At 45.7% G+C, this 57,671-nt stretch carries 42 protein-coding genes and 1 pseudogene (1 of these 43 running past the window's edge); 13 read left to right on the forward strand and 30 right to left on the reverse strand.

Features of this window, described 5'->3' with window-relative positions; translation table 11 throughout:
• The 5 genes from ACK8P8_RS10550 to ACK8P8_RS10570 all read right to left on the reverse strand — a co-directional run.
• Positions 1 to 201, reverse strand: partial view of a hypothetical protein gene (locus tag ACK8P8_RS10550; RefSeq protein WP_410025865.1) — the 5' end (the start) only. The gene continues 744 nt to the left of window position 1, outside the view; the window shows 201 of its 945 coding nt (coding positions 1-201); it begins with the start codon at positions 199 to 201; its stop codon lies off the left edge, out of view.
• Between the two features lie 19 nt (positions 202 to 220).
• Positions 221 to 1,825 carry a RagB/SusD family nutrient uptake outer membrane protein gene (locus ACK8P8_RS10555; protein WP_227216067.1) on the reverse strand — a complete coding sequence of 535 codons (1,605 nt, stop codon included), beginning with the start codon at positions 1,823 to 1,825 and terminating at the stop codon, positions 221 to 223.
• A gap of 10 nt (positions 1,826 to 1,835) precedes the next feature.
• The gene (locus ACK8P8_RS10560) at positions 1,836 to 5,465 is read right to left on the reverse strand and encodes a SusC/RagA family TonB-linked outer membrane protein (protein ID WP_410025866.1); all 3,630 of its coding nucleotides are present in this window, start codon (positions 5,463 to 5,465) and stop codon (positions 1,836 to 1,838) included.
• Between the two features lie 170 nt (positions 5,466 to 5,635).
• Positions 5,636 to 6,817, reverse strand: a complete 1,182-nt coding sequence (locus tag ACK8P8_RS10565) for a FecR family protein (RefSeq protein ID WP_227216070.1) — start codon at positions 6,815 to 6,817, stop codon at positions 5,636 to 5,638.
• 120 nt (positions 6,818 to 6,937) lie between these two features.
• Positions 6,938 to 7,471 (reverse strand): RNA polymerase sigma-70 factor, encoded by a 534-nt coding sequence (locus ACK8P8_RS10570; protein ID WP_410025867.1) that lies wholly within the window; start codon positions 7,469 to 7,471, stop codon positions 6,938 to 6,940.
• Between the two features lie 257 nt (positions 7,472 to 7,728).
• Between ACK8P8_RS10570 and ACK8P8_RS10575 the strand changes: the two genes are divergently transcribed.
• A complete protein-coding gene (locus tag ACK8P8_RS10575) occupies positions 7,729 to 8,520 on the forward strand; it encodes a hypothetical protein (protein ID WP_099293822.1) in 792 nt (263 codons plus the stop codon).
• Here ACK8P8_RS10575 and ACK8P8_RS10580 read toward each other — a convergent pair.
• From ACK8P8_RS10580 to ACK8P8_RS10595, 4 genes and pseudogenes are all read right to left on the reverse strand, one after another.
• Positions 8,498 to 9,556 carry a GNAT family N-acetyltransferase gene (locus ACK8P8_RS10580; RefSeq protein WP_410025868.1) on the reverse strand — a complete coding sequence of 353 codons (1,059 nt, stop codon included), beginning with the start codon at positions 9,554 to 9,556 and terminating at the stop codon, positions 8,498 to 8,500. The two genes, ACK8P8_RS10575 and ACK8P8_RS10580, sit on opposite strands and share 23 nt — an antisense overlap.
• A gap of 7 nt (positions 9,557 to 9,563) precedes the next feature.
• A complete protein-coding gene (locus ACK8P8_RS10585; RefSeq protein ID WP_410025870.1) occupies positions 9,564 to 10,460 on the reverse strand; it encodes a DUF2156 domain-containing protein in 897 nt (298 codons plus the stop codon).
• A gap of 43 nt (positions 10,461 to 10,503) precedes the next feature.
• Positions 10,504 to 12,243: a thiamine pyrophosphate-dependent enzyme gene (locus ACK8P8_RS10590; protein ID WP_410025871.1), complete on the reverse strand. Its 1,740-nt coding sequence runs from the start codon at positions 12,241 to 12,243 to the stop codon at positions 10,504 to 10,506.
• A 207-nt stretch (positions 12,244 to 12,450) separates the two neighbouring features.
• Positions 12,451 to 13,884 (reverse strand): annotated as a pseudogene (locus tag ACK8P8_RS10595) (alpha-L-fucosidase); the annotation flags it as partial.
• A gap of 111 nt (positions 13,885 to 13,995) precedes the next feature.
• On the opposite strand from ACK8P8_RS10595, the gene ACK8P8_RS10600 reads away from it, so the two are divergent.
• From ACK8P8_RS10600 to ACK8P8_RS10610, 3 genes are all read left to right on the forward strand, one after another.
• A complete protein-coding gene (locus ACK8P8_RS10600) occupies positions 13,996 to 15,054 on the forward strand; it encodes a class I fructose-bisphosphate aldolase (protein WP_227216637.1) in 1,059 nt (352 codons plus the stop codon).
• 86 nt (positions 15,055 to 15,140) lie between these two features.
• A complete protein-coding gene (locus ACK8P8_RS10605) occupies positions 15,141 to 16,406 on the forward strand; it encodes a putative DNA modification/repair radical SAM protein (protein WP_186978413.1) in 1,266 nt (421 codons plus the stop codon).
• Between the two features lie 122 nt (positions 16,407 to 16,528).
• Positions 16,529 to 17,296 carry a TIGR03915 family putative DNA repair protein gene (locus ACK8P8_RS10610; RefSeq protein WP_227216638.1) on the forward strand — a complete coding sequence of 256 codons (768 nt, stop codon included), beginning with the start codon at positions 16,529 to 16,531 and terminating at the stop codon, positions 17,294 to 17,296.
• 157 nt (positions 17,297 to 17,453) lie between these two features.
• Here ACK8P8_RS10610 and ACK8P8_RS10615 read toward each other — a convergent pair whose 3' ends face one another.
• From ACK8P8_RS10615 to ACK8P8_RS10685, 15 genes are all read right to left on the reverse strand, one after another.
• Positions 17,454 to 18,647 (reverse strand): DUF4272 domain-containing protein, encoded by a 1,194-nt coding sequence (locus tag ACK8P8_RS10615; protein WP_369858902.1) that lies wholly within the window; start codon positions 18,645 to 18,647, stop codon positions 17,454 to 17,456.
• 249 nt (positions 18,648 to 18,896) lie between these two features.
• On the reverse strand, positions 18,897 to 21,176 hold the full coding sequence (locus ACK8P8_RS10620) for a GH92 family glycosyl hydrolase (RefSeq protein ID WP_410025872.1): 2,280 nt from the start codon (positions 21,174 to 21,176) through the stop codon (positions 18,897 to 18,899).
• Positions 21,177 to 21,221: 45 nt separating this feature from the next.
• Positions 21,222 to 21,962, reverse strand: coding sequence for a basic secretory protein-like protein (locus ACK8P8_RS10625; RefSeq protein WP_369859078.1), 741 nt, complete (start codon positions 21,960 to 21,962; stop codon positions 21,222 to 21,224).
• Positions 21,963 to 21,997: 35 nt separating this feature from the next.
• Positions 21,998 to 24,325, reverse strand: coding sequence for a GH92 family glycosyl hydrolase (locus tag ACK8P8_RS10630; RefSeq protein WP_369858904.1), 2,328 nt, complete (start codon positions 24,323 to 24,325; stop codon positions 21,998 to 22,000).
• 127 nt (positions 24,326 to 24,452) lie between these two features.
• A complete protein-coding gene (locus ACK8P8_RS10635) occupies positions 24,453 to 27,038 on the reverse strand; it encodes a zinc-dependent metalloprotease (RefSeq protein ID WP_369858905.1) in 2,586 nt (861 codons plus the stop codon).
• 32 nt (positions 27,039 to 27,070) lie between these two features.
• Entirely contained in the window at positions 27,071 to 29,680 is a 2,610-nt protein-coding gene (locus ACK8P8_RS10640) for a zinc-dependent metalloprotease (protein ID WP_369858906.1), read from the reverse strand.
• Positions 29,681 to 29,883: 203 nt separating this feature from the next.
• On the reverse strand, positions 29,884 to 31,413 hold the full coding sequence (locus tag ACK8P8_RS10645; RefSeq protein ID WP_369858907.1) for a PKD-like family lipoprotein: 1,530 nt from the start codon (positions 31,411 to 31,413) through the stop codon (positions 29,884 to 29,886).
• Between the two features lie 20 nt (positions 31,414 to 31,433).
• The gene (locus ACK8P8_RS10650) at positions 31,434 to 32,117 is read right to left on the reverse strand and encodes a DUF4843 domain-containing protein (RefSeq protein ID WP_369858908.1); all 684 of its coding nucleotides are present in this window, start codon (positions 32,115 to 32,117) and stop codon (positions 31,434 to 31,436) included.
• A 17-nt stretch (positions 32,118 to 32,134) separates the two neighbouring features.
• Complete coding sequence (locus ACK8P8_RS10655) at positions 32,135 to 33,601, reverse strand: RagB/SusD family nutrient uptake outer membrane protein (protein WP_369858909.1); 1,467 nt, start codon at positions 33,599 to 33,601, stop codon at positions 32,135 to 32,137.
• A gap of 11 nt (positions 33,602 to 33,612) precedes the next feature.
• Complete coding sequence (locus ACK8P8_RS10660) at positions 33,613 to 37,011, reverse strand: SusC/RagA family TonB-linked outer membrane protein (protein ID WP_369858910.1); 3,399 nt, start codon at positions 37,009 to 37,011, stop codon at positions 33,613 to 33,615.
• A 99-nt stretch (positions 37,012 to 37,110) separates the two neighbouring features.
• Complete coding sequence (locus tag ACK8P8_RS10665) at positions 37,111 to 38,271, reverse strand: FecR domain-containing protein (protein WP_369858911.1); 1,161 nt, start codon at positions 38,269 to 38,271, stop codon at positions 37,111 to 37,113.
• 92 nt (positions 38,272 to 38,363) lie between these two features.
• A complete protein-coding gene (locus ACK8P8_RS10670; protein ID WP_186978425.1) occupies positions 38,364 to 38,942 on the reverse strand; it encodes an RNA polymerase sigma-70 factor in 579 nt (192 codons plus the stop codon).
• A gap of 259 nt (positions 38,943 to 39,201) precedes the next feature.
• Positions 39,202 to 39,576, reverse strand: a complete 375-nt coding sequence (locus ACK8P8_RS10675) for a VOC family protein (protein ID WP_099293854.1) — start codon at positions 39,574 to 39,576, stop codon at positions 39,202 to 39,204.
• Positions 39,577 to 39,642: 66 nt separating this feature from the next.
• Positions 39,643 to 40,365: an MBL fold metallo-hydrolase gene (locus tag ACK8P8_RS10680; protein WP_186978432.1), complete on the reverse strand. Its 723-nt coding sequence runs from the start codon at positions 40,363 to 40,365 to the stop codon at positions 39,643 to 39,645.
• Between the two features lie 28 nt (positions 40,366 to 40,393).
• On the reverse strand, positions 40,394 to 41,668 hold the full coding sequence (locus ACK8P8_RS10685; protein ID WP_099293858.1) for a uracil-xanthine permease family protein: 1,275 nt from the start codon (positions 41,666 to 41,668) through the stop codon (positions 40,394 to 40,396).
• A 160-nt stretch (positions 41,669 to 41,828) separates the two neighbouring features.
• Between ACK8P8_RS10685 and ACK8P8_RS10690 the strand changes: the two genes are divergently transcribed.
• The 9 genes from ACK8P8_RS10690 (at position 41,829) to rsgA (ending at position 48,467) form a co-directional block, all read left to right on the forward strand.
• Complete coding sequence (locus tag ACK8P8_RS10690) at positions 41,829 to 41,975, forward strand: hypothetical protein (RefSeq protein WP_176555142.1); 147 nt, start codon at positions 41,829 to 41,831, stop codon at positions 41,973 to 41,975.
• Between the two features lie 10 nt (positions 41,976 to 41,985).
• Positions 41,986 to 42,369, forward strand: a complete 384-nt coding sequence (locus ACK8P8_RS10695) for a hypothetical protein (RefSeq protein WP_227216654.1) — start codon at positions 41,986 to 41,988, stop codon at positions 42,367 to 42,369.
• Positions 42,370 to 42,392: 23 nt separating this feature from the next.
• Positions 42,393 to 42,935 (forward strand): RNA polymerase sigma factor, encoded by a 543-nt coding sequence (locus ACK8P8_RS10700; RefSeq protein ID WP_369858912.1) that lies wholly within the window; start codon positions 42,393 to 42,395, stop codon positions 42,933 to 42,935.
• 74 nt (positions 42,936 to 43,009) lie between these two features.
• Positions 43,010 to 43,903, forward strand: a complete 894-nt coding sequence (locus tag ACK8P8_RS10705) for a DUF4261 domain-containing protein (protein ID WP_303179667.1) — start codon at positions 43,010 to 43,012, stop codon at positions 43,901 to 43,903.
• A 58-nt stretch (positions 43,904 to 43,961) separates the two neighbouring features.
• Positions 43,962 to 44,597: a flavodoxin family protein gene (locus ACK8P8_RS10710; protein WP_227216657.1), complete on the forward strand. Its 636-nt coding sequence runs from the start codon at positions 43,962 to 43,964 to the stop codon at positions 44,595 to 44,597.
• A 2-nt stretch (positions 44,598 to 44,599) separates the two neighbouring features.
• Entirely contained in the window at positions 44,600 to 45,334 is a 735-nt protein-coding gene (locus tag ACK8P8_RS10715) for a class I SAM-dependent methyltransferase (RefSeq protein WP_369858915.1), read from the forward strand.
• Positions 45,335 to 45,407: 73 nt separating this feature from the next.
• Positions 45,408 to 46,334 (forward strand): DUF1848 domain-containing protein, encoded by a 927-nt coding sequence (locus ACK8P8_RS10720; protein ID WP_369858916.1) that lies wholly within the window; start codon positions 45,408 to 45,410, stop codon positions 46,332 to 46,334.
• A 346-nt stretch (positions 46,335 to 46,680) separates the two neighbouring features.
• Positions 46,681 to 47,460: a class I SAM-dependent methyltransferase gene (locus ACK8P8_RS10725; protein ID WP_186978439.1), complete on the forward strand. Its 780-nt coding sequence runs from the start codon at positions 46,681 to 46,683 to the stop codon at positions 47,458 to 47,460.
• The gene (rsgA, locus tag ACK8P8_RS10730) at positions 47,457 to 48,467 is read left to right on the forward strand and encodes a ribosome small subunit-dependent GTPase A (protein WP_369858917.1); all 1,011 of its coding nucleotides are present in this window, start codon (positions 47,457 to 47,459) and stop codon (positions 48,465 to 48,467) included. Before ACK8P8_RS10725 ends, rsgA begins: the two co-directional genes overlap by 4 nt.
• 142 nt (positions 48,468 to 48,609) lie before the next feature.
• Here rsgA and ACK8P8_RS10735 read toward each other — a convergent pair whose 3' ends face one another.
• From ACK8P8_RS10735 to ACK8P8_RS10760, 6 genes are all read right to left on the reverse strand, one after another.
• Entirely contained in the window at positions 48,610 to 49,452 is an 843-nt protein-coding gene (locus ACK8P8_RS10735; RefSeq protein WP_292265979.1) for an aldo/keto reductase, read from the reverse strand.
• Between the two features lie 1,069 nt (positions 49,453 to 50,521).
• Entirely contained in the window at positions 50,522 to 50,932 is a 411-nt protein-coding gene (locus ACK8P8_RS10740) for a hypothetical protein (protein WP_292265975.1), read from the reverse strand.
• 10 nt (positions 50,933 to 50,942) lie between these two features.
• The gene (locus tag ACK8P8_RS10745) at positions 50,943 to 51,557 is read right to left on the reverse strand and encodes a fasciclin domain-containing protein (RefSeq protein WP_292265973.1); all 615 of its coding nucleotides are present in this window, start codon (positions 51,555 to 51,557) and stop codon (positions 50,943 to 50,945) included.
• Positions 51,558 to 51,564: 7 nt separating this feature from the next.
• Entirely contained in the window at positions 51,565 to 53,088 is a 1,524-nt protein-coding gene (locus tag ACK8P8_RS10750; protein ID WP_369858918.1) for a RagB/SusD family nutrient uptake outer membrane protein, read from the reverse strand.
• 2 nt (positions 53,089 to 53,090) lie between these two features.
• Positions 53,091 to 56,411 carry a SusC/RagA family TonB-linked outer membrane protein gene (locus tag ACK8P8_RS10755; protein WP_369858919.1) on the reverse strand — a complete coding sequence of 1,107 codons (3,321 nt, stop codon included), beginning with the start codon at positions 56,409 to 56,411 and terminating at the stop codon, positions 53,091 to 53,093.
• An 85-nt stretch (positions 56,412 to 56,496) separates the two neighbouring features.
• Positions 56,497 to 56,964, reverse strand: coding sequence for a hypothetical protein (locus tag ACK8P8_RS10760; protein ID WP_186978446.1), 468 nt, complete (start codon positions 56,962 to 56,964; stop codon positions 56,497 to 56,499).
• Positions 56,965 to 57,671 lie beyond the last annotated feature (707 nt).

The raw sequence follows: 57,671 nt of genomic DNA on the forward strand, positions 1-57,671 counted from the left end.
GCTCCCGATCGTATCGTTATAATACGTGGGCACCCCGTAATCCCGGAAGATCTCGTAACGCAATTTATCTAACGGATCGTCCGAATCTTTAATAATCATCCACTCTTTCTCGTGCCCGGAAGGGGTCAAATCATCTTCTTGATCACATGCCCAAGCCGCAAGAAACATAAAAAACATTCCTATATAATACCATTTTTTCATTATACCAACGTTTTATTGATTAATACCGTATCATTTCCCTTTTCGGACGGGCTGCATTCTGCACCAGTTCGCCTTTGTTAAAAATAATCTCATCCTGTGGCAACGGGAAAGCAAACACCACCTTATCCTTTTGTGTGTCGATTTCGTAATAACCTACCGTCGTGTAATATCCTGCGGCAGAAGCGGCTCCTTGCCATTCCCGCACCTCGTGACGGATGGTCTTCGTGAATGGGTATTTCGTGTTCACCGCATAACGGCGCAAATCGAACCACCTATGTCCCTCATAGCAAAGCTCCCGGCGACGTTCGCTCCGGACGAAATTCACCAGATTCTCCCCACTAGCAACCATTTCGCTCTCGATTGACGGCATTTCTCCTATCACGAAGCGTTTCTCCCGCAACACGTTTAAGGTCTGCTTAGCACCCGCCTCGTCGCCCAAAATTGCCTGAGCCTCTGCTTTGTTCAAGTAAGCCTCTGGAATACGGAACAACATGTAATCACCGATCCTTCCCGTCATTTCCCGATTTTTCCAACAATGGTATGCCGTTTTCATCCAATGTGCACTCTTGAAGAAAATACTCCGCCGTAAATCATTTGTGCCATAACACCGCAACAATTCATCCGATGATTTATAAGCAGAAACAATCGAGTTTTTAGGTCCCCAGCTACTCAAGCTATCGGGTTGATGAATCTGATTCATGATATACCCGCCCATGGTAAAGACCGTTTCCGGCGATCTTTCGTACGTGAAGCTATCACCCGGTTTCAAACCGTTAACATCTAAAATCGAGTGTTTGCCACGGGTAATAGCCGAATCGGCATAAGCGATAGCATCCTCATACTCCTCCATGTAAAGACTCACCCGGCTCATCAAGATACAAGCGGCTGTGTAATTCGCCTTGTTCGGGCGAATGGATTCTTGAGTATTTTTAAAGGCAGCGATACTGCGACGCAAATCCGCACGTATCTGCTCGTAGACTTCCTTCACCGAATTCCGGGAAAAATACTTATCTTCCACCACTTCCGAGATCTTTAAAGGCACTCCCGGTTCCGTTCCGGCAGTTTCAACGGAATAGGGTTGCGCATAAATATTCACTAACCAATAGTAATAGTAAGCCCGCAAAAATGCTGCTTCTCCCTCCACCCGGTTTGCTAAAGTATCTTGTTCACCCTTCCGGAAATCACCAATCGTGTAAAGCACCGAATTCAACACGGCTATACGTTTATACGACTTATCCCAATCGTCAGCGGCATACACCACCCCATTCTTATTGGTGAAAGGATTTGATTGCCAACCGTAAGCCGAAGCTGCATTCGCACGTATCCAATTATCTCTCGTTCCATAATATCCCTCTGCAAATTCCGTCACATCATCATCCAACACGTGAACCCATGGAAAATAGCGGTTTGTCTGACTCATAACTCTATTAGTGCTACCCGCATAATACATACTTTGGGAAAAACCCTCTTCATTTATATACGCTTCTCCTTTCAGCAATTCATCCAGATCCTCTACATGCGCCACATAAGCTTGATTTTGGGACTCTTCCTCGAAAAAATCAGAGCAAGCACCCAGCGTGCCCCCGAAAACAATTGCAAAAACTAATATTCTCAATGTATTCATAATTCCCGAATTAGAAAGTTACGTTTAAAGACAAAGAATAGGTTGGACGCACGGACAAATTAATTGTCGATGAACTTCCCGATTGCGACGATACGTCCATACCTTTTGCTTTTTTACTCTGCCAAGTAAAGAGGTTCGTTCCCGACAAACTAACGTAAGCAGACTTCATACCTAATTTCTTGCAAATTTTACCCTCCACGTTGTAACGCAACGACAACGATTGTAATTTCAAGTAATCCCCTTTCACGACACGGATATCCGAATAATCGTACATGGAATAGAACGTATCACCGCTACCCGCAAACTCGAACTCTGTATCCCATCTATCACCCCACCACGGAGTATTAATTCTATCACTTGCCACCAATCCCGGAATATTCGTTTTCTGTTCGTCACCCGGACGACGCCAACGGTTCACGAATTCCCGACGCATATTCTTCTGCGGATAAGGGCGCACATTAAAGTCCTCGCTCAATTTCAACATCCGGATTTTATTACCCAAACTATACGTGAAATTAAATGACAAACTGAATTGACGGTATCCCAAATAGTTAGAGAATCCTCCCTGCAATACCGGCACCCGGGTACCGCTCGGTTCCATCACCGCCAAAATAACATCTTCATTATTCATTCCATTATATTTGAGAGTCAATTCATCAGCATTCTCAGCTTCCATGCCATAATACATGGGACTACCATCCACGGGACTCAACCCTTTGAAACGATACGAGAAGAAGGTTTCCAACGGTTCGCCTGCCACTTCCACGTTACCGTTAAGGAAATCATTGTAAGTCACGTCATCTCGCAAAATATTATTCTGGTTATTAATCGCCTTATTCACCAGATTATTCACCACTTGCCCGATTTGCGGGTCAAAACGCCACACGAAACCGCGTTTCCCGTCAGCAGTCAACGCTTGATTAATCGGCGTGAAACTCAACGTCACCTCCACACCTTGATTTTCCAAACTTCCCTCGTTCACCGTGTAACTCTCGCGACCATTGATACCGGAAATTGTCTTCGTCAAGAAAGCATCCGTCGTTTTCTTGTAAAAATAGCCCACGGAACCCGAAATTTTGTTTTTCAATAACGAGAATACCAATTCCGCATTATACGACGCCGTGGTTTCCCATTTCAAATCCGGATTCGGGAAAGCATTCACCGTGGAAACAAATCCTCCCAAATACGAATCAGTCGATCCCTTATTGATAATCATCTTAGAAGTTTGCCCGTCAATCATGTTTCCCTGATGACCGTAAGACAATTTCAACGCCAACTCGTTCACGTTCCCGTTTTCCGGCCAAAACTGGCGGGCAATATTCCAACGTCCGGATACAGACCATATAGGCAACAATTTCTCCCGACTACGGCTACCGAACTGATTCGAAATATCCATACGGGTATTGAAGTTAATCGTGTACAAATCATTATACGTGTAACTGGCAGAAAAGTACAATGAACCCAAATTTGTTTCCATCCGCGACAACGAGGGAACATTCTTCGCCAACCATTTTCGGTAAGCGGTATATGATTTATAATAATCATTATTTACCAAATCTTCGTCTTCCAATGTTCCGAAACTCAATCCCCGGTCAGGATAATATCCCCGCTGAGTCATCTTGGTCGTGTTATACTTCTTGGATGAAAGCTCCCCTCCCAAAGAACCTGTCAAGAAATGCAAGTTCCCAAATTGCTGGGAGTAATTTAACTGCAAACGAGCCAACCACGAATTTTGACGCGTGATCGTATTATTCCACTCGCCTCCCACGGGACACTCGTTCTGAGCTGCCTCTCCACCATTTCTCAATTTAGCGACATAATACGATCCCTCCTCGTATATCTCATCTTGGTTCGTCACGCTAGAAGAACAAGAAGCCGTCCCCTCCACTGTCAACACGTTCCAGAACGTGTATTTCACCATTCCCGTCAAATTAACCGCATTACTCTCAATATCCTGATAAGTCTTGTCCATCTCGTTCTCCATATTGAATAACACGTCGTTATATTGTTTCACCTCGCTAAACTGGTAGAAAGCACGTGAGCCGTCGGGATTATAAGCCGGCAAAGCCCGATTCGTCTGGTAAGCATATTGTGTCACGCTAACCCCATCTACACTCGGCGTGTAATGCTTTTTCGAATTATTGAAATTCATGTTAAACTGGAACTGCAATTTATCGTACGTCCCGTTCAATTTCATATTCACCGTGAATTGATCATTCTTCTCCTTCCTGATCACACCCTGTTGGTCATTATACCCCACGGACGCGTAATAACGGATATTCTCGCTTCCCCCGCTCAAACTCAGCGTGTGCTTGTGCGAGAACGAATTTTGTAACAACACGTCAAACCAATCCGTGTTCAACGTCTCGTAATAATCCGTCAAGCGATTAAACTCGGTAAAATCGATTAAACCGGCTTGATAATCCAAATAAGCTTTTTCGTAGCCTACAAAGTTTGTCACGTTATCATAACCGATCTGACGCTCGAACAACTCCCGGGAAGCCTCCACGCGCTCCTTCGAGTTCATCAAATTCACCGTTTTGTCCGAGTAATAAGGACGACGGGAAAAAGTCCCCGTGAAAGCGTAAGAAACTGTCGGCTTACCGATTTTTCCTTTTTTCGTCGTGATCACAATCACCCCGTTGGCTGCCCGAGTCCCGTAAATAGCCGTGGCTGCCGCATCTTTCAACACGTCTATCCGTTCAATATCTTCCGGGTTCAATCCGGCAATGGCATTCCCCAGCAAGTTCACGAAATCCAAGTCATTCAACTGTGCCGGATTCACGTTCACCGGATCGCTCTGCACGATACCATCCACTACCCACAAGGGTTCCTGATTACCGATCACTGTCGAGTTTCCCCGGATACGTACCCGCGGTGCCGCTCCCACCTGTCCGGAATTTTGCATAAAAATCATACCCGGTATACGCCCTTCCAACATCTGATCCACGGAACTAAAGCCGGGTACCATAATATCATCCATATTCAAAGAAGTTACCGCACTGGTTAACCGGCGGCGGTCTACATCGCCATACCCGGTGCTTACCACGGTTACCTCATCCATGGCGACCAGATCCTCTTCCATCTTGATTGTCCACACGCCTTTTTTCGGACGATCCTGATACTTCACCGTCACCGGAACCATTCCCACGAAAGTAAAAAGTAACTCAGCGTTCGTGGTATCCGGTATCAGAATAGAAAATTCACCCTCCACATTCGTAACAACCCCCGTCTTTGTCCCCTTTAATATCACCGTAACACCGGGAAGAGGCGATTTATCTCCATCCACGACTATCCCCTTGGCTACAACCGGTTTTTTACTCTCCTTTTTATCCTCCACGAATAACTTAGGAGAAATCAACACCAATTTATCCTCAATACGGAAACCCAACTTCGTACCAGCCAAACATATCCGGATAACCTCCTCTAAATCCTTATCCTTCACGCTCACGCTTATTTTCCCGACAGACTCAAATTCATTATTACTATAAATGAATTTGTAATCCGTCAAACGTACAATCTCGTTAAATACCTCTTCCAAGGCAACATCCTTCATTTCCAAGCTCAAGCGAACCTGTCCCAATGAATTGGCCGCAACCGAAGATAACGACAAACATAACAAAAGACCAAAAAGTTTCATAACCCTAATCATTTTTTTTATGACATAAGATACCCTCCCGATGTCATAATCTCGTTTTTTTTCCATAGATTTGCACTAAATATTATAATTAATGAATAATGTCATACTAGTAATATGACGTTACTTGATACCGCAGGGGAATGCTAGTAACATTTCCCTGCTGTTTTATATCATTCTTTCTTCACTCTCAAAACATTTTCATTTAACTCGAATTTCACGCTTGTTGTCATCTCCAACAAATCCAATATCTTTTTAATATGCTCGTACCTTGGCAAATCGGCAGTAAAACGCATCTCTTTCAACGATGCATCCTCGATACGTATCTCGACATCATACCAACGCTGTAACATCTTCATTACCACGTCCAACGGCTCATTATCAAATACCAGACGCTGCTTCGTCCATGCCGTGTAGGAAGCCGTATTCACCTCTCTCACCCGGAGATTGTTCCCTTCCCGGACAACTTGTTCTCCCGGTACAAGCCTCACTTTTTGCCGCTCACCCGTCACCTCCACAGCCCCTTCGACCAACGTGGTCTGCTGCACCTCGTCCCGGTATGACTTCATGTTAAAGGAGGTTCCCAACACCCGGACTTCAGTTCCCAGTGACCTCACGACGAACGGATGTTTGCTGTCTTTGGCCACTTCAAAATAAGCCTCCCCCTCAAGCTCCACCCAACGTTCCCCGCCGGAAAAACGATCCGGATATTGTATTTTAGAGTTGGCATTCAACGTGATCATGGTACCGTCCGACAAACACAGCGTGTATTCCCCTCCCCGCGGGACTTGTAACGTGTGAATCTTTGCCTTTTCTTCTACCGCATCAGAATACACCAATCGTTCCCCGTCATTCATGAAATTTTCACCCACGACACCCCGAGTCAACGAATCCTGCCCCTGTCCCAGAAATATCGTTTCGCCCGATTCCAGTACCAGTACAGCCCGCGAACATCCGGGAGCTATATCTTCCTGCAACGCGGCATGTATTACCAAAGACTCGTTTCCCTCTCCCGGGAACACGTTCCAAACGGCTATCCCGACTCCAAGTAAAATAATAACAGATGCCGCGTAACTCCACCTCGAAAGTAATCTCCGGTGTCGGGCACTAATCTTGCCTTTTACTTTTTCCCACCCTTCCCGTGAATCGTATCCTTGAAACTCCTTCATTCCTTTCTGAACATATCCCTTGTCATTCAATCGGTCGAACAAAGCCTTATTTTTCTCCCCGCTACTCAACCACTCCTCCAAGACTTCCCGTTGCCCGGCATTTTCTTCTTTTACAAAATACCCCAGCAATGAACGGACAATTTTTCCCCGGTCACGTCCGGCCAACTTATTTTTCATTACTTTCATTGTTTTCTCCATTTTACACATCAAACAATTACATCCGCCGTGAAAAACACGTAACGTATCCGATGTTTCGAATATAAAACAAACGAACATGAAAAAGGATGACAAGAAAAGAAAATTTCTTTAGAAAAAAATAAACTCCACCAGAGGACGAAGGTGTTGCAAACGTTCTTTCAAGTATTTTTTTGCCCGCTGCCGCTGGGTCTTCACGGTCGATTCCGCCACGCTTAATCGCTCGCAGATAGTCTTTATATCCAAAAATTCAATATAACTCATTTTAAAAACACGTCTGCATTCATCGGGCAATTCTTCTATGGCAACAAAAATCTCCTCGAAAACATCCGCTTCCACTTCAAAACAAAATATATCATCCGGATCCGTAACGGGCAATTCCAATTGCTTCCCGACTTTATCGCGGGTACGCAACTTATTTAAATAGTTCAATGCCCCGTTTTGTACACAACTGTATAAAAAAGATTTCAATGCCACCCGGTTCTCGAAACGCCCCTTAGACTCCCAGAAATGAACAAACACTTCCTGCACGATATCTTTAGCCGCATCCTCGTCTTGCACGAACTTGTTTGCGAAATAACATAACGAAGCATAATATTCATGGAATATCTCCTCAAATACCTCCGGTCGTTTCACATCTAACATGCTCATTCAATTTATTTGATTACCCGACAATATCCACATATTAACTCGACAACAAAGATACACAATTTTCACATGAAAAAACAATTGACATTTAATTTGATTTAAGCGCAGATTCAATTCCCCGATGCAACTTTTCTCTTCAAAAATTCCTTCGCTCTCTTCCGGGCATACAAGAATATCGAATTACCATTCCATGAATTAAAAGAAAACTTTTCTTTTTTAATTCGTATAATCAATAAATAGCTTATTTTTGTAATATGAAAGCAGAAGATAAAGACAACAGAGACGAGAAGAAATGGGGTAACGTGAACGAGTTTTTGGCAAAAAACGCTTCACAACTCAATATCATGGAAGAAGAAATAGACGTGGAGGTGCAACATCACTTTATGGCACTTCTTGAATTTTTGATGAAGGACAAGACGAAATTCAAGATGCTGATAGAGGAAGCTCCCCAGTTGACGGATGAATTGTACAACGAGTCCGTCAGTGAAGACAAGAAGAGAAAGATTCTGGCTGTACTGGCCACGATAAATGATATAGCGATATACCGGAAGATTGAGGCATTCCAGAAGGAAGACACCCCGTTGAAAAAATGGGCGACCGTGGCGTTGCAACAATCGCGTATGTTGATTCAATCTTCCCTGCTGGATGAATCTACCGTGTTTGTTTCCACGGGACTGGGCGGTCACGGGACTCTATTACGTTATTTCTGTGTTTATATTGCCAACGAGGGGGTGGTTATACAACCGTTCCAATGGGATATTGCCAAGAAAGAAACCGAACTGGTAGTGACCAAGGCTAAAGGAGAAATCGAGAGTTCCGAGCACTTCGATAAATACATCATGTTTACCCTTTTGTTGCCGATTGATGCCGGGTTGAAAGAAATATTCGAAACCATCATCAACGAGTGCAACACGTATGGTAATTTCCTGAAAGAGAACATTATCATTACAAACGTGAAGAAACTTACCCTCGAAGAGATCGACGGTATCGTGAACTCGAAAAACCCGAAACAGGATCGGAAAATCAGTCCAGCATCAGACTTATAAAAGGATGACAGGCTTTGAAACGAGAGGCTAACCCGGGAAAACGTTCCGGGTAATAACCGAATACCAAACAGGTTAACTCTTGCACGGTCAATTCGACGGGTGTTTCTTCGGCGACTTTCCGGGTACAAGCGCCCTCACCGACGATATATATTCCCGTGTTCTCCGGGATTTGTTCATCCGTCACTTTCAACACGAGATGCAGATCGGGATAACGGACAGCATACAACCGCAACACCTGTTCCACGTCCAAGATTCTCGCCATCCCCCGATGTTCGTCATTTTTCCCCGTCGGTAGCGAACGACAGAATATTTCGGCAGTATCCAAACGTGTCATTATCCCCCACAAGAGCGCCTGTTTTACTTCCCCGGAGTCATACAGCCAATCTTTTACCAAAACATGATTCCCCCGCGGCTCGGCAAATGCCATGCCGACAAGGTGATCTTCACGGTTATACGCCACGAGCAAAGCACCTTCGCTTATACGCAAATCCTCCATAATCGTGTTAAAATCCTCCCGGTCATGTTGAATACAACAGGGACGACGGAGCATGGCATCTTCAAAATAACGAAACACTTCGTCTGTCAACAAAGCCTCGTCACGGAACGCCTCCACCCGGTAATGCTCCGACACGGGAGGAGCGAGAATCGTGTAATGTTCGGGTGAGAAATCAAAAATAGCGGCATATCCCATCTTCTCGTAATAGCCGTACAACCAATCGTTTGCCGGGATTAAAGTACTCACGGGGACATCCCGCTTTCTCATCACGGCAAAGGCCTCCTGCAATAACTTTGTCATGATTCCCCGCGCACGGGCTAGAGGGTGGGTACAAGCGCCCGAAATATACCCCGTCTGCAACAAGGTTCCGGCGAAGGTCATCGGGTAAAGCGGCATTTGCAGCGCCGCGACAGCATCACCTTGCCGGTCACGATATACAAGAGTGTTTTCGTCTTTATATTTCTTACTGAAATAGAAACGAATAAACTCTTCCGTGTCGTCAAAACACAATCGCCACAAATCCATTACCTCTTGTTTCATGCCATTTTCAATTTTCGATTAATTGAGCGTACCCTTTTTCCAACAGAATCACGGGACGATAAGATAACTTTGCCTTTCGTAAGCCGACTAATCCCAAGTCTTCTTCCCGGTTCAAGTAAATATATTTTTCCGGAATATGCAAGGCAAATTCTTGATTCAATATATTATAAGCCCCGTCGATACGGCTATCCGCTTTCTCGATATGCACGGCAAAAGTATCCTTATTCACGGGAGCGCCATAGGTAAAACCGACAATCTCGTCATCCACCCAAAGCGCACCGCCCGTCAGTTCCAACTCTTCAAAATGGCGTAACGCGGAGTTCAATGCTTTTCGCTCGTTAATCAAGCTCTGCTCTTCATCACAACCGTGTTGCTCGCACCATTTCTCCTCCAGTTCGAGGCAATGCGGAATCATGTCCGCCGTCAAGGGAGTGTAACGATAATTGTACGTCCGCTTGAACTTGTTGACATGATTCCGCTTGGGCTGGAAATTCTTACCTTTCAATTCCGCCAATTCTTTCCTTATATATATATAGTCAAAATAATCCCGATCCAGACGGTAATCAAATCGTCCGGGGAACTCCCGGTTGAACCACTCTTCCATTTCCGGGAACACGCCATGTATCCGCAAGACATGCCCTTCAGCCTTTGCCTGCTCTTTCAACATCCCGATGATTCCTTTCACGTCCCCTGTCCCGACGGGCATCGTGTACACGATACTTTCCTCGTCCAGCGTGAAACGCACGATCAGGCAATTATCCACCACGGCATAGCAACTGTTAGTCAGGAACTGCCACGTGTACAAATTCACGAATGACAGGTTGCAATCCCGGTTCCCGCAGGCCAAAAAATACGACGTTATTAACTCTTTATCTTCAATTTTGATCGGTTTAAAATCTATCATATAATTCTATCTTTATTACAATACAAAGATACAATCTTTCATCTCATAGCACTTCTTTCATGTGTCTGAAATTAGACGTGATCGTATCCAAAATTTCCTTTGTCCGTCCGTTGAGCATCAACTTATACATGGATTGCGCAAATCCCAGCATCTGGCTCCACTCCACCTTGGGCGGCATGGCGAGAGCGTTCGGGTCGGTCATCACGTTCACCAGCACCGGGCCGTTTATTTTCATCGCTTTTTCCAGTGTCGATTGAACTTCCTCGGGATCGTTTACCGTGAATCCTTCCATGCCCATGGCTTTTGCCACGAGGGCGAAATCGGGATTCTCCATGTCTGTCTGCCAATCGGGTAACCCGGCAACTTCCATCTCCAATTTCACCATTCCCAACGAACGGTTATTGAACACGACGATTTTCACGGGCAATTTATATTGTACAATCGTGGAAAGATCTCCCAGCAACATAGACAATCCGCCGTCCCCGCACAATGCCCATACCTGTCTGTCGGGATACGCCAGCGAAGCCCCGATAGCTTGGGGAACGGCATTTGCCATGGAACCGTGGTTAAACGAACCCAACATTTTCCGTTGTCCCGTCCCGTGCAGATAGCGGGCCCCCCAAACACAAGTCATCCCGGTATCCACGGCAAAGATCGCGTCTTTCGACGCTAACTTGTCCACGACAGACATCACGTATTCCGGGTGAATCCGATCTTTCTCGCCGTGTACTTCCACGTAAGCATTCAAATTCTCCTTTACCCGTTCGTACCCTTTCAATTGTTTTTTCAAGAAATCATCGTCTTCTTTTTGCTTGATCCGAGGCAGCAAAGCCTGCAACGTTGCTCTCACGTCGCCGCAAAGTCCCATGTCTACCTTCGCCCGTCGTCCCAATCGTTCCGGTTTTATATCAATCTGAACGATCGTGTTATTCTCCGGCATAAAAGGCGCATAGGGAAAATCCGTACCGAGCATTACGAGAACTTCCGCCTCGTGCATACTGTCATAACCGGAAGGCATACCTAATAACCCGGTCATACCGACCTCGTTCGGGTTATCGTACTGTATTTCCATTTTGCTTTTGAAAGAATAAGCCACGGGAGCGTTCAACCGATGTGACAATTCCACCACCTCGGCATGAGCATCTTTCGCTCCCATCCCGCAAAATAGAGTGATTTTCGTTTTATTGTTCAACAAGACTGACAGCTCGTCCAATTCCTTGTCGGAAGGACGGATAGACGGTTGAGTCGGGAAAGGGTGCAAAGATGAAAAAATATCTACCGAATCTTTCGCCGTCACATCTCCCGGAATACCGACCACGGCAACACCGTGCCGGGATAACGCCGTTTGCATTGCCGCCTGTAACATACGGGGCAATTGAGCTGGTGTAGCTGCCACTTGATTATAATAACTGCAATCATCAAATAATTTTATCGTATCGGTTTCTTGAAAATACCGGGAACCGAACTCCTCGGTCGCCATTGTCGATGCCAACGCCAGCACCGGAGCCCCGGAACGATGAGCGTCATACAGACCGTTGATCAGATGCACGTGTCCCGGTCCGCTACTCCCGGCGCAACAAGCCAACTGCCCATGAAGCTGCGCCTCGGCTCCTGCCGCGTAAGCCCCGACTTCCTCGTGTCGCACGTGTATCCATTGAATTTTACCATTACGCCGCACAGCGTCATTTATTTCATTCAAACTATCGCCTGTCACGGCATAAATACGTTTCACTCCGACTTCTACCAGTATTTCGACCAATTGTTCTGCTACTTTTTTCGCCATATCCTGTAGTTTTAATATTGTTTTCTAATCTCTACAGGTAAACGTAAAATGAGTTTGTAAAGTTATAAAGTTTGTAAAGTTTATAAAGTAGAAAACCATAAGGTCTACAAGGTCGCGGGAGTTCCCCGGAAAAATTTATCAGCAGCTTTGCAGCCATAAACAAAGCACCCGCGGGGTCAATAACCTTATAAACTAATTTATTTTCGGCGCCAAGAACGCCCCTACCCGCGATATATTTGCCACACCGCGACATTCACGGATTATTACACGGATGCCGTCTGTTTCCGTATCCGGGAAGCGCAAAAGACGCTTGTACCCGATCGTGGTGCCCTCCGCGACGGGTTTCCATTCCCCGTTTACGCGGACTTCCACGGTGAAGGCTTCTACCCGCTGCCCTTTGCTGATATCTTCCTGCAACATAACAGTGTTGACCACGGCACCTTTATTTAAGGCATATTCTTTCTGCTCACCCGGTTTTGCTGTCCACGGACGAGCCCAACGAGAGGTATAATCTTTCGAGAATGTCTTTTCTATATATTCACCGAACTCTTTCAAGCGAGCCGCGTCATTCTCGTGAATCACACCCCGTTTATCCGGCGGTACATTCAATAACAAAGAAGAATTACATCCCACGGAATGGAAATAAATGTCCACCAATTCCTTCAAAGACTTTACTTTATTATCTTCATAATCATGATAGAACCAACCGGGACGGATAGACACATCGACCTCGGACGGATACCAAAAAAGCTCAGTAGCACGGGCAAGTACATGCCTGCTCCCCAGATCACGGGTATAGGAATCCAAATGCAACCGCTCGTTTCTCACGCGGGCATTCGGGAACACCTCCGGCACCAATGCCGAGGCACTCCACTCCGTATCTCTCCCCCGACCTCTTTCGTTCCCTACCCAACGGACATCGTCACCGCAAATTGCCGTGACAGCATTGGGTTGCAATTTATTGATTGTCTTCATGATCGCTTCCCAGTTATATGCTTGTTTCTTCCCGTTCGGTCCCTCGCCGTTTGCCCCGTCGAGCCATACTTCGTCCACCTTGCCATAGTCGGACAACAACTCGGTCAATTGTTGTATAAAGAACTCGTTGTATTTCACGGAATCGCCATAGCAGGAAGCATTCCGGTCCCACGGGGAAACGTACACGCCGAATTTCATCCCGTTCCGCTCACAGGCTTTCTTCACCTCTTTGACCACGTCCCCTTTTCCGTTTTTCCACGGGGAAGAAGCCACCGAATGTCGGGTTGTCTTCGTGGGCCACAAGCAAAAACCGTCATGATGTTTCGCGGTAATGATCACCAGTTTGAAGCCACCCGCTTTCAATACCCGCACCCATTGGTCCGCGTCCAGAGCCACGGGATTGAACATCGCGGGGAACTCTTTACCGTCCCCCCACTCCTGTCCCGTGAAGGTATTCATCCCGAAATGGATAAAAGCGGTCATCTCCAATTGTTGCCACGCCAATTGCTTTTTCGAGGGAATCAGCCGTGACGCCATATCCACTTTCTCTTCCAAGGTTGCCTGCCCCGGGAAACATACCTGTTTCTCGTAAAACTTCCCCTTCTGCGCCCCCGCCGGTAAAATACACGTGCACAATAACACCCCCAGTATATAGATTGATTTCACCATGATTATCAATGTTAATTAATGAATGTAAAAATAAACTTTTTTTCTCATTCAGACAACATATTCTCCCACTTTTACGTTTCATAGGGAGTAACGTAAAAATTTTACCGTATGAACACAAACAAAATAACTGAAATCCTTGGAGATCAAAGTGAATTTCTTCTAAATCACACTTGCAGGACAATTGACAAGTCATTGATTCACGCCCCGTCGCCAACCACGATCGACGATATATGGGTACCTTCCGACAGAAATACCCGCACGTTAAACAGTCTGCAATCCATTCTGGGACACGGACGTCTGGCAAACACGGGATACGTGTCCATTCTACCAGTGGATCAAGGCATCGAACATTCGGCAGGTGCATCATTTGCCCCGAACCCGCTCTACTTCGATCCCGAGAATATTATAAGACTCGCCATTGAAGGTGGCTGCAACGCGGTTGCTTCAACATACGGCGTACTCGGCTCGGTAGCCCGCAAATACGCTCACAAGATACCTTTTATCGTGAAAATCAACCACAACGAACTTCTAACTTACCCGAACCAATATGATCAAACCTTGTACGGCACGGTAGAAGAAGCTTGGAACATGGGTGCCGCCGCCGTGGGTGCCACGATATACTTCGGTTCCCCGGAAAGCAGGCGTCAGATACTGGAAATCTCGGAAGCCTTCGCTCACGCCCATGAATTAGGCATGACCACCATCCTCTGGTGTTACCTGCGAAACGAACACTTCAAAAAAGACGGCACGGATTATCACTCTGCGGCAGACCTTACCGGACAAGCCAATCATTTAGGAGCCACGATACAAGCCGACATCGTGAAACAGAAACTCCCCACGGTCAACGGTGGCTTTACCGCTTTAAAATTCGGGAAAACGGACGAACGCGTATATTCCCGCCTCACGTCTTCCCACCCGATAGACTTGTGCCGTTATCAGGTAGCGAACAGCTACATGGGACGGGTCGGTTTAATCAATTCCGGCGGAGAATCCAAAGGTGCATCCGATCTGAAAGAAGCCGTGATAACAGCCGTCATTAACAAGCGAGCCGGCGGCATGGGACTTATCAGCGGTAGAAAGGCTTTCCAGAAACCGATGAAAGAGGGCGTAGAATTATTGAACGCCATTCAAGATGTGTATCTGGACAAAACGATTACTTTGGCATAGAAAAACTAAAAGATAAAATCCCTTTCATCCATCCGGACAAGTATTTTTTATTCTATCTTTGTGAGGAAGACTAAACCCCGTTCGACATGGATGAAAGTGTACTCAACAAGCTCAAAATCCTCGCTGAATCAGCGAAGTACGATGTATCATGTGCATCCAGCGGAACTTCCCGTTCTCACAAAAAAGGACAAATCGGAAGTGCCGAGGGATGGGGTATATGCCATAGTTTCGCGGAAGACGGACGCTGTATTTCGTTGCTCAAAATCATGCTCACGAATAACTGCATATACGATTGTGCTTACTGTATAAACCGCAGGAGTAATGATTTGCCGCGGGCTACTTTTTCCGTGACGGAGTTGGTCAACTTGACGATAGAGTTTTATCGACGGAATTATATCGAGGGACTATTTCTCAGTTCCGGAGTCGTTCGTAACCCGGACTATACCATGGAACGATTGGTTCGGGTGGTGAAAGACCTCCGGCAAGTGTACAAATTCAACGGGTACATCCACATGAAAAGTATCCCCGGTGCCAGTCAGGAACTGGTGAACGAGGCGGGGTTGTACGCCGACCGGATGAGCGTGAATATCGAGATTCCAAACGAGCAGAGCCTGCAACTTCTCGCCCCGGAAAAAGACTTCCAGAGCGTATTCACTCCCATGCGCTTTATTCAGCAAGGGATGTTGCAAAGTGCAGAGGACAGAAAGAAGTACCGACATGCACCCCGTTTTGTTCCGGCAGGACAGAGCACGCAAATGATCATCGGCGCCACACCCGACAAGGATAAAGATATACTCGGGCTTACTTCCGCCCTGTACAAGCGCCCCAGCATGAAACGGGTTTATTATTCGGGATTCGTGCCCGTCAACGCGTACGATCATCGGTTACCGGCTCTGAAACAGCCGCCCCTTGTTCGGGAAAACCGATTGTATCAGGCCGATTGGCTGCTTCGTTTCTACCATTTCAAGGTGGAAGAAATCGTGGATGATTCCTATCCCGATCTTGACTTGGAGATTGATCCCAAACTGGCATGGGCGTTACGTCATCCCGAAGCCTTTCCCGTGGACGTCAACCGGGCGGACTACGAGATGCTGCTCCGGGTCCCGGGGCTTGGCGTGAAGTCTGCTAAAATGATTGTCACGGCACGCCGTTATTCCCGTTTAGGGATGGCTCAACTCAAGCAGATAGGCGTCGTGTTGAAAAAAGCACAATATTTCATCACCTGCCACGAATTGCCAACCAAAACCGTCAATGAATTAAAACCGGAGAATGTTAGACGTATCCTAACCCAAAGGGCAACCCGGAAAATCGACGACGGGCAACTGATTATTCCATTCGACTTTGTCAATTGAAATCTTATTAATTTATGATTTATGGTTTACGATTAAAAAAACTTGGCAGATGGAAAAGGAAGAAGCGTTAGCTTGTGTGACTGGAATCTTAAATCAAAAATCACTAAATCTAAAATTGACACATGGTTATTTTCATCTACGATAAGACATTTGAAGGGTTGCTGACCACGGTTTTTGACGCATATAGTTACAAAAAGTATCCGGATGTCTTGCTCGGGGAAGGTGAAACGCTACCGCTATTTTATGACAAAAGTTTCACGGTAACGACGGACACGGAAAGGAGTGAACGGGTATGGAAAGGACTGCAAAAGAAATTGTCAGCCCCAGCCCTTTCTCAACTCACAACGTGCTGGTTATCGGAACTGCCGGGGATTGATCTTTTGTTATTCCGCTATATACGCAAGGCGATAGACGCACCGCGCTCCATTGAACTTAACTTCGGCGATCCGGATGTATTGGAACTGTCCAAAGTATTCAAGCAAGTGAAAAACGAACGCCTCCGGGTTATCCAGTTCCTGCGTTTCCAAAAAGCCGCGGACGGCACGTACTTCGCCGCCTTGAAACCCTTGTATAATGTTCTCTCGTTGGTTATCCCTTACTTGCAAGACCGTTTTGCCGACCAGCAATGGTTACTCTATGACCTAAAACGAGAGTACGGTTACTACTATGATCTAACCACGGTCACGGAAGTACATTTCGAACAAAAAGAGGGACATCTTCTCACCGGGTTCCTCGACGAGAGCATCATGGACCAAGACGAAAAGCTCTTTCAGCAACTTTGGCAAACCTACTTTAAAACGATCGCTATCAAAGAGCGCCTCAATCCGAAACTACACCGTCAGAATCTCCCCGCCCGCTTTTGGAAATACTTGACTGAAAAAAGAAAATAAGCGTCTAACACCTTAAACACCCAAAACGCGAATGGCAAGGGAACCATTCCAAGCCTTTTCCAGAAGTACTGTCGTTCATGAACCGTTGTTCAACCGTTCTTGAACCGTTTCCAAACGTCTATAAAACGACAGGACAACAAAATATGCTGGAAGTTTGTCAAGTTGTCGGTCGAATATCATCCCAATCCGCACCCCCATTCGCTCCTATCAACCAGTTAAACGCGTAATGACGTTCCATCACTATTCCCCCGTCCAATGAAGCAGGCATTTCTTTCCCATTGATACGGGCATCCACGCATGCCCAATCATAACGCAATGTCAAGTCAGCCTCATCCAGAATCTCCTCTTTACCCCGTGTTTCGCCTAACCCTAAAATAGTCCCTTTCTCTTGGTTATCAAAGAAAAACCGGGCTATAAACGGGACATCACAAATCTCCGAGGGATAGGACAACTCCGCGCTCCCTAATGCCCACAATAGCACGGCACAACACTCGTACCGCCACAGGAATTGAATACAGTCATGCTGTTCCGGTGAAGGATTTTCAAGATAAGTTTTCTCCAAGGGAGTCAGTTCGTCCATAATATGATAACTTTCATCTATTTTCTGCACGAAACTCAATCCTTCCTCTCGATCGGGATTCTCGGACAACATTACCTCCGAATACAATGCCACGACAAACAACGCTGTCGCCCTACGGGCTATTTCTTCCGGGGTACGAATAACTGCTTCACTGTCCAATACCTCGCAAGGCAAATGCTCTATATAAGGTACACCTTCCTCTTCCAAACGGACGATAGAACGCTCTCTACGATATTGATCCACATCTGCGGGTGCCGAACGTCCGACTTCCAACAAATCGGAGTTTGCCACCGGACGAAAAGTCTCGTACTCACTCTCGCCCCGTGCCGAAAAAAGCAGTTTACCCTTACTGTCATACAGGCTCATGCTTGGGTAAAGCACGAAACCGTTTATATCTGCCGCAACATCAAAAATAGTATTCACGATATAATTCGTCCGCTCCCGATTATCATCAACCTCGAACTCTATACCCACGACACAATTGAAACAATTGACCTGACGAAGTACTTCTTCCTTGATAGCGGTCAATTCGGTTTCCGCCTGCGCAAAAAAATTCGCCATCCCGTTCGTGTGTTCTGCCACCCGCTCCGCCTCGTCCTTGGTCTGCATCATAGAACAACGAATCACCGAATCGTCCTGCAACACGAACATCCAGCGATTATTGTCAGGCGAGAATATTTTAGTTACCTCACGGAACCGCTTTTCCATAGATTGTGCCACCCGGTCGAAATCACCGATTACCGTGTAAAGAGTCAAATTTGCTTTCTCCATAAAATCGTTTTATAATTCATACAAATATAGAAACTCCTTTCGAGAAAGCAATATCCTCTATTTTCCGGGGCAAACGCGTCAAAACGCTTTTTGCCCCGCCCAGTTCATAAAGTAACGGGCGTCCTTCGGACAAGGTTTACCGGCAGCTATGCTGCGGTGGACAAAGCGCCCGCTAGGGTCCATAAACCTTATAAACTTTATAAACTTTTGACTAAAAGGGCAAAAAGCGTTTTGACGCATTTGCCCTGCCTATTTTTCCAAAGAAAAAGAATAAGGGAAATCCGTCTCACCGGTTCCTCTCGACCTATTCGGGCGTTCACTCATACGGAACTCTATCCGTCCGCCACCATGCAAGTCTTTATGTGTGACGTAATTCTTCGTGTAAACTCGTTTATTCAATTTCATCCGGTCGATATAGCGACGCGTATCGTCTGTCCCCGGGGCAACAATCTCCATCTTTTTCCCGTTCTCGAAATGAATCGTTGCTTTCGGGAAAAGCGGTGTACCCAGCACGTATTGCTCCGAACCCGGACAGACGGGATAAAAACCAAGCGCCGAGAACACGTACCATGCCGATGTCTGCCCGTTATCCTCGTCCCCGCAATAACCGTCCGGTCCGGGCGTGTACATCCGGTTCATCACTTCCCGCAGCCAGTACTGCGCTTTCCAAGGTTGTCCGGCATAATTATACAAGTATATCATGTGCTGTATAGGTTGATTTCCATGAGCGTAATTCCCCATGTTCATGACGGTCATTTCCCGGATTTCATGAATCACTCCCCCGTAATAACTCTCGTCAAACAGGGGCGGCACGGCAAAAACAGAGTCCAGCATCTGCACGAAAGACTCTTTTCCTCCCATTAAATCAATCAACCCTTGAGGGTCGTGGAATACCGACCACGTGTAATGCCAACTATTCCCCTCCGTGAAAGCGTCACCCCATTTCAGGGGAGAGAAGGGCGTCATAAAAGTGCCATCCTGATTCTTTCCCCACATTAACTTGGTTTCGGGGTCGAATAAATGTTTATAATTCATCGCCCGTCGGGCAAATCGCTCCACTTCCTCTGCCGGACGCTCTAACTTTTTTGCTAATTGATAAATACACCAATCATCATAAGCATATTCCAATGTACGCGCGGCACTCTCGTTTATCCCCACGTCGTAAGGCACGTATCCCAATGTATTATAATACTCGTGTCCCAAACGTCCCGTGGAAGAGGCTTTCGGGTGCACGTGTTCCGTGCCGTGTATCAGCCCCTCGTACAGCGTTTCCACGTCGGCCACCCGCACGCCTTTCAAATAGGCATCCGCAAGCACGGAAGCCGAATTATTCCCGACCATACATCCCCGGTGTCCCGGACTTGCCCATTCCGGGAAAAAGCCGCTTTCCTTGTAAGTATTAATTAATCCCTCCTGTATTTCCTTGTTCCGGGAAGGATAAACCAGATTTAACAAGGGAAACAGACAACGGAATGTATCCCAGAATCCCGTATCCGTGTACAAATATCCCGGCAACACCTCTCCATTATATGGACTGTAATGCACCGTGTTTCCCTCCGCATCTATTTCATAAAACTTACGGGGAAAAAGTACCGAACGGTAGAGGCAAGAATAAAACACCCGGTATTGGTCCAACGAACCTCCTTCTACCTGAATAGCTCCTAACACTTTATTCCATGCCGCTTTACCCCGCCCGACCAAGGTTTCGAAATCGTCGTTTCCCAACTCTTTCAAGTTTAATTCAGCCTGTTCCGGGCTTATAAATGAAGATGCCACGCGGGCGTGAACCTTCTCCCCTTTTTTTGTCCGGAAGCCAATCACGCTTCCCACGTGATGGGATTGCTGTACTGAATCGTCACTCAGTTTCCCGTCGACAAACGTGTGTTTATACTCGAATGGTTTATCAAATTCTATCACGAAGTAATTCTTGAAATTCTCCGGCACACCGCCACTATTCCGAGTAGTGTATCCCACGATCTTGTTATCTCCCTCGATACAGACAAATGAACCTCGGTCAAAAGCATCGACAACAATATACGAATGTTCGTTCTCCGGAAAAGTAAAGCGGAAAAGAGCCGCCCGCTCTGTCGTCGTGAACTCCGTCACCACATCGTGCTCCGCAAGATAAACCTTGTAATAATAAGGTTTCGCCACTTCCCCCTTATGCGAGAACCAACTGGCACGCCGCTCCTGCTCGAACTCCGGTTTCCCGACCACGGGCATCAGCGAGAATTGACCGTAATCATTAATCCATGGACTCGGCTGATGCGTCTGTTTGAATCCCCGTATCTTGTTTGCCGTGTAGACATAAGCCCAACCGTCGCCCATTTTCCCCGTCTGGGGCATCCAGAAATTCATTCCCCACGGACGGGCAATCGCCGGGTAAGTGTTCCCTGCCGACAACTCGAACGTGGACTGTGTACCCATAAGCGGATTCACGTACTCCACGGGCTCAAAAACAGTTTGAGCTCGCGCAGGAATACCCACGCCGAGCCACAAACAAACTAAAACACAAACATAATATCTCATAAACACAACGTATTATATTACACCTCTCCAGTTTCTTGTACGCCTCTACTTATCTCCCATCGCGATCATGTATTCTTCCCAAAGCCGGTCTATGTCATATCCCTCCCCGAGAGCATATTGAATCGCACCTTGAAAAGACCAAGGAATGACGAGCAAAGTACTGCGGTTAAATTTACGCAAAAAATCCGAATCTTTCGTCTGCGTCAACCAAGCCAAAAAGAAACCTGTTGTACGATACCCGTCCATGTAATGTCCTCCCTTGGGGCGGTCGTCCAAAGTGAAACCACCATTCACGTAACGCACGGCATCCGCCATCCCCTCGATGAAAGCCCAAAAAGTCTTGTTTGTCCCGTAAGTTCCTATCCCTTGCGGTTCCAATTGAAACCCGTGTGTCAATTCATGCCAGAGTACTCCCCGGTTTTCCCGCACCAACGCATCCATGTTTCCCTTATAACTTTTCTCCACCCAATCCGTGCTGTAAGTAATCGTGATCGAGGGCGGATTACCGCTTTTCGCCGATATTCCATCATAAGACTTTAATATATAAGTAATCCATCTCACACTCGGAATACTATCTGTGGGTGAAAAATAGAGTGTATTCAATACTTGTCGGGCGCATTCCTGTATAAATTGTTCGGGATGGGGAACGATGCGGGCGTATAATTCAGCCCCTTCCGTTTCCGGCGACAAATTCCGGAACTCCACTTGTCCCACGTCATAGGCAGACCAATCCACAACTTCTCCCGCTTTCGGGCTATTCTTTTTGCATCCGCAGGAACTTGCCATTCCCAAGATACACCAACATATGATTATCTTTATATTCATCGTGTCAAGGAATAAGGTTTATTATCATCCGTGTAAATCCTATTTCGGTTGGGACGATTACTCATCTCAAACTCCAACATCCCTCCCGCCATGATATCCCGTTGGGTTATATAAGCCTTATCATACGGTTTCCCGTTCAACCGGACAGCTTTCACGTATCGGTTTTTGTCATCCACTTTCGACGCACGCACCTCAAACGTGTTGCCATTCTCCAAACGTATTTTCATGTAGGGCAGGTAAGGAGCACCCAACACGTATTGATCCGTCCCGGGACAGACAGGATAAAATCCTAAAGCCGAGAAGATATACCAAGCAGACATCTGCCCGCAATCGTCGTTACCGCATAACCCGTCGATTTTATTCCTGTACATACGGTTCATCACTTCCCGCACCCGGAACTGCGTCTTCCAAGGTTGAGAAGTCCAAGCGTACAAATACAACACGTGATGGCTGGGTTCATTCCCGTGCACGTAATTCCCCATTAACCCCTCTTCCGTGATGTCCTCCGTATCGGCATAATATTTTTCCGGAAGATGCATCGTGAACAAGCTATCCAACCGTTCGGCAAAACGCTTTTCCCCTCCCGTCAAACGGATCAACCCGTTTACATCGTGCGGCACGTGCAACGAGTAATTCCACGAATTACCCTCGATAAATCCTTCGCCATGCGTGCCCAACGGATCGAACGGCTCTTTCCAGCTCCCGTCGGATAAGCGGGGACGTGCAAATCCCAAACGTTCGTCAAACAGATTACGGTAATTCATCGCCCGGCTTTCGTATTCGTGAGCCATATTCTCGTTCCCCGCCGCCTTCGCCGTCCGATATATCGCCCAATCGTCATACGCGTTCTCCAGCGTGATTGAAGCACCATTCCCGTCTTTATCCACGGGCACGTACCCCTTTTCCACGTATTCACGGGTATGCTGGTAATACGGAATATTCGAACTGTTCTTCATCGCCTCCAATACCAACGCCGTATCCAGTTCGATACCTTTCGCCACGGCATCCGCCACGACGGCAACCCCGTGATAAGCGATCATACACCAGTTCTCGTTACCCATATGCGACCACACGGGCAAAGCCTTGTGTACACTCTGCCGGTAATGCTCCAACATGGACATCACCATATCCCGGTTCCGCTCCCGGTTGATCACATTAAACAACGGGTGCAAAGCCCGATAGGTATCCCACAAAGAAAAAACGGTATAATTGGTAAAACCTTCCGCCTGATGAATCATGTGATCCACACCCCGGTACTGTCCATCCACGTCCATGTAAACAGACGGATTTATCATCGTGTGGTACAACGAGGTATATAACATACACAACTCGTCATGACTTCCTCGAGCCTCAATCACCGAAAGCTCCTTGTTCCATTTCTCTCCGGCACGTGCCGCCAACGTTTCAAAGTCAACACCTGCCGCTTCCGCCTGTAAGTTTTTCAACGCACCTTCCGTGCTCACGCACGAAAGAGCCACCTTAACCTCCAGTTCCGGGCTATCGTGTAAGTCGAAATCAAAATATGCCACAATGCCCCTACCGCCCATTTCCGGGAAATTGTGTTTCTCATCAAACCGACGCCAAAAACCTTTATAGTCCACCTCCTCGAAATTCTCGTGCCCGTAATTCCGTATCGGTTTGGAGAACGTTATCGCGAAATAAGTGTAATTCGTCCGAGCCCATCCCCTCGTGATCCGGTATCCTGTTAATAAGGTATCATTTTCCACCCGGAGATTCGCCCACAATACCTTCCCGTCATAATTATATATTCCGTGCAACAAATCCACTATCACATGACCTTCTTCCACTCCTGACGGATAAGTATATTTGTGAATCCCCACCCGTTCCGTCGCTGTCAACTGCACTTTCACGTCATAATCCTGCAACATCACCTCGTAATAGCCGGGTAAGGCTTTTTCCTGATCGTGCGAAAACCGGGAACGATACCCCTCTTCCGGCTGTTCCGCCGTACCGGGAATTAATTTCAATTCCCCGACTGTCGGCATCAAAAGCACATCACCTAAATCCGAATGTCCCGTCCCGCTCAAATGTGTGTGACTGAACCCGACAATCGTCGGATCATCATACTGGTATCCGGCACAATATCGATAAGTATCTTTCCGGTAAACACCATCAATATTATGCGGCACGTTCTCCGTATCGGGACTTAACTGTACCGCACCATACGGAACACAAGCCCCCGGGAAAGTATGTCCCATGCTTTTCGTCCCGATAAAAGGATTCACGTAATCCACCGGACTTTTCTTTTCTTCTTCATTTACCAGCATAGTTCCCAGACACAATAAAAGTACGTTCAATTTCATCTCATCAGCATTAATTAAAATTTCCTGTTACTCGACTACTTTAAAAAGACACTCGAATACCCCAAAAGGGTGAAAAAAAGTTGCAATATTTCTGGCATATTGCAACTCTCTTTTTAAACAACTTTCTCTAACGAATACCTTCTACATCCAAAGCCTGTCTGATTTTATAATGTAAATACTCGTAATAGTCCTTCATTTCTCCCGTGCTTGTTTTCATGGCATTATTCACCATACCATCGATTTTCAGCAACATTTGGTAAAAGACATGAGAACGTGACAATGTATTTACCTTAATCCCCTCTTGCGCATAGAATCCACTAATATTTTCTACCTGCATCCGCTCCATCTTTTCACAAAGAATAGGGTCATAAACTTGTCTGCCACTGCTTATTCCCTGTGCCAACGCTTTCGTGTGTGCATCCAGTTTCGCGGCATCTTCCGTTACCGTCGAAGAAGCAATCACAGCAGCCAAGAAAGCCATCTGGAAATCCCTTTCCAACGGATCCAATTTTCTACGTTTTATGGTACCCTCCCACACCATCCGGTACAATTCATCCATGTACTCGTCCGCGGTATATCCCCCGCTTGCCTTACGGGAACTCATAATAACCATATACCAACGGGAAAATAACAATCCAAAAATATCCATCCGTTTTTGTTGCACGGCGGAAGAGCTCACCCGCAGGTCATGTCTTAATTCTTGATTATCCAACCATTCCAAATCTTTAGCCTGTGCCAACAAGAAATTAATGGCTTCCCGTTGTTTGGCTTTAGGAACAACCGCATAATGCTGTACATTCTCATCGCTATTACCTTCATTGATATACATACCGCCGATATAGGATGCAATCCGGTTCAACCCGTCCATATACCGTCCTTGTATAAAAACATACAACTTATTTTGGAGTTCCAGTGTTTTATCCTCTTCGGCAAACCATTCGCGACAATGAGCCATCGACTTTTTCAGATTCTTTATCAGATATTCCCCCGCTTTAACATGATCGTTTCCCAAATCCTCACTCAATATTCGGGGATCGTAAACATTCGAGGTAAAAGGGGTATGCCCGTATGTTTTAGCTATATCCAGACGGGATTCTTTAATCCAACGATCCAAAGTATCACGTTCCTCGTCCGCATTCTTCACCCCTCGAATCGGTTTATACAACCATTCTATGGCGTAATAATCGTATTCCCCCAGCTTGTCTTGTACCAGCATCACGCCATTTTTCACGTCTTCTTCCTGAGCGACATAATTATACGGCACCATATCCATTATCGAGGGTGACAACCCGTGTTCCCTCGTGAAAGTCGCGGAACGCAACGAATCAACCGGGTAAACAGAAGATGCCCGCAAATTGGATCTCAATCCCAAACACGAACCGATCTCCCGAATCATCTGACTCTTTATCAATTGTCCCATCACCTCCTCTGACAAAACAGCTTTACGTGCTTCCGGATCTGCCGCCATCGTGTATAGAAGCCTGTCCCGATGCAGTATGAACAAAAAATGATGATGTAAATACAACGATGCGTTAAGAATCTCCCCGCTCCGGTTATCCACCAGCATAGATTGTTGGGGACGATACATATTCGGAGAGGTCGGAGAATAACGAATCACAGAATGTTGAATATTCCCCGCGTCAAAATCTGAAGTTCCGGGAAAAGGAACAGCACGCAGTACATTTTTAAACCCGATACGTTCGAAAGCCTTATTCCACTCTTCAATACCCGCACGAACATATTTCGTCCAACTTTCCGGCATCAACGTATCCAAGTAAAAAACGATCGGCTTTTTCGGTTCCACGACCTGCCCGGCCCAATAAGCGACCTCGTCACTCGGCTCCACTCGCCAACGTCTGGCTAGATGCTTCTTTGTCAATATTGATTTTTCTTTCCCGATTTCGGGAATTGTCACGAAACTTACCCCAATCCTAGAATCAGCATAACGAGGTGTCATTTTATCTTCGGGCAGAACCACCAACATTTTATTAAATGTTACGGAAACTTTTATATTCTGTCTTGTTACAGAGCCTACCACGATATGATCCACATCATACCCCGATTCACAAACCACGGTAACGCTCCGTCCATCCGCCTTGACCTCTTGAAACAAATTCCGGTTCGCTTTATACTTTTGATTCCGCCCGACGAATCCCCATACAGAATTGGCAGCCTGAACGGAAAACGGATTCGTGAACGCCGTGTGTTCCAAGAAAAAAGATGTCATATTCAACACCACGGCACGATTATCCGGCGTGTAAGTCTCTATTTTAAACGTAGCGTACACCCCCGGCATAAAAGATTTCTCTAAAGCACTCTCCATGTTAGCATCTCCACTACCGTTACCGACAGGAGCACCTTGCCGCAAACGAGCCTGCACGTGATTTCCCTCTTTCGTGAACACGAACACTTGAGGAGTCCCGGCAAATTGCCCGACAACTCCCTCTCCGTTATCACTCGTGTTCTCTATCGACGAAGCGAATAACATATCCTTGCCCAACAAATCCAAGGGAAACTCCACGTATACATTTCCCCCCGCGTAATGAATCGTCATTACACCCTTTGCCGTCTTTACACTCTTACCATCAAAGAGTTTCTGATAAGCCGAATTTTTATTCTTACCCGTATCCTTCTTCTCCCGCACCATCCCGCTGCCCTCGAACGGACACAGAACTATCGAAAGAAGAAACACTATATATATGATATTTTTCATGACAACTAGTTTACTGTTAATAATCACCCGTCTCAGTTATTCTTAAAAACCTTCTCCAATTTATAAACCAACAACTGATAATGCAATCGAGTATCTTCTGTTGCCGTATTCATCCGGCTTTTCAATAAAGCCAAGGTCTTTTTCAACATCAAAAAACAATCCGTCCCGATAGAAACATTCGGTCTGTTCAGGTTCGTCGTTCTACCGAAACCGCTAATTTCCTCCGGAGCGAAACAACATCCCCTACGCGCGAACATACCCAGATATTCGCTAGGCAAGTCGCCATAAATATTCCGGCTATTCTCTTGCACGTAATCCATAACCTCAATCATCCCGTCACGGGAAAACGCAAAAGGCGAGCCGCCCATTCCTTTCACTTCCACGCCGGAAGCAGACACCAAAAACGATAAATACTTGATTTGTAATCGTTTTTCAATCTCAGACAGAGAATTTCTCTTCTTGGTAGGAGCCATGATAAATTCATATAAATCATTCATATACTCCCGAGTAGAATAAGCCTCCTCTTTCGACTGTTCCATGCACACGGCTAACGCATTCAACCGGGACAATAGTCCCCTGAAAATAGCATTTTCCATATCTCCCGAAATATCGCTCATCAACGGCAGACCATCCTTGAAATCCTTCGCATCAATCCAAGCCATCTCTTTCAACTGATCCAACAAAAACACCAAAGCCTCCTTTTGTCTGGCTTTAGGAACTAAAGCATAAGCAGGTATCGGATCCCCGGCATATTTTTCATTCAAGTAAATACCGCCGATATTAAAAATAACATTATTCAAATACCTGAAATACTGCATTACAATCTCGTTATAAATCTGTTGGCGAAACGCATAATCTTTATCTTCTGCCCCTACCCATTCATTCAGGTTTGCCAAAATATATTTCAAATTCTTTATCCCATACGCAGATGATTTCATCGGATCATTTCCCAAGTCTTCCTCGAAAGAACTCGGATCCCAACGAGAATTTATCTGCTGTCTTCCATAGCGATATACAGGATCGCCCGCTTTCTCGCCAATCCAACGATCCAGAACAGGCACTTCCTCGTCCGTGGTCTTCTCGTCCAACAAAGGCGTGTACAACCATTTTATCGTGAAATAATCATACAAACCCAAATGAGGCGGCGTCAACTTCACACCCCTCTCCTTATCTCCCGGTTGTGCCACGTAATTGTTCCGGGCATAATCCATGATTGAATGAGTTGTCCCGTATTTTTGCGTGTAAGAAGGCGAACGCAAAGAATCTGTGGGGATTGCGGCAGAAGCACTCATGTTATGCATAAAACCCAGACAATGACCTACCTCGTGCGCAATAGCGTAACGGATGCTCTCACCCAATAATTCTTCCGGCAACTGCATCCGCCGCACGTCAGCATCCGCCTGAGCCGTCTGTACGAATCGCCAATTTTGAATCAATTGAGCTATATTGTGATAAAAATAAACCGAAGCATTGATAATCTCTCCCGTCCGGGGATCTGTCCACGAGGGGCCCATAGCGTTAGGTGTCCACGAGGGAGAATAGCGTACACAAGAATATTTCAGATTTTCCGGATCAAATTCCGGATCATTCTCCGGGAAATCCTTGGCTATAATCGCATTTTTCAAACCGATCTTTTCAAAGGCTTTCTGCCATTCTTCTACCCCTTGCTTGATGTATTTCTTCCAACTCTCCGGGAATGCGTTATCCACGTAAAACACAATCGGTTTCTTCACCTCCGTCAATTGTCCGGCACGATAAGCCGCCTCATCCGCAGGTTCAAGCCGCCAACGATTAGCATAGTAACGAAAATCGACACCACTCTTTTTTGAATTAAATTCATATTTTGCCTGATAGAATATAGCAATACGGGGATCTGCCATACGGGGACGCATCGGTTCTTCCGGCAACAAAATAAAACTACGTGTCATCACCGCGGTAAAAGGTACTTTCTGAAACAATACCCGCTCTTGATTCCGCACGGTAACCAAATAACTCAAAGAAGAGCGTATGCTAAAATTATCCTCGAAAGCCTTAATTTCCCCGATAAATGAATTTTTCTTCACAAACTCCTTGTCCACCCGACGCCTGCCACTATTGATCGGTGCGAACTGGGAAAAGGGAGATAATCCCTCGTTATCACTCAATAAAAAATCGGTCAAATCCAGCACGACTGCCGTACTGTCTTCCGAGTACACCTTCACCGGAAGATTCAAAATAATAGCCGGCTTGAAACTCTCTTCCAAACGTTTCCTTATACTCTCCTCCGTGGTATAATATACCGCACTCACCTCCCGCAAACTAATTATCGAGTCTTGGCGGGTAAACACCACGTGCAGCGGTTCTTTAGGTTTCTCTCCCACGCTCCCGAAATCATTATTCGTGATTTCGCTAATCGTCGAACCAAGCAACATCTCTTTCCCCAACAAATTCAACGGTAACTCGAAATAGATCTTCCCGTCCATTTTGTGCAACGTGATTAAACCTCGCTTTGTTTCGCACGACTTCCCCTTAAAAAAGCGTTGGTAAGCACTTTCCGTTTTTACCTCTTTGGTCGCTTGTTTCTTCTTCCGCCCTTTACCCTCTGCAGACACAACACTCAAAGAAAGAAATATTAATACAAATACAATTGATTTCAATATCATAACTTCAATATTTAAACATCCCAATTAATTTTTGATTCTCCCGTTTGTACCACAATTCCATTTATATTCCAAATCTCTTTCTACACAACAATCCCTTCTGACATAGAAATACTATTCAGCATAAAAAGTATAAATAACTGTGTTACAATACCGGAGTAGTTTTCTAAAATCGGGTAAACCGATTTTAGAAAACTATACTGCAATTACATATCCCGACCTGATAATTTATATTTGTAAATCACATCGGCAATCCGACCGAAACCGCCCTGTTCATACAGCACGACAGGCTCACCCGCTTTCAATACCGAATCTTCAACGTTAAACAGGATGAACGTCCCGTCTTCCAGTCCTACCCCCAGCTCCTTATTCCCTTCGGCTGGGTGCATCGCCATAATGGCACGTCCGTTCAAAGAGGTATAATGATATGATTTCCCGGTACTCAGATCGTAATAATACAATTCGTCATTATTCGCTCCCCCGGAGAAAAAAATGTAGGTACGATTTCTCAATATCCTGAAAATGCTTTTATCCGTCACGTATCCATCCGTCTTGCCGGAGAACGTCTGACATTTATCCAACGCATCCAACGTAATCACCCCCAACGCATTGGCTGCAATCCCGAATGTTTCCACTTTCCAATCGTCCCCGTCCCGTAAAATCAAGGCATACTTTGTACTTCCTTGCATGGTGCCACCGTAAGCCGCACCGTATACCAACTCATAATCACCCAAATTATTCACCGGAATAAAACCGGCAGGATAAGTCCCCGTGTACTGCAACTCCCTGTACTCTTCTGCCGTCGTGTAATAAGCACTTCTCACGTGAATCAGCCGCCCGTTCAACTCGTCATACAAAAGAAAATGCTTGAGATACTGGTGTGCCGTTTCAATAATCTGACCGATTTTATACCCTTTATTAATATATACAGGAACATTATTGTAAGCCGCAGAGTGATACCCCATACTCTTCGGGTCGTTGAAGAAACGGGTATAAATTTTCCCATCCTCACTCAACACGATATTCATGTAGAACGGGTAAAACGCAGATACCAATTTAAAATTCTCCGGGGGATTTCCTCCCACGAACTCCTCACGGGTCAATACCTCTTTCTCGTTCGTGTTACCGTTCAATTCCACGGGTCCCTGCCCGCCATTCTGAATAACCAGCAACTCCGACCATTTACAATAATTAGTCGCATTCCAAAAGAAATGCTGAACCAATTTCACCGGTTCCGAACCCATATCCTCCCCGTTTGCCTCCCGGTACAAATCATAATAAGCATGATACTCTTCATCTTGGGAAACACTAGGTAAATTTATATGCCCCAGTTTTGACACCCCGCCTTCTTCATACAGGATAGAGAACCCCGATTGATACACCGTCGCCGCAACAATGGACATCGTGCCACTATACACTTTCCCATTACGGTTATCCTTCAAGGCTAACCGGCAGGCATACGTTTTTGCTTGTTCCGGGGTAAATTCCAAAACCCGCTCCGTGGAAACGACCTCATAATCAACACGCCACTCGTACGAGAAATCCGTGGAGTCACCTTCACCAAACCGGATTTTAGGCTCAACCTTCACTTCATCATGCACAAAACAATTCACCGTGTAAGTTTCAAACGAAACCTTCGCGTCTCGTATCGCTTCGTATTTATAATTACCTTCGTCTTTGATACAGGAAAACAATCCTACCATCATCAACAAAGACAGATATATTACATTTTTCATTTTCATATTCTATCGATTTATTATCCAATTACTGTTACCGTCATAGCTTTACCATCTACATCCAGCACAACTTCATCCTTGTCTTCCATCTCACGCAAATAATACTTTAACTGTAACGCGTAAGCCCTTCTCGTTGAAGCATCCAGATTAGTCCAATCTCCCTCCCCGGTCACCTTAATCAACAATTGATACTTCGGAATCGAATAAGTACCGAGAAAAGACTTCTCTATATCCCCATCCCACCATTCCGGTATCGACACCTCACTACTCAAATTAATAATCTTGTATTGATAACTGTATTCCCCCGCCAAAACATCCGCCCCGTTCCCCCGGATAGCCAACACGATTCGCACGCGAGTATCCCCGGGATTATTCAATACCAACGAAATCGTGTCTTTCACGTGTTCCTTACGAAAAACATAATACTCCGGAAGTACGATATGTTCATCCGTTGCCGTGGACAAGTCTTTATCCAGCTCGACAACAAACGACCGGTCTTCCAAGAACAGATTTCCCAGCATTTCCACTTCTACCGGAATCTCAATCTGCTCCGCATTCCCGTAAAAGAAAAACGAAATATCCATCGAATCCCGGTAAGTATCCGAAAACTGGATATAATTCACGGTATCATACATCGGAATATTCTCCTTTGAACACGCTCCCAACAGGAATACACTTAAAATAAATACATATATCTTTTTCATAACTCGTCTTTTAAAATCTAAAACACCTTTTCATCGTCCGGCAAAGGCAACACGAACGAATTTCCCAACGTGACAGATTCACTTCCGCTCAACACCGGATGGTTCAAACGTTTAAACATAAAAAAAGTCTGTCCTTCAGCGAGATACTCTTTCATTCCTTCCCAGATTAACTCCTCCTTGAAAGTGCTGGCGGACACGCTTTCCGGGATATTACGCTTACACCCGCGTCCTCCCCGCACCTCCTCCAGATACTTCACGGCAGCAGCATTACCGGCAGCAGAACCATACGTTGTTTCTGCAAGGATATAGCATATTTCACTAAATCTCAACGCCGGAATCAAAGCATATTGCACTCTCAAAAAGTTTTCCGATGCACCTAAATCCAACCACTTCTGTGAACGATTCGCATCAATAGTCCAATCGACAAGATATTGGCGATAATCATCCCCGTCGCCCCTGTCCCCGAACAGACTGCCGGCATTCTTCAACAACATCTTGGGCTTACCGGTCGCCTCCGTGAAATCCTCCACATCTTCCGTCAGCTTTTTATTATAAAATGCAAACAGAATATCATTATACGCTTTCACGTATTTATTCACGCCGGAAACATTCAAATCCGACGATGAAGTAAAATAAATATCCCACGAATCCTCCTTAGCTTCTACTAACTCATACACGTGCAACGCATACCGGTTAGCCTCTTCATTTTCACCCGCGTACAAGCACAAACGCGCTAATGTCCCGCACACGGCCAAATAATTCATTCGGGTTCCCCGGAAACTGAAAAAACGGTTTCCGGAATCCTCCGCGACAAAACGATTGGCATACGCCATCTCATCGTCCAAAGTATCATTCTGCACCACAAGCTCCTTTGCCTTCAACAAATCCTCCTTGGCAAGGCGAAGTACCTCTGAAGTCGGCAAAGCGGATTCATAATGCGTCGGGTAAACCGTCACGTAAGGAATATACGCCCCGTTGTCACCGGTCGCCGGAGCCGGGGCAAACATACGCAACAAATCCAAGTGCAGGTATCCCCTCAACGCCAAGGCTTCGCCATATATCAAATTTCGTTCGCGTTCACCCAAAGGAAAGAAAGAGGCATCCTTAGCTTCTATCTCCGCAATTAATTTATTGCAATTCGCGATAGCATTATATCCACCCTTCCAGATCTTTGAGATAACATCTTTGACATCCTTTGAATTATAATCATAAACAACTGCCGCTTTATAAGCATCATTTTGGCTGACATCCCCAGCCTCATAAGTTTGTGCCAACACGCTGAGAAATCCCCATGAAAGCTCCCGTCCGTACATTTCCGGTTCGGACAACTTGTAATACACACCATTCAAAGCACTTCGGAATCCCGTGTAATCCTTAAATGTCTTCTCGTCACTCGCCTGATTATCCGACTCCACGTCCAACCAACTATTACACGCCGCTAACCCGAACAGCATCAACAACAACAAGTAATTATATCGTATCATAATCATCTATTTTAAAAACTTGCATTTAAGGTCAAATTAAAAGTTCTGGCAAAGGGATAAGACAACCCCCGCTCCTGTTTCACGCTCGAAATCGTGAATATATCCTTCATGTTAAACGATAACCGCAACATACTCATTCGCATTTTCTTCAACAAGTCTTTATCGAAATCATACCCTACCGTGAGTGAATTAAAGTTCAACATATTGTAATCCTGCACGAAACGAGAGGTTGGCAGTGTCACGTTATTCCGGTCTTTAATTGACTTCAAACGAGTCAACTCCCCGGGCTTTGCCCATCGCTCCGTGAGAACACGCTTGTCTGCGTTCGTTTCGTACAACTTCACGTTCTCCACCTTATCAACCAAAGTCTGGTTATACACTTGTCCCCCGAATTCATACATAAACGTGGCAAATAACGTGAACCGCTTCCACTGCAAATTCACCCCGAAAGAACCCGTTGCATCCGGTTCCGTGTCACCTAAAATAGATTGTTGGCTGGATGTCCACTCCTGAATGACCTGACCACTCCGGTCAAGAAACAACTCGCTCCCGTTACTCGGGTTTATTCCCAAAGAACGCATCCCGTAAATAGCCGTCAAAGAACCACCTTCCTCGTATTTCAGCAAAGGTTTGCTATACTTCAAATCCTGTTTGCTGAAAACGTTATCAAAGTATTCATCAAATTTCTCGTTTACCCGTTCATTATACGCCTTCAAGGATTCAGAAATCTTCAATATTTTGTTCCGGTTATGTGCCAGATTCCCGAACACGGCAACCATCCAATCTTTATTCTGGAGAATATTAAAACGGACATCCAATTCGAATCCCTTATTCTCCACCTCACCCATATTATCCTTGTAAGAAGTAAAACCGGTATGGGTAGGAATCGTCACATCCGTGATCAAATCCTTGGTCTTTTTATTATACCACGTAAACTTCGTATAAATCGCGTCATTCAAGAAACCCAACTCCAATTTCAAATCACGGGAAAAAGTCCGCTCCCATTTCAAATTCTCATTTCCCATATAGTGCAAGTAAATACCGCCACCCGTGGAATAATACGAATTCGTAACATCATAAGTATGCTTGGCAGCGTAAGCGGGGAAATTGGTTTTTCCCAACACTCCCATGGTCCCCGTGATCTTCAACAAGCTCACCACATCCTGCGCTTTCATAAACTCGTAATTATGCACGTTCAAACCGACACCCCCGGAATAAAACGGAGCATATTTCTTGTCTGCCCCGAACTCGGACGAACCGTCCAGACGCCACGAGGCATCAAGTAAATAAATATCGTTATACGTGTAGTTTAATGAAACAAACGCCCCGAACAGCCGCTTTTTATTATCCGAATACATGGGTACATCATCCACGTTCTCCGCGAAAGCCGGGGTATTCAATTCACCCGAAGGAAATCCCAAATATTTCTCCACCGAACTATTCGTACTCTCCGTGTTCGTGTTCAATCCCAACGAAAAATTCATATTATGCTTCTTTATCGCCTGCACGTAATTCAACACGAAATTGGTATTCCATTTCACCAGTTTCCTCTTACTCAAATTCAACGAACCTTTCTTGTCATCATCCACGTTGTAAAACGAAGAAGAAAGCGGGTCTTTAAAAACTTTTGTTTCAGTATCGGTCAAAGTTACCGCTACCTGTCCTTTAAAATAAAGACTCTTCGTGATATACCAGTTCAAACTCAAATTATTCGTCAAATCCTGTATTTTACTTTTATCAAAACTCTTCAACATTTTCGCCTCGTACAACGGATTTTTCGTGCCACTCATACCCCCATGCCAAAGTTTTGTCTGTTCCACGTAATTTCCATCCGCATCTTTCAACTCATCATACGGCAATTTCTTCGTGTAATCACTAAAATCTCCATAAGGAGAATTTTCTGATTTCGTGACCGTGTAGGCGATCTGATTCTTCAACTGCATCCCGCCGATACGGTAATCCAAATAAAACCCTGCACCCAAGCGTTCACGGAAAGATCCTTTCATCACCCCCTTCTGGTTATCGTAATTCAAATCCACGTTAAAACGCATATTTTCGGAACCACCTTGCACGGCAAGACTATGCTTATGATTAAATTCGTTCTGTAAAGGTTGTGACAACCAGTCCGTGTTTACCCCCCGAATAATGTTCGACAACTTCGCCTCGTACTCGCTTAAAAGAGTATAAGACGAATTAATGTTGGAAGTCGGTTCATAATACCCTGCCAACCGCTCAGCCTCAAGCAACTCTTTAGCGTTCATTAAATTATAATCCGACAAATCCGGAGCGGTAAGCGCACCCGTGAAATTATACATCACGTTCAACTGTCCCGGTTTCGGCGCCACCGTTTCAATCACCACCACTCCGTTAGCCGCACGGGAACCGTAAATAGCCGTAGCCGCGGCATCCTTCAATATCGTGATACTCTCTATACGGTTCGGGTCAAAATCATACACTTTCTGTACCGTCACCTCGAAACCGTCCATAATAAAAATAGGTGAATTGGGATTATTACTCAAAGCCGATTCGGAAAGGCTCTCCTTATCCAAATCCATCACCCCGATACCGGAACGTCCCCGGATATAAAACTCCGGCAATGTATTCGGGTCTGCTCCCATTTCGTTATTTTTCATGATACGCAATGAAGGATCAAACACCTGCAACACATCGATCACGTTGGTCGGCGATACCTTGAACAACTCCTCTTTATCCACCCTCACCGCATTTCCGGTAAAACTGGACTTTTTCACGTTAGCGTATCCCGTCACGACCACCTCTTCCATTTGTTTCACGTCAGGTTTCATCTTCACGGTCACCTCCCGCGTGCTATCCGTTACCACAACTTCCTGAGTTTCGAAACCGATAAAAGAGAATACCAAAGTTATGGGTAATTTCATCGTCAACGCACTTTTGAATTTTCCATCCGCATCACTGACGAAACCCGTACTTGTTCCCTTGAGCATAATCGTTACTCCCGGCAACGGCTCGTTCAAGTCATCATACACCACACCGCGCACTTCCGGCACTTTCGTGTCTTTCTTTACTTCCCGAATTTCCAAAATCAACACGAAATTCTCCTTCTCCTCGTACCGCACCTGCTTCCCCGCGAACACCTGTTTCAACGCTTCGTCAATAGTGGCATTCACTAACTTCACGTTCACCTTTTCATTCATATCCACCTGCACATTACTGTAAAAGAAATCCTTCCCGAACTCTTTTCCCAACATACGCAGCACCTGATTGATCGGAGTATCCTTCACTTCCAAAGAAACCCTACGTTCCTGCCCATGTGCCACCTGCACGCCGCACACGATACTCAACAAACAAAAAAAACTAGCCAAACGCATCATCGATAACATTTTTTTTCGTCCTAACCGCGTAAACCGGTTAGGCTCTCGATTATTTTCCATATATTTGCATTTAAGGTTATACATAGCTTTGTTCTCTCTCAAACAGTAACAAAGCAATTAACACTCAAAACCGGGGAAGTCTAGCCACTTCCTCGATTTTTATTTTCCAGATATTATAATATTTTCTCCTTTCACGCTAAACCGCACAAAACTCGTTGCCTCAATCATCTCGATCAAATCGCTCAACGGTCTAAATTTCAACATCGCCCCGGAAAAACGAATATCTTTCAAATCATCATCATCAAAAGATATTTTCACGTCATACCAGCGGGAAACCTGCCGGGCGATATCTTCCAAACGGGAATTATCAAAACTAAACTTCCCGTTCACCCAAGACGTGACATACGACACATCGACATCCTGCACCTCAATTTTTCCACCCGCAGTCAACGCCTGTTGTCCCGGTTCCAACACCACCGACTCTCCCCCGCGGGCATCCACCCGCACCGCCCCGTTCACGAGCGTCATCACCGCATCACGATCTTCCTCGTAAGCTGAAACGTTGAACTCCGTACCCAACACGCGCACGTCAGCACGTTCCGTTGCCACGTAAAACGGTCTTGATGAATCTTTCTTCACTTTAAAATAAGCCTCTCCCACCAATCGTACCCTTCTCTCCCCCGCGGCAAAGCGTTCCGGTATTTCCAGCGAAGAAGCGGAATTCAACCAAACAACCGACCCGTCTTCCAACACCATTCGATACTCCCCTCCATTCGGGATCACCAATTTATGCACCCGCCGTTCCAATCCTTCATCATTATTCCCTCCCTCGTAACGCAACACCCGGTTGGAATCCACCCGCACTACCGCTCCCCCGTCCCCAGTCAGCAAAGTATCTTTCATCGTTTCGTCGATTGCCACTTGTACCCCGTTCGCCCACACGATATACGCCTGTTCTTTCCCGGGCACCGCCACTTTCGCGAAAATACGATGTTCCTCCTCTTTATTTTTCCCATCATTCCACAACAAATAGCTCCCCACGCTCACGAGTAAAATACCGACCGCAACATAACGCATCCACCCCGCAACAAACCGCACCCGTCGTTTTTTATGCTTCTTAACCGACTGCAAACGTCCTTGCACATCCGGGTGAAATTCTTCCCGCAACACGGACAACCGCTGCCGCACCGCTTCAAATTCCCGCAAGATTCGTTCGTGAACCTCCGACTCTGCCAACCACCCGGACAATTCCTTCTCCTCCACAGCAGAAAGCTCCCCGTCAATCTTTTTAACCAATAATTCTTCTATTCTCTCGTTCATAAAATAACAAGCTGATTTATATTCTTCGTGAGAGGACGCACAAGAATAAAAAAAGGGTGAAAAGAAAACAGAATATTTTTCAAGAAAATAAATTACCGCCCATTAAACCCCTCACCCACATAAAAATAATAGAATAAAACAGAAATCTCTCCCGACGTAAATTTCTTTCTCAACTCCCGGTAAGCAATCTTCATTTGCGTTTTGACCGTATTGACCGAAATATCCAGTTTCTCTGCCGCCTCCGCGTACTTCATATCTTCGAGTACGACCAATTTTAAAACAACACGGCATTGCTCCGGCAAACTTTCCACGGCATCCCACACGTATTTCCAATCCTCCGCCAAAATCTCTTCTGTTTCCATCTCCGACAACGCCTCCAACCCCACGTGAGGTCTTTGACGGCGCGCATAACTGACACAACCGTTTCGCACCGCCACGTAAAGATAACTATCCAGTGAAATATCGCTGCTAATCTTCAAGTTATTCTCCCATATCCGGACAAAAACATCCTGCACGATATCCTCCGCCACGTCATATGATCCCACGAAAGCCCGTGCAAAACGGCACAAGTCCTCGTAACGGGTTGTAAACAGGTAATCAAAAGCCGGTTCGTACCCCTTTTTCAAATCTTGTACCAACTGATTTACATCATATTTTACTCGCTCCGTCATACTAGCTATCTAAATTCCACATTACAAATGTAAAGAAATATATTATTCCCGAACACATTTATTTCCGAATAAAACTTATTCGTTCCTAATAAATGTGGCGTTTTATGCCGACCACCTGTACCTCACGCTACGTTACTTGAACACGCTGATCCGTCAAGCGGGCAACCGTACGATCATGGAATGGATATTACCTATATTCCTAATTATTTATAATAGAAAGCAAAGTTTTACAGACTTCCGGTTGAATCATCACAAAATCTTATTCCGGCAGTATCTCGATCCAATACCCGTCGGGATCAGCAATAAAATAAAGCCCCATATCAGTATTCTCGTAACACACGCAATCCATTTGCTTGTGGTACGCCCGTACTTCATCATAATCGCCGGGAACACGCATACAAAGGTGAAATTCCCCCTCCCCCAAGTCGTAGGGTTCTTTCCGATCCCGCATCCACGTCAATTCCAACAGGAACCCGGTCTTTTCCTCACCCATATACACAAGAATAAAGGAACCGTCTTTGGCTTCCATCCGGCGGACTTCCTTTAATCCCAAGGCTTTCTCGTAAAAACGAATGCTTCTGTTCAAATCAAGCACGTTAAAATTGAAATGGTCAAACCGACTTTTAATCTCCATAATACAACAATTTAAAATTTAAAAATTCATACAATCACAGAATCGGCAATCGTAAATCGCCCAATCTTAAATCATAAAGTCCTCTCCTTTATACTCCAAACTCACGAAACGAACGCCTCGTTCCCCGGCATATTCCCGGAAAGCATTCGCTTTATCGTAAACGTCGTCAAAATGCATCGGAACAAACGTTCCCACGCGGAACCGATCTATAAATTGCTTCGCCCCCAACATATAGTCCTCCCCCAAACGGGGATCGACAGGAAACATAACCAAATCCATGCTATCCGTTCTCCGCGCGAGCGTATCGAGTTCAGCCAGATACGCGCTTTCCGCTTCCCGCACTTCTTCCCCGGTCGACTCCTCTTTCCAATGCCAATTATTCAAATCCCCGGCATGAAAAACCGTCTTCCCGCGTAAGCGCAGCAAGAATGAAATCCCGGCATCCGTGGAACCGAACGCCTCTATTTCCAGTATCCCGTCTGTCCACACGTTACCCTTCTCGATATAACAGGCATCCCATAAACCGACATGTCCCACTTCAAGAATATCTTTAGAGAAAATATATTGAATATCAGGTCGTGAATGTTTCCAAGTCAACACTTCCGGGTTAAAATGATCGGCATGGACATGGGATGCCAAAACGTAGAGTTTACCCGGACGCCCCAATAACTCCCCGTGCACAACACCCGTCAACGGCGGGTTTGCCGAATCCTTATAATAATCGATAATCACGGTAACGCCCTCGTCCAAAAGAGCAAATCCGCTATGATAGATATAAATTCCTTTCATACAAATCTTCTTTTTCCCCGTGTATACGTCACGCCCCTTGCGCGGGTTTGCTCTTTCTAAAGATCAGATGCTCCAGAATCAACACGGACACGACTCCCATCACGAAACCGTTTCCCACGATCGGGCGAAACAAAGAAGGTATAAGATTCACCACTTCCGAGGGAGCGAAAGACAGCAACAAAGCCACCATCAGGGGCAAACCGACCACCACGCCGCTATCGAAATCCGTGATCGCCCGTTCACGTACCAACATTTGCATCCCCGCCGCCAACTGCGTCGCCATCAAGTAAAGCAATATCGCCCCCATGACCACCCCCGGCAACGTTACCAACAACCCGACCACAGCCGGAAAAAAAGCACACGCTATCAAACCGATACCCGCCGGAATCAAGGTATAGCGAGAGGCACACCCCGTGGCAGCGATCACTCCCGGGCTCATGGAATAATCCACGGGACCAATCACCCCGAACAATCCCGACAACACGTTAGTGAGCCCGACAACCCCCACGCCCCGGGTTGTACGTTTATTCAGGTTATCGGCTTGCAACATATATCCCACGGCTTGAATTGAACCCAACTCGTTCACGATAAGTGCCACGTAACAGAACAAAAACGAAAATATCGTCCCCGCCTCGAAATCCAGTGAAAAATTAAACAGAGATACTTGGCTTTCTGCCCCCGTCGAGGGTAACACGGGAAAACCATTCACCAGATAATACACCAGCGCCCCTCCGGCTATCCCCCACAACACCGTGGTAGACTTCCATATCCCCCGTAAAAACTTATTCCCGATAACCAGCGCAAACACGATGAGCAACGTGAAAAACAAATTGAACAACCCGTGCGCCGTATCTCCCATGACAAGGTTCAAAATAACGGGAGTCAACGTGAAAGCAATCAATATCAGAATGACCGTGACAACGCGAGGCGTGAAAATAAACTGTAATTTTCCCAACCAACCACTGTACGCCAATACCGTCAACACCAGTCCCCCGACCAGAATCCCCGTGTATATGGCGGAAATTCCCGCTGAAACAGTAGCAAGAATCCCAATCAACAACACGGATGCCGGACCGATAACCAACGGCAACCGATGCCCCCACAACACTTGCACGACCATCGCCACGCCCATGATCCCGAACAACTTTTGCAGGTAGAAAGTCTGTTCCGCCACGTCCGTGTAATGCAGCTTCGAAACGATAATTCCCATGATCACCACGCAAGGCAGGGAAACGATCCACCATTGCAACCCGTACATCAACATGGGCAACAGCCCCGGTTTATCATTCAATTCGTATTTCATCTCATCACGTATTTACACGTGTAAAAATAGTACATTACAAGAGATTTTACACCTTTCACGAAAAAAAGATGACTTATTTTAAAATATTCTTTCCTCTCGTTCGTCTATAACAATAGAAAGGATTGCAATCCGAGAGTAACTATAAAAAAAAGAAACGAACATGAGAAACCATAATAAAGTAATAATCCGGGAAGTAAGGGCGGTGATACCGTTTATCGTCACGCTTGGCGTCATCGCCCTACTCACTTTATCCGTCCACTTTTTACAGGACTTCACGAAAATATATTACATTTATACAACCTATTAAATCGAATACCATGAAAAACAATAAACACAGAAAAGGCTTACACGTGCTGTTTATGCTCTTTGCCCTCGCCGCTATTCCGGCCATCATCATGCTGCTGTGGAACTGGCTGATTCCCTCTATCATCGGTTGGTCTGCCATCAGCTACTGGCAAGCCCTCGGACTCTTCATCCTAAGCAGGCTATTTTTCGGGGGCTTCGGTCGTCACGGTTTCGGGCACCACGGATTCGGGATGCCGCACGGCGAGCATCCTCATCTTTTCCGGGAAAAATTCAAAAACATGTCACCGGAAGAACGCAAGGATTTCATCCGTCAACGTTTCGAGGAACATCATGAATTATTCAATGACCGCTTTTTCGGCAAAAAAGAACAAACCGGCGGGCAAGAACAAGTTTGAACAGATATATACCCTTTTCCGAAATGGACATATCGACAATCTTCAAGAAACACCAGTCGCAACTAAAAGGTTTCATAGCCAAACGGGTTTCCGGCAAAGAAGACCGAGAAGATATCTTGCAGGACGTGTTCTACAAACTCCTTCAAACAGACCCCGTGGCTCATCCCATCGAGCAGATTTCGTCGTGGCTGTACTCCGTCACCCGCAACCTAATCATCGACAGGAGCCGAAAATACAAGGAAGAAAAACTGACAACCCCAGACGGGGAATACGAAGAACACTTACTATTAAAAGAGGTATCCGAATACCTGTTCAATTCGGATACCTCTCCCGAGAAAGAATACACCCGCGCCCTCGTGTGGGAGGAACTGGACAAGGCTTTGGCGGAACTCCCCGAGGAACAACGCACCGTATTCGAACTAACCGAACTACAAGGCTTTTCCTTTAAAGAAATCTCCGCGTCGACCGGAATCCCGGTCAACACTCTCATATCCCGAAAAAGATACGCCGTACTCTACCTGCGGGACAACCTGTACGAACTATACAAAGAGTTGTTGAACGACTAAAGCGACAAAAACTATGAATCTTCCGCAAAAAGATGTATGTTTGTCAAACAAGTATTGACAAACATTCACGATATATGAGTACGGCAGAAAACAAGAACGAAGTGTTCAAACAAAATTTAGATACAAAAGGAGAATTTCAGCACATATTCCAAATCCATCTGTTATTCAAGGAGAGGGAAAATCGTCCGCAAGGCAAAGTAATACAAGAAGCTTTAAATGCCCGCTTCGGGAAAACAGACATCGTGGCAGACGTGAAAGAATCATTATCGACTTTCGCCGTGTGGAAATTCCTTGTAGAATACAAGGACAATCAGAAAGTACCCGCGCAAGTACTCATGTCCGACTTTGAAAATTTCGACGCGGGCACGATCGACCAGATGCAACGCAGTCAATTATGGGATTGCCCGAACAACGAAGAAATACTGGCGACCTGCAAATACAAACTCATGCTTTCTGACTTCCTCGCCTCGGGGCTGGAATATAAAGAACGCTGCGAACTATTGACAGGCTGGCTAGAAACAACGCTTGAACTATTTCCGGATTGTATCGCCGTATGGGTTCCTTCAAGCGGCAAACTACTCACCCGGGAACAAGTGCTGGATAACCCGTGGAACGAAGAGTGTCGGTTTCTCCATTTCGGGATAAATGTCCGGTTCTTCAACATTCAGGGAACAAACGATATGTTGGTCGACTCGCTCGGCTTGTATGCCATCGGTCTTCCCGACGTTCAATACCATTTCCATGAACTTGACCCCAATGCCGTGGTAGACCACGCCTATAACGTGGCCGCTTACATCTTTACCAAAAACAACCCGATCCAAGACGATGAAACGATAGCCGGACTCAACGAGCAAAAAATGGATGCTGAAATCCGATGGAAATGCCAACATGAATCGGCATTAATCCAACCCGAACGGGAAGTCATGGATATATGCCCGGGCGAATATGCCTCGGGAGGCAGAGAATAACCCAACATTTACCGACAACACACGTAAAAAGACTCACGAACAACAAAAACACGAACAAATGAAAGTAATCGCAATTAACGGGAGTCCGCACCCGCAAGGCAACACGTTTCAAGCCCTGAAAGTCATCGGGGAGGAACTAAAGAAAGAAAACATCGAATTTGAAATACTTCAAGTCGGAAGCCAGAAGATACACGGTTGCATGGGATGCAATATGTGCTTCAAGAATCATAACGAACGATGCGTCATTACCACGGACACGCTTAACGACTTGCTGCAAAAGATAAAAGATGTCGATGGGCTGATTCTCGGTTCTCCCGTTCATTATTCTGGTATCGCCGGAACAATGAAATGCTTCCTCGACCGCGCCTTTTACGTTGCCGGGGCAAACGGTAATTGGTTCCGCCATAAAGTAGGGGCTGCCATTGTTGCCGTTCGCCGTTCGGGCGGTTCTGCCACGCTGGACGGGCTGAATCATTACCTCACGTATTCCGAAATGCTCGTGCCGACCTCCAATTACTGGAATATTATCCACGGGTTGAAAGCCGGAGAAGTCATTCAAGACAACGAAGGGCTACAAATCATGCGGACACTAGGGAGAAATATGGCTTGGTTGATGAAAATGAGAGAGCAGACGAAAGACACGCTCACTCCACCCGAAGGGGAGAAAAAGATCATGACTAATTTCATCCGGTAAGCATGAAAGAAAACAAATACGACAACGACAAATTCTTCAATCAATACAGCCAAATGTCCCGTTCCGTAGACGGACTGAAAGGCGCCGGAGAATGGCACGCACTGCAAAAAATGTTACCCGATTTCAAGGGGAAACGGGTATTAGACCTCGGATGCGGTTTCGGGTGGCATTGCCGATACGCCGTTGAACACGGGGCATCCCATGTACTCGGCATCGACCTCTCGGAAAAAATGCTGGAAGAAGCCCGCGAACGGAACAACTCCCCTCGTGTCGAGTACCGCCGCATGGCTATCGAGGATTACGATTACCCTCCTGAGACCCACGACATCGTTATCAGTTCCCTCGCATTCCATTATCTGGAATCCTTTCAGGATATTTGCGAGAAAGTACACCGTTGCCTTATCCCCGGCGGCACATTCGTGTTCTCCGTCGAACACCCCGTGTTCACCGCCCACGGAAGTCAGGATTGGTACCACGACCAAGAGAGGAACAAACTTCACTGGCCGGTAGACCGCTATTTCACGGAAGGGAAACGAGAAGCAATTTTCCTTGGCGAAGAAGTCGTCAAATACCACAAAACTCTAACAACATACGTGAATGGACTGATTCAAAACGGTTTCATAATCACGGGACTCGTCGAACCGGAACCGGACGAAGCCCTTTTGGATAGCATACCGGAAATGCGTGACGAATTGCGCCGCCCCATGATGCTGCTTGTGTCCGCCGTGAAGAAGTAATCCCGAAAGACCTTTTTAGATTATTTATACCGGAAAGATTGCACCACCCGATGAAAAATAGTAATTTTACTATATGATCATCAGTGCCAGCAGAAGAACAGACATCCCCTCTTTTTACTCGGAATGGTTCGTCAACCGGGTAAAGGAAGGGTACGTACTCGTTCCAAACCCTTTTAACCCGAAACAGATCAGCCAAGTACGGCTCACGCCGGATGTCGTCGACTGTATGGTTTTCTGGACGAAGAATGCCGCCCCGATGCTCGATAAACTGGACGCCTTAAAGGATTTCAAGTATTATTTCCAATTCACGCTCAACCCTTACGGGAAAGAGATTGAAGGAAACCTTCCCACCTTGGAACGGAGAATCGACACGTTCAAACGCCTTGCCGAAAAGATCGGCAAAGAAAAAGTGATATGGCGGTACGATCCCATATTGACGAACTCCAAGTATAACACGCGATTCCACGAAGAAGCATTCGCATCTATCGCCTCGCGACTGAAAGACCACACGGAAAGATGCATGCTCGGCTTTATCGATCACTACACCCACGTCCGGCAAGCCGTCACGCGACATGACATTCACCCCCTATCCATGGAAGAAATCCGGGAAATGGCAGCCTCTTTCGTGCAGACAATCCCCGACACGATACACCTCGACACGTGTACCGTGAAAGTCGATCTTCGGGACATGGGCATTCCCGCCGGAATGTGCATCGACAAAGAACTGATAGAAAGGATTATCGGTTACCCGATCACGGCAAGAAAGGACAAGAATCAACGGGATATATGCCAATGTATCGAGAGCATCGACATCGGCACGTATGACTCCTGCCTCAACGGTTGCATATACTGTTACGCCAACACGGGCAAAGGGAAACTGTCACGCAACACGGAACGGCACGACAAACATTCGCCCAAGCTCGTCGGACACGTTCTGGAAGACGACGTGATAAAAGAGCGGGAAATGAAAAGCCTGCGAAGCGACCCCACGTTATTTTAACGCCTCTCTTCAAATCCGGTCACAATCCCGACACCCCTTCCCCAGCACGGGCGAAACACTCGTTTCCGCATTATATTTCCATTTTATTACAGTTTTAGCTTGCAACGAACCTAAATTCTGCGTATATTTGTAACACTAAAAATTATTTGATGTTTAATAGTTTATTTATTATTTCGGATTTGGTATTGTAAACAATCTGTATTTCCCGTACAGGTTGTCCCCTTCGTTTATTCTCGAGTAATTCCATTCGAGTATATTATCTATTGTATTAATTAAGTTTTTAACCCGTATACAATAATGACAGCATTAATTATGCTTTCGCTTGTATACCGTATACGTTAAGAAAATGAGTAACGAAAATAAAACAATTCACGAATTCGATTTCAATTTAATCTGCGAATATTTCCTAAGTACAGAACGTCAAGGCCCCGGAAGTCCTGAAGCAACCCTTAAAGCGCTGGGCTTTATAGACAATCTTTCCGACCAATCCCGCATCGCCGATTTGGGTTGCGGCACAGGTGGTCAGACAATGGTATTGGCTCAGCACGCCCCGGGACACATTACAGGTCTTGACTTCTTCCCGGGATTCATTGACCGGTTCAACCATAACGCCGGAAAATTGAATCTTCAGCATCGAGTAAAAGGAATCGTCGGCTCGATGGACAACCTTCCTTTCAGAGAGGAAGAACTGGACTTAATCTGGTCGGAAGGAGCTATCTATAACATCGGGTTTGAACGAGGACTGAACGAGTGGCGCAAATATTTGAAAACAGGGGGATACATCGCCGTTTCCGAAAGCGCATGGTTTACCGAAGAACGCCCCGCAGAAATTCACGATTTCTGGATGGAAGCCTACCCGGAGATAGACACGATTCCCCATCAAGTAGCCCGAATACAGAAAGCAGGGTATCTTCTCGTCGCTTCCTTCATTCTGCCTACAACTTGCTGGACAGATCATTATTATGCCCCACTGGTAAAAGCAAGAGAAAAATTCACGGCCAAATACCCGGGAAATAAAACCGCCGAAGAACTCATCACCTCCTCGCACCACGAAGAGGAACTATACCGCAAGTATAAAGAATTCTACGGTTATGTATTTTACATCGCGAAAAAAATAAAACAATGAATAATCTAAATACTTACGCCACTCTGCCACGAGGGCGAGTGGCTATCGTACACCGCACTTGTTATGAAGTGATTTCCGAAAACGGGATATTTCAATGTGAACTAACGGGAAACATGATGTTCGGCAAATCGGACTTTGAACTGCCTTGCACGGGCGATTGGGTAATTTTCCAACCGTTCGATGAAAACAAAGGAATAATCGTCGATATGTTACCCCGCGAGCGAACACTGTATCGCAAGAAAGCCGGGACGGTCGCCGACAAACAAGCCATTGCCGCGCATGTTGACAAGGCATTTATCGTGCAGAGTCTTGACGATAACTTCAACCTCCGCAGGGTTGAACGCTTCATGATTCAAATACTGGAAGAAAACATCAAACCCGTGCTGGTACTCAACAAAGCCGATTTAGGTTTTGACAGACGGGAAGTGGAAGAAGCGTTGAAACACAGCGCCTGCCGGATGCCCGTGTTTTTCACGAGCATTCATCATCCCGAAACTATACTCCGGTTACGGGAATCCATAAAAGAAGGCGAAACAGTGGTATTTGTCGGCTCTTCGGGAGTCGGGAAAAGTTCCTTGATTAACGCCCTTAGCGAGAAATCGGTATTGCTCACGTCCGACGTAAGCCAATCCACCGGAAAAGGACGCCACACGTCCACACGCCGGGAAATGCTATTGCTGGACGGCTCGGGCATACTGATTGACACACCCGGTGTTCGGGAATTCGGGTTGGCAATTGACAATCCCGATTCTTTAGCGGAAATGCTGGACATTTCGGACTATGCCGAATCGTGTCGTTTCAAGGATTGCACGCACACGAACGAACCCGGCTGCGCGGTTCTGGAAGCAATAAACAACGGTATATTAGATATCGAGGTATACAAAAGCTACATGAAACTCCGGCGAGAAGCATGGCATTTCTCTACTTCCGAGCACGAAAAGCGTAAAAAAGACAAAACCTTTTCAAAACTCGTGGACGAGGTAAAGAAGCGGAAAGAGAATCGCTGATCTCGGCTTCAAGAGGTTGCCCCGAAAGTCCCGTTTGTACCCCGGGAGCAAAGCGAAAGCTCTCCTAAAAGCCACTATTGGCAAGAGATCTTTCGCTTCACCCGGGAACACGGAAATAAATGAACGGACTTGACGGGCAACCTTACTTGCCTATATTTATCAGGAATCGAACCGTTTCCGGATCATAATGCGAGAAGAACAGACTTTCACCCTTGTCCAACAACCCGATAGCCGTCATATCCTCCCCTGTCAACTCGAAATCGAACACGTTGAAATTCTCCTCCATTCTTTCCCGGTGAGTGGACTTCGGGATCACGATAATACCACGCTGTATCAAAAATCGCAAAGCAACCTGTGCCACCGACTTGCCGTACTTGGCTCCGATCGTTCCCAACGTTTCGTTCGTGAAAAAATCATTCCGCCCCTCGGCAAACGGTCCCCACGACATCACCCGTGTCCCGTACTCCTTCATAATCTCCAATAGCTTCACCTGTTGATTGAACACGTGCGTTTCCACTTGATTCACGACAGGCTTAACCTCAAAGAACTCCGCCAAATCAACAAACCGATCAGGATAGAAATTGCTGACGCCAATGGCTCGTGTTTTTCCCGCTTTATAAGCTTCCTCCATAGCCCGGTAAGTTCCATAATAATCCCCGAACGGCTGATGAATCAGCAACAAGTCTACATAATCCGTCCGCAGCTTCCGCAAAGACTCGTCAATAGATGCCTTCGCCCTCTCGTACCCGGAGTTCGAAATCCATACTTTCGTGGTAATAAACAGCTCTTCACGGGGCACGCCACATGCACGAATGGCATTCCCCACTCCCTCCTCGTTATAGTAAGCCTGTGCCGTATCAATAGAACGGTACCCTGCGGCGATAGCATCCGACACACAACGCTCGCACTCCTCCGGGGTCACTTGATAAACCCCGTAACCCAAGATCGGCATTTCCACGCCATTGTTCAGTTTCACGTATTCCATAATTGTACCTGTTTAATGATTAATAAAATATTACCGGTTACAAAGGTAACCCGTCACATGCGAAAAGCCGGTATACCGATTACTTGTTTTGTAACCATTATTACAGATCTCCGCCGTTTCACTAGGGCATTGCTATACATTTGACTAAAAGGCTTTTCGCCCTTTTAGTTAAAAGTTTATAAAGTCTATAAAGTTCATAAGGTTTATAGACCCTAGCGGGCGCATTGTCCACAGCAGCATGGCTGCCGGTAAACCTTGTCCGAAGGACGCCCGTTACTTTATGAACTTTATAAACTTTAGGAGCGAAAAGCTCAACTTTATGAACCGAGCGAAAAGCGTCTTGACGCATTTGCCCTGTGTTTGCCCTGCAATCAATCCATCATATTTTGGAAAAAGAATTATCTTTATCGCTGAACAAGAAATGAAGCCGCCCCCGGGAGAGGGGCAGCTTCTGGAATGGACTTAAAGCGAGAAGGAGCTAAAATTTCCCTCGCCATTAAGTTTCTTGACAGGGGGAGCGCGGGTTCCCCCTCTGTTTTTGATCTAATTTTTTTTGTAAACTACCAATTATTATAATCATCAGATCAAGTTGTCCTAAGTTCAAATACCCGCGATCAAGTATATAACTCATCCATCACATTTCTAAAGAAAACAGCCGGGTTGTAACTAATGTGTAAAAGAGGAAGGCGTATCCCCTCGTGTGCGTTTCCGGCTGCTTTCAGGTTAGCACCGGAATAAAAATCCCGGCGCTGTATATCAGCAATCCGGGAGATTTATAAAATCGGGCCGGACTGCTCTTCGTGACGAAGGTCTAGCAAACCTTTGGATACGAAAAGCAAGCCTCGACCCGACTATGTATATACTATACGTAATCGAGTACGAAGGCGTTGCAATCACCGTGATCCAATAGAAAAGTTGCTAGTTTTCGTCCACAGTGCATAATTGCACGCTATCAACATAACGGAACGCGTAGCGTTCCTTATTGCAAAGATGGAAAATAATTATCTCATAAACAAAAAAAAGTCTAAAAATATTTTCAACCTAATGCAATATAGCGTGCTTCTAGTCATTATTCCACGATAACCGTGAAGGCTGAATCAATCATGTAGTCATGATCTTGGTTCTTGATCTTGACGCTTAAAACATACCGCCCGTTTGGAACTGTATGATTACACGGGAGTTCAATCACCCCCGTGGGCTTTATCGTGAATTGATTCATGATTTCCGGTTGTTCCCCGTTAATGCTCCATATCTGAAAGTAAATAGGTAATGTACCTTCCACGCCGTCCATCGCGTTCGATTGCCACGGTATTTTATGCTCAATTTGATACGCATCCTCTTCCTCGTCCAATTTTGCTTTCACCACGAGCGAATCAGGCGAATACATGGCGTTCGCCACGTTCAAGTACCCGATAGCGATATCCTTTTGACAACCGATAGCCAAAAGAAGAATGAATAATGATAATATAACTGTTTTCATGGTTCTGATTTTATAATTTTGTAAACATACAGGTCGCGTCAAGCGAGTGAACCACCCCGTTGTTCATCTCGATATTGCACGAGGCAACCGTACCTATATAACCTTCCGGGGCTTGAAACGCCAACTTTTCCGCCCCGATGTCAGGAATATCGTAAAAGGAAGAGGTAATCCTGTACACCCTTAAATCTATACCCGACAAGGCTTGCACCATTGTCCCGCCCGTTAGAGTACCTTTCACCTCGTGCTCAAAGTCCTCCAAAAACTTTTTCCCGCGTATCATGTACGAGAAAAGCATTTCACGGCACTCGTCGGCGGGAATATCCGTTATCTTCTCGTACAAACGTTCCCAATCATCACCAAGCGTCTGAAATAGATATTGATTAATTGAATGATTGGTCGGGGCGAAAATAGTAATCTCGTCTTTGTTCGTCCCGTCAAAATATCCTATCATGTTCGCGTGTTTGATCATCACGACAAGGGAATCCCAATTCGCGTGGTCGGTTTGAAAATACTCCCAAACCGTGCAATCGTGCTTTCGCTCGTGTATGCCGGAATCTATATAATTATCTTTATCACAACATACCATTAGCGAGGCAATAGTTAATACAAGTAATACGTTTTTCATAGCTTTGTTATTTATGTGGATAACCGTTTCTTTTCCAGTATGTAGTTTGTATCATGCGGGTGTTGTTGCTAAACGCGATAGAACCGACGGGAAGAAATAAAGCCCCGTCCGCCACGTCTTGCTCTGTCAAGGTTTTAAATTTGCCTCTCAGTTTCTCCCGGAACATACCGTTTCTCACCATGTCGAAATACCTCGTGTTAATACCTTCAAGAAACAATTCCCTGTCCCTCTCGTCTTGAATGGCTTCTCTCAGGCTGCCTTCGCTTTCATCGTAAACGCTGGTATTGGCTCTTTGACGGATAACATTCAAATCCGCCTCCGCGCCTATTCTGTCACCCGTTTTTTCTTTCAATTCCGCACGCAACAAAATAATGTCGGCAAGACGAATGATGATCTCGTTATCGAGATAACTTTTTATACGCCCCACCTGTATCCCGTCGGTATGCGTGGTATAATGCCGCAACTTTTGAATGTATGCCGCCCCTTGCGTGATCGAGGTGCTTTGCGAGTTGTAATAATCCAGTTCATAAAAGTATTCTTTCCGTCGATCGTCGTTCGCGTCCGGGTAAAGCGCGTAAACCGTCGTGTTATTTATTCTTAGATTCCTTCGTTTGGTCTGTGGGGTAGAAAGGGGAACAATCGGGAATGACTGACAAAAACCCGCCAACCGTGAACCGGATGTCACGAAATCGAAATCGGTATCCCTGTAATCCAGTTCAAAAATTCCCTCGCTACTATTGCCAAGCATCACCGTTTCGCAAACGTCATGAATATTTCCCGCCAATTGATAGTACTTGTAAGATAATACCGTGTCGCACTCCGCTAGCGCGAGTTGATTCAGTTCCGGTTCTTTATTCAGTGTCGCTTTCCAAGCGTAAAGATGAGCCAGTATAGCGTGAGCAGTCCCCCGTGAAGCGATTTGTTTGCTCGTGATCGTTTCGCCATTCACGTCTTTTAGCCCGTCCGCGTGAGGTAACAACCTTGCCGCTTCCCGTAAATCCGTTATACATTGCCCGGCGATCTCCTGCCACGCCGTCCGTCCTATTTCCCCCGTGTCCTCTGAATTTAAGATCAAGGGTGCATCTCCCCATACACGTAACACGTAAAAGTACATGTAAGCCCTTAACACGAGGGCTTGCCCCATGTAATAATTATACCTTTCTTCCGCGAGGTTCCCCTTTTTTAGATTGTAAATAATTTCATTCGCGAAAGCGATAACCCTGTACTCCGGTTGCCAATCCAAATTGCCGCTAATCATACCCCATGACCGGGAGAGTTCATTGTTACACGGGTTCTGCCAAGAAGCGAGGTTATCAAATATTAGTCCTCGATCCCGGTATTGGACCATAACATTACCCTGCGCGGATCTAAGAAGAGAGTGCATGCCCATCGTGGCGGCTTCAAAATCCCGGTCGGTTTTCCAAAAATTATTGTTCGTGACCGAAATTTCCGGCTCTTCCGTTAAAAAGCTATCGGAACAGGAGTTCAAGATAAACACGAACGGGAAGAATATATAAAGAATTGATTTCATGCTTATAGGTTTAAGGTTAATCCAAATGCTAATCTTGTTGACAAGGGGTAATTTCCAAGCCCGTCAATACCCGTCACGGTATCCACGCTTTCCGGGTCAGCCCCTTTATAATTGGTAATCGTGAAAAGATTTTCACCCGTCGCGAATACCCGTACACCAAACCCGATAAATTTTCTCACGCGTTGGGGTAACGTGTAGCCAATTGTCAGAGTCTTTAGCTTGATATAGCTAACATCTTGAACGTTAGCTTCTATCGCCGTGCCAAAATTATTCAATCCAAACTCCGGTCGGTTCACTGGATAATCGGTGTTATCTCCCGGTTTTTGCCAAAAACTGATATTCTTTATATCGGCGAAAACGGGCTTGGCTATCTCTCCCACGTTTTTACTTGGGATTGTCCCCACGGATGCCCCGGTGCCTTGGTTTAAAATATGTCTTCCAATCACGTAATTGAATAGAAGATTCACGTCAAATCCTTTATAGTTTAACGTGCTAATAATACCGCCTGACGCGAGAGGAAGCGGGGAACCACAGAAAACTCGATCATCGTAATTGATTCGCCCGTCCCCGCTGTTATCAAGTACAACACGATCCCCGGCACGATAGAATTGTTGCCCCGTTCCGAGGGGGGTGTCTTTTCCCGCTATGAAATCGCGAGGCACGTCTTTATCGTCTTGATAATATCCCGCGGTTTGATAGGCGTAAATCCCGTTCAGGGGTTTGCCGATGATATTTAGATTATCGGGAGAAGAGTAATTTGTAAAATCTCTCTCGTCTTGGCTTTTTTCCAACCTGTTCCAGTTACGGGCGATGTTAAATTCTAGATTCCAGTTGAAATTTTCACGGCGCAACACGTTCCATTTGACATCCAGTTCCACGCCTTGATTGCTGATACAATAGGCGTTTTGCCATTGTAGGGCATAACCGGAATAGTTCCCCGGTAAAGCAACAATATACAACAATTTATCGGTGTACCTGTAATAATAATCCAGAGTCACGGCAAGACGATGATTAAACAAATCCATGTCGATACCTAAATCGTATTGATCTGTTTTCTCCCATGTCAAACCTTGATTTATTAGTCCCAATCCAAAATCGGGTAGCACGGTCGGGTAGCCGAGAAACGGGTCACTGGCTTCTAGCAGACCTAAAGCGATGTAAGGTTGGTCGAATTGTCGCCCCGATTTACCCCAACTGGCACGTAGTTTGCAATAATCCAACACCCCGCGGCTCCAGTCCATGAATTTTTCATCCGATACAGTCCAACCTAAAGCGATGGACGGGAAACTACCCCAACGTACATTTCTCCCGAATTTGGAACTACCGTCCCGCCTGAACGTGAATAAAAACAGATACTTTTGCAAGTAATTGTAGTTTACCCGCCCGAAAATTCCCATGAGCGTGCTACGTTCCATGCTTGTCATGAAATCTTTCAGTTGCCGCTTGTTCTCGGTATCGTAAGCGTTACCCGCCCACGGTACATACCGGATCAAGTTAGACGGCGCGGCTTTTCCCCACCCGCCTATATCGTCTTTCTGATCCATCTGGTACGATAACCCCGCGAGTAGATCAATGTTGTGTTTGTCACGGAAACCACGCTTGTAAGTGATTAAATTTTCATTCAGAAGCATTTGTGTTCGGTTATGCTGCCCGTTGGAATAAGTTTCGTTATATTCGTCCAAGTTGGACGGCATGAACAGGTTTTGATATTGAAGGGATATATCCGCCGCAACGGAGGATTTTAGCGTCAAACCTTTCACTATCTCGTAACTCAAGTCAAAAGAACCTCTAAGCCGGTAGGCTTCGTTTTTCTCCTTGATCTCGTCATACCGCTTGACTGCTTCTTGAAAAGCTTTCGTGCCGGGACCGGGGAACACGGTAGAATATTCAAGTATTTCCCCGGGGATTTGTTCCAACTCCACCCCCTGACTAAAACCGCTCACGAGCATATCGTATGACGAGCGATCTCGTCCCGTTCGAGCGATATACATCCTGAAATTAGCCTCCAGCTTGTCAAAGGGACGGATGTTGAAATTACCGATCAAATTTACCCGGTTAAAACCCGTGTTCTTTAAAACACCCTTTTCCGTGTAATACCCCAAACCTATGTTATAAGAGAAAGTACTGTATCCTTTGCTTAACTGTATATTCGCGTCCGTGACTTTTCCCGTTCTAAAGTAGTACTTGAAAAGGTTCGTGGAATTGTTATAGAACGGGTTCAAGCTGTCTTGGTAGATCGGCACGTTCGTGCCATAACCTTGATTCCAAAAATAATTGTAATCTAACCCTTCATTATAAGATTCATAATAATTATCAACGTATTGGTACGTGTTTGTTTCGGGATTGTAATACGCTTGCGCGAAATTATTGAGTGCGGCTAAACGAAGTCTTCTTTCCGCCTTTCCTCCCGTTAGTTCGGGAAGCTTGGGGTTGAAAGAATACGTTTGTGACACATTCACGCTGAATTTAGCACTTTGATTCAAACCTCCCTTTTTTGTTGTCACGAGAATAACTCCATTCGCGGCACGGGAACCGTAAATGGAAGCGGAAGCCGCGTCTTTCAGCACCTGCACGCTTTCAATCGTGGAAGGGTCAATATCCGCCAACGTGTTCGAGCCTGTAATGGGAGAAGTAAATGACAACAAGGGTACACCGTCCACCACCCACAGGGGTTCGCTACCCCGCCGGGTACTCTCGATACTCAAACTGTTAAATCCCCGGATCGTGATTGATGTTCCACCGCCACCCGGTGCCCCCGTCATGTTCGTGACGTTCATCCCTGCCACTCGCCCCTGCAATAAATTCGCGATAGAGGGTGAGGGAATATCTTTAATATCCGAGGCTTTAACAGTTGACATCGCCCCGATCACGTCCCTCTTGTTTTGCGTACCGTAGGCTATCACGGTAACTTCATCCAGTTTAGAAACTTTTTCTTTGAGTGTTACAGTTAGCGTTTGACCGCTCGCGAAGTTTTTCTTCACGCTCTCGTACCCGATAAAAGAGAATACTAGTGTTCCTTTTGCCTTTGGGAGCGTGAACGAGAACGTCCCGTCAACTCTCGTGACCGTACCCACGGATGTGCTGTCTAACAAGATAGTGACCCCCGGAAGGGGTATGCCTTTTTCATCTATCACCTTCCCTTTCACTGGATAATTGGGGATTGAATCCCGCGTGTTTCCCGCGAACGTGAAAAAGGGCAAGTTGCTCAGTAACAGTAATGCTATTACAGTTAAAAACAAGTGATGAACTTGCCGACCTTCTCGCGATTTAGGCTTTAATAAAAGCTTTCCCGCGTTAGTTTTTTTCTTCGATTTTTTTTTCATAACTTTGATTGTTAGTTAATTTTTTAAATTAATTAGTACAAGGGGTGATATTCAGTGTTTTCCAGACGGAGAATACACCCCTTATCTATTTTTCCACTGCCACGCGATTCAATTCTTGTTGTTTCATCTCGGCTTGCAGCTTCTCCTCGAATTGTTCCGGGAAATAAACATGTATCACCCGATCCAATGATCTCAAGTGCCGCACGTTATACGTGCAATAACAAGCGATAATGTCCGAGAATTTCATTAATCGTGTCATGAACTGGCTATACGCGCACAAATGCTCGTTCATCTGGTGTTTCTTTTTCCTCATTCCCTCTTTCTCCACGAAATAAAACCCGTACACTTCTTGTAATTCCAAAAGATTCATTCCCAAATCTTGGTGATGCAAATACCCCAAAAGCTTGTTCATTCTTTTTAAACGGTTGTGCAAAATCCATAATTTCTCGCACTCCCCACTTTCCAAACGTGCAGAGTGACAAAGTAACATGGCTTCATTCAAGAAGAATTGTTTTAATTCTTCGTCACTCATAATTTCATGGTCTTCTTCCATTTCATTAATTTTTAGTTAGGTTACAATTTTATCAAACTCGAAACGCTCAAACTTCTTAATTACAGCAATTTAAACATAAAGCGCATCGAAAAAATTAAGCAATACACTACACTAGAGCACAAGATAAATGCACTCCAAAGTCTTTTACCAGAAGATTTTTCAGATTTTCTATAAATTAATATGGCGGCTCATCCATAACCACGGCTATTTCATTTTGCCCAATCCCCCAAACAAAAAATAATACAATAAAAAAAGCGAGGATTGTAAATTCTATCTCAATAGAGGCATCGCCAAACGCCCAAACGTAAATAGACAACAACCCACGCTAACCAGCGTGAATTCGAAGTCTAATCTTACGTTATAAATTTTGGCGATTTTCTATTGAAGATTAGAACAAACTCACAATATTTTCACGCGGACTCTTCCGCGTATAGTCCTTCAACTTTTGCAAATATACAATATTTTTTGCAAAAATCAAGCACTTTATATCTTTTCAGCTATGTTCCCATAAATTTCTTCGTTTCAAACAGGCAAAAAGAAACGGTTCCGCCTTTCCCGTTGTCTAACACCTCAAGGGCTGTGGGTGCATTAACACTCCATCACGGGGGTTCGGAACCGCCATATGGAGATAACAGGCATAAAAAATCCTGTCACGCTGTGGCAGGTTTCCCTACCCTTGAGTATGTTAGACAATTACAAATATACAA

It is taken from the genome of Butyricimonas muris, assembly GCF_046365375.1.
GTDB classification, from domain to species: domain Bacteria; phylum Bacteroidota; class Bacteroidia; order Bacteroidales; family Marinifilaceae; genus Butyricimonas; species Butyricimonas muris.

Bases quoted from the DNA above. Each gene is read 5' to 3' on its own strand.
- ACK8P8_RS10655 (WP_369858909.1), bottom strand. From the start codon at position 33,601: ATGATACGATATAATTACTTGTTGTTGTTGATGCTGTTCGGGTTAGCG.
- rsgA (WP_369858917.1), top strand. From the start codon at position 47,457: ATGAATAATCTAAATACTTACGCCACTCTGCCACGAGGGCGAGTGGCT.
- ACK8P8_RS10555 (WP_227216067.1), bottom strand. From the start codon at position 1,825: ATGAATACATTGAGAATATTAGTTTTTGCAATTGTTTTCGGGGGCACG.
- ACK8P8_RS10600 (WP_227216637.1), top strand. From the start codon at position 13,996: ATGAACACAAACAAAATAACTGAAATCCTTGGAGATCAAAGTGAATTT.
- ACK8P8_RS10725 (WP_186978439.1), top strand. From the start codon at position 46,681: ATGAGTAACGAAAATAAAACAATTCACGAATTCGATTTCAATTTAATC.
- ACK8P8_RS10745 (WP_292265973.1), bottom strand. From the start codon at position 51,557: ATGAAAAACGTATTACTTGTATTAACTATTGCCTCGCTAATGGTATGT.
- ACK8P8_RS10560 (WP_410025866.1), bottom strand. From the start codon at position 5,465: ATGAAACTTTTTGGTCTTTTGTTATGTTTGTCGTTATCTTCGGTTGCG.
- ACK8P8_RS10565 (WP_227216070.1), bottom strand. From the start codon at position 6,817: ATGAAAGTAATGAAAAATAAGTTGGCCGGACGTGACCGGGGAAAAATT.
- ACK8P8_RS10720 (WP_369858916.1), top strand. From the start codon at position 45,408: ATGATCATCAGTGCCAGCAGAAGAACAGACATCCCCTCTTTTTACTCG.
- ACK8P8_RS10675 (WP_099293854.1), bottom strand. From the start codon at position 39,576: ATGGAGATTAAAAGTCGGTTTGACCATTTCAATTTTAACGTGCTTGAT.
- ACK8P8_RS10700 (WP_369858912.1), top strand. From the start codon at position 42,393: ATGGACATATCGACAATCTTCAAGAAACACCAGTCGCAACTAAAAGGT.
- ACK8P8_RS10615 (WP_369858902.1), bottom strand. From the start codon at position 18,647: ATGGAGAAAGCAAATTTGACTCTTTACACGGTAATCGGTGATTTCGAC.
- ACK8P8_RS10680 (WP_186978432.1), bottom strand. From the start codon at position 40,365: ATGAAAGGAATTTATATCTATCATAGCGGATTTGCTCTTTTGGACGAG.
- ACK8P8_RS10740 (WP_292265975.1), bottom strand. From the start codon at position 50,932: ATGAAAACAGTTATATTATCATTATTCATTCTTCTTTTGGCTATCGGT.
- ACK8P8_RS10620 (WP_410025872.1), bottom strand. From the start codon at position 21,176: ATGAGATATTATGTTTGTGTTTTAGTTTGTTTGTGGCTCGGCGTGGGT.
- ACK8P8_RS10650 (WP_369858908.1), bottom strand. From the start codon at position 32,117: ATGAAAAAGATATATGTATTTATTTTAAGTGTATTCCTGTTGGGAGCG.
- ACK8P8_RS10710 (WP_227216657.1), top strand. From the start codon at position 43,962: ATGAAAGTAATCGCAATTAACGGGAGTCCGCACCCGCAAGGCAACACG.
- ACK8P8_RS10660 (WP_369858910.1), bottom strand. From the start codon at position 37,011: ATGGAAAATAATCGAGAGCCTAACCGGTTTACGCGGTTAGGACGAAAA.
- ACK8P8_RS10760 (WP_186978446.1), bottom strand. From the start codon at position 56,964: ATGGAAGAAGACCATGAAATTATGAGTGACGAAGAATTAAAACAATTC.
- ACK8P8_RS10610 (WP_227216638.1), top strand. From the start codon at position 16,529: ATGGTTATTTTCATCTACGATAAGACATTTGAAGGGTTGCTGACCACG.
- ACK8P8_RS10585 (WP_410025870.1), bottom strand. From the start codon at position 10,460: ATGATAGATTTTAAACCGATCAAAATTGAAGATAAAGAGTTAATAACG.
- ACK8P8_RS10715 (WP_369858915.1), top strand. From the start codon at position 44,600: ATGAAAGAAAACAAATACGACAACGACAAATTCTTCAATCAATACAGC.
- ACK8P8_RS10575 (WP_099293822.1), top strand. From the start codon at position 7,729: ATGAAAGCAGAAGATAAAGACAACAGAGACGAGAAGAAATGGGGTAAC.
- ACK8P8_RS10590 (WP_410025871.1), bottom strand. From the start codon at position 12,243: ATGGCGAAAAAAGTAGCAGAACAATTGGTCGAAATACTGGTAGAAGTC.
- ACK8P8_RS10690 (WP_176555142.1), top strand. From the start codon at position 41,829: ATGAGAAACCATAATAAAGTAATAATCCGGGAAGTAAGGGCGGTGATA.
- ACK8P8_RS10755 (WP_369858919.1), bottom strand. From the start codon at position 56,411: ATGAAAAAAAAATCGAAGAAAAAAACTAACGCGGGAAAGCTTTTATTA.
- ACK8P8_RS10640 (WP_369858906.1), bottom strand. From the start codon at position 29,680: ATGATATTGAAATCAATTGTATTTGTATTAATATTTCTTTCTTTGAGT.
- ACK8P8_RS10630 (WP_369858904.1), bottom strand. From the start codon at position 24,325: ATGAAATTGAACGTACTTTTATTGTGTCTGGGAACTATGCTGGTAAAT.
- ACK8P8_RS10665 (WP_369858911.1), bottom strand. From the start codon at position 38,271: ATGAACGAGAGAATAGAAGAATTATTGGTTAAAAAGATTGACGGGGAG.
- ACK8P8_RS10580 (WP_410025868.1), bottom strand. From the start codon at position 9,556: ATGAAACAAGAGGTAATGGATTTGTGGCGATTGTGTTTTGACGACACG.
- ACK8P8_RS10605 (WP_186978413.1), top strand. From the start codon at position 15,141: ATGGATGAAAGTGTACTCAACAAGCTCAAAATCCTCGCTGAATCAGCG.
- ACK8P8_RS10750 (WP_369858918.1), bottom strand. From the start codon at position 53,088: ATGAAATCAATTCTTTATATATTCTTCCCGTTCGTGTTTATCTTGAAC.
- ACK8P8_RS10705 (WP_303179667.1), top strand. From the start codon at position 43,010: ATGAGTACGGCAGAAAACAAGAACGAAGTGTTCAAACAAAATTTAGAT.
- ACK8P8_RS10685 (WP_099293858.1), bottom strand. From the start codon at position 41,668: ATGAAATACGAATTGAATGATAAACCGGGGCTGTTGCCCATGTTGATG.
- ACK8P8_RS10695 (WP_227216654.1), top strand. From the start codon at position 41,986: ATGAAAAACAATAAACACAGAAAAGGCTTACACGTGCTGTTTATGCTC.
- ACK8P8_RS10570 (WP_410025867.1), bottom strand. From the start codon at position 7,471: ATGTTAGATGTGAAACGACCGGAGGTATTTGAGGAGATATTCCATGAA.
- ACK8P8_RS10670 (WP_186978425.1), bottom strand. From the start codon at position 38,942: ATGACGGAGCGAGTAAAATATGATGTAAATCAGTTGGTACAAGATTTG.
- ACK8P8_RS10635 (WP_369858905.1), bottom strand. From the start codon at position 27,038: ATGAAAAATATCATATATATAGTGTTTCTTCTTTCGATAGTTCTGTGT.
- ACK8P8_RS10625 (WP_369859078.1), bottom strand. From the start codon at position 21,962: ATGGCAAGTTCCTGCGGATGCAAAAAGAATAGCCCGAAAGCGGGAGAA.
- ACK8P8_RS10645 (WP_369858907.1), bottom strand. From the start codon at position 31,413: ATGAAAAATGTAATATATCTGTCTTTGTTGATGATGGTAGGATTGTTT.
- ACK8P8_RS10735 (WP_292265979.1), bottom strand. From the start codon at position 49,452: ATGGAATACGTGAAACTGAACAATGGCGTGGAAATGCCGATCTTGGGT.